Origin of the sequence: Rhodoferax antarcticus ANT.BR (assembly GCF_001938565.1) — a bacterium.
Taxonomy (GTDB): domain Bacteria; phylum Pseudomonadota; class Gammaproteobacteria; order Burkholderiales; family Burkholderiaceae_C; genus Rhodoferax; species Rhodoferax antarcticus.
Window position 1 is genome coordinate 903859 of record NZ_MSYM01000013.1, and the last position, 56581, is coordinate 960439.

Below are 56581 nucleotides of genomic sequence, written 5' to 3' on the forward strand. Positions count from 1 at the left end.
GCACCGCCTGCTCCATGGTTGCGGCATGTTCCGTCACCGTCACCGGTTGACGGCCTTCCAGACGGGCCTCCAGCATGCAACGCTGGTCTTTTTGCCCGTTTTTGTCAGCGTTTTCGTCGCTCAGATGCACTTCTATCCGCGTCACACGGTCGCTAAAGCGCGCCAGCGCCTGCTCAATCGTGGCGCTAACCTGCGCGGCCATTGTCTCGGTGGCGTCGCTATTGATGTCGGTATTGAGTTGAATCTTCATGGGGTTCTCTTGTTGGGCTTGTGAAAGATCGGTCAGTGACGAAAGTTGGCTGCCGCGCCACTGCGACAAGGCATGCGATCTGTCGGCAGGACACGCACCACACCGCCCATGCTCTCGACCAGCGCACCCAGGTCGTCCAGCACATCGTCCACACGCGGGTTGCTCAGGTCGGCATGATCAATGCGTCCGGTCGTCTCATCAATGCGCCCGGCCACTTGGCGGTCGGCCTCGATCAACAACGATGCCACGCGGCCAGCCACTGCAGCATGAGCGATCTGCGGCAGGTTCTCACTGCCCAGCCCCTGGGCTGCGGCGGCTGCGTAGGCATTGCACCAGGCTGCCTGCTGCGCCTCCAGTTGCGGTGCCATGACCTCCCATGAGCGCTGGCGCAACTGGTCGTGCGTCAGCCCCTGCGGGTCAACCATCAGGCCGCCCGCCAGCAACAGCGGGTTGTGGCTGACCTCGCGAAACAAGTGGTGGTGCTCGGGCAGTGCCGCCAGCATCAAGGGCAGACCTGACGGGCGCGAGTGGTGTTCCTGCACGGTTGCGTCCACCGCCCGGAAGAAGCGCTCAGCATCGCCGTCGATCTCGTCCTTCCTGGCGCCGTGGCCGTGGCGCATGGCCACGCGGCCCTCGCCAAGGCCGCCATACGACGACACGGTGGTGTGCGGCTCGGTCTGCTCGTAGCCTTTTGCCTCGGTCACCGTCTGCGGCACGTCGGCCGCCAGCACCACGGCATCAAGCGCGTGGCGATCGCCTTCGAAGAGCTGTACCTTGTTCAAACTCAACGCCAGTACCTGGTAGCGCCCAGTCGACTGCAGCCAATTGCGCAGCGGCTTGGTGTGAAAGCTGTCAGCCACCACGGCCAACTCGGGCACCGCACGCTGCAGCAGAAACACGCGGAAAAAACCCGGTGCGCCCAGCACGGCTAGACCGTCTAGCGTGTGGTTCCAGAAGTCATGGTCTTCGGCGAGGGCCTCGAAGGGCCCGACCAAGACACTGACGGCATCCTTCGCATGCTGCTTTTGCAGTGAGGCCGCCAACTCCTTCACGAGTTGGTTGAAACGCATCGGGTCCTGTTGGTTGTCCGGATGGTTTCGATGGGTTGGCTGGTACAGCGACAGGCAGGGTTGCCCCTTGAATGACGCTATGTCAGAAAGGCTAGCCTGGGTGAGTGTGTCGGGTGTGTGGGTAGTCTTCATGTCGCTTCCTTCGGTGGTTTTTGTCGACCAACAGCATGTGGTGACAACGGTACGCCACATGCTCCCGGGCCGGGACGCAACGCAGCACGCAGTGCTGGTCGGTAATGCAGTCTGACCGGCGCGCGTGACCTTGTCAGTACGGCAGCGCACGGTCCAGATCGCACGGATCGCGAGAATCTGCCGCCTACACTGCTCTGTTGGAATGGCTTCATGCGCAAGAATTTGATTTGAGTCGGTTGCAACGCATCAAACAACCCAAGCCACTGGGTGGCAGTCATCGCATAAAACTTCGGAGTCGGCCCATGGCAAACCTGATTGAGCTCTTTGATAACCCGTCTTCGGTTCGGGACTGGCAACCGATCAACGATCGCGTCATGGGCGGCGTTTCATCCAGCCAGATGCGCTTCGACCCCGCTGGGCATGCCGTTTTAGCAGGCGTTGTCTCGCTACTTAATAACGGTGGATTTGCTTCGGTGCGTGCGCAGTTGCTGCGGCTGGGTGGCCCCGGCACAACGGCCTACTGCATCACAGCATGGGGCGATGGCAACACCTACAAACTCAATTTGCGGACCGCTTCCGGTTTTGACGAGCTGAGTTACCAAGCCAGTTTTACACCGGCAACTGGTCAATGGAGCCAAACTGAGTTACCGCTGGCCAAATTTCTGCCAACGTTTCACGGCAGGGTGCTGCCTGACGTACCGCCTTTGCAGCCGACATTGGTGACCCAGCTCGGGCTGATGATTTCAGACCGGCAGGCAGGGCCATTTCGCTTGTTGCTCAAGTCCATTGAAGCCGTGGGCGCTGACGCTTGAGTCTTCGGGTAACGCATCATCTCAATCGCTTGTTTCCTGGGTTGACTGCGCTGGCAAACGCCCCTTGCGCCTTTGCTGTGTTACCCACGCCAGTTGCTACCACTGTCAGCAGGATTCATGTCGGCAGTCTGCTACTGTGAACGCTGCTTTCGGTGATTTGCAGGGCGGTTTTGGTCAGGCCACAAAGCCCAAGGAGCAGCAGAAGTGGCAACACCATTGTTTGAAGGACAAAGATGACCATCAAAGTCACCATGTGTTCTGCCGATCGGCTGACCGATTGTTTAATGCTCTCGAAGCGTCCCGTCGCCGCTGTACCTTTGTTGTTTACCCAGTCTGTCATCTTCTCCCAATAGCCCTTGTTTTTTGGTTCAGCTGATTCGGGCCCGTTTGCCTGTGCACCATCTGGTGTGGCCAGTTCAGGCGGTGTCGCCTTGACGACCTGGGTTGATGCTGCGGAAATGGCATCCTGACTTTGTTTGTAATCCTGGTGCCCATCACTACTGTCCGGTAGAGGTTGTACCGCTTTGACGAAAACCCAAAAGGCATGCGGGTTTGCGAGCGAAAAAGTTTGGTGTCGATTTGAATTTCATGATGCTTTTTACTGGTAATTTCCCTAGCCCGACAACTCGGGGAATTTATTGTGAATCTTGGAAAGACGCTTTTGCGCAGGTGATCAGTCTGTGGCGCTCAATGGATTCAAGGCGGCCAAAGATGACCCCGAGCATTTGCGCCGGGTTCGTTTCAAGGATCCAATGGGCAAGACGCTGATCTTCTTGACCAACAACACGGCATTGTCAGCGCCGGTGATTGCGCAGCTTTACAAGAACCGCTGGCAGGTCGAATTGTTCTTCAAGTGGATCAAGCAGCATCTGCGTATCAAGAAGTTTTGGGCACCAGCGAGAACGCAGTGAAGACGCAAATCTGGTGCGCCATCGCCGATCAGCGCAACGTGATCGCGGTATTCACGGATAGTCGTGCTGCTGCGTGACGTTGCGGGGGAGCCTGAGGCGCTTGCTGTAGCCGAGAAAATTCGCGCCAGTCTGGAGCAGCCGTATGCGCTGGGCGGTTACAGGCTGAACATTTCAAGTTGCCATTGGCGTGGCCGTCTACCCGCAACACGGCAAAGACGACGTGACATTGTTCAAAAACGCCGACCAAGCGATGTACCAGGCCAAGAACAGCGGACGCAATTGAGTCCATTTGTTCGCCAACCCGGTGACATGAATTTGTTCGGCTGGGTTCTGCAAACCACCGGGTTACTCGGGTCAGCACTCCATTCATACCAACCGCCGTCATAGACGCTGATGTGCTCCCAGCCCATCAGCCAGGCGTAGAAAAACGCAAGCGAAGCGCGCCAACCGGTACCGCAGTAGAACGCTACCGTCTTGTCGCGATGGATGCCGGCATGACGCCACACAGCCTCAATATCGCTGGCCACGCGCATCGTGCCGTCGGCATGGTGGAAGTCGCTCATGCTGTTCACGTCGCTGCCTGTCCCGGCATGACCCCAGAGCGCGCCGGCAATGTCGCCCACAGGCGTGATGTAGCTGTAGCCGGATGTCTTGCCGATGAATTCGTTGCGCGTCCGAATGCTCGCCAATACACCGTTGGGCTGGCGTAGCAAAGATCTGGCCTGCGCCGTGTTGATCAGGTACGCCGGTTTTGTGGGAATGGGCGCCCCGAAGTCACGCGCCGCAGTCTGCCTATGCGGCTGCCCGGATGCCAGTGGAAAGCCGCCCTGAAGCCAGGAAGAAAAACCGCCGTCCAGCAAGCGCACGTCACGCACCCCTGCATACAACATCAGGTGGGCGGCCCGGGCTGCCATCGCGGCGTTGCGGCTGTACAGAACAACCGTCGTGTCATGGCGGATACCGTGGCGCAGCAACAGTTGCAACAGTACGCAGTCCGGCACCTTGTTCCAGAAGGGCTCTTGCTCCAGTTCCGTCGTATCGAGGTAGCCAGCACCCGGAATATGGTTGGCGAGGAAAGTTGGGTAGCCGTCGCAGTCAACCTCTAACAGCCGCCATTCACCTGTGGGTGCAGCCGCGGTGGGCGCATGCGCCAACCATGTAGCCAGCCATGGTGCACTGACCAGTTGCTGCCAGCGCATGAGGTCGTCGCGAAAACCGAGAGGCACACAGTGGGGGTGAGAAAAGGTCTGCATGGCCAGAGGAAACTGCCGCATGCTGCGACCGCGAAAAAGTGGTACTGAACTTCTGATTTTAAGTTGATCTAGATATCGATGCGGCGCTTGATGCGATCATCTGGTGCGCAGTCCTAACGCGGGTGGCCCCGAAGCGTGTGCTTTCAATTCATAAACTCCAGTTCACCAAGGTTCAACCATGAAAAAAGTCAACTGGGGCATTCTCAGCACCGCCAAAATTGGTCGCGAAAAAGTTATTTCGGTCATGCAACAGGGCCAGTGGATGCCGTGAACGCGCAAGAGGCCGAACAATTACGCGAAGTGGCGGGGCAGGTGCACATCATGGAAGCCTTCATGGTGCGTTTTCACCCGCAGTGGCTGCGTGCGTGCGGGCTGGTGCGCAGCGGCGCTTTGGGTGAGCTGCGCACCGTGCAGGTGGCTTTCTCGTACTTCAACCGCCAGAGCGACGACATCCGCAACCGGCTGGACGTGGGCGGTGGCGCCCTGTATGACATTGGCTGCTATGCCATCGTGGCCGGGCGGTTTTTGTTCGCGGCTGAGCCGCTGCGCGTGGTTGCGCTGCTTGAGCGCGACCCAGACTTTCAGACCGACCGCACCGCCACGGCGATGCTGGACTTTGGCGCTGGGCGGCGGCTGGATTTCACGGTGTCCACCCAGAGCGTGCCGTACCAAAGGGTGCAAGCCCTTGGCACCCGGAGTCGGCTGGAGCTGGAGATTCCGTTCAACGCCCCGCTGGGCGGTGTCACACGGATTTTTGTAGATGACGCCGGCACACCCGGCGGCGCTTCTGCCATGGCTGAAACCCTGGCGCCGTGCGATATGTACACCCTGCAGGGTGACGCGTTTTCGCGTGCCGTTCGGGGGGAGATTGCGTTGCCCCTTGGCCTAGACGATGCCATTTGCAACATGCGCATCCTCGACGCGTTGTTTAAATCAGGCCGCAGCGCTCAGTGGGAAACTGTGTAAACGCAGTCGATAAGCCAGGTCCTGAAGGGCCCGGCAGCCCCAGCCCGCGCCGGTAGCCATCACTGCTTACTCGTGCGCCAGTTCCCAGCGGTCAGGCGAGCGCCACAGGCGTGAGCGAAGCAATTCGCGCTCAAAGGTGAACTCCTTGGGCAGGCGGTCACGGAAGCGGTCAAACAGTTCCTCATGGGCATGGGCCTCGGCGGTACCGGCTTCGCGGCCTACGGCCATCAGGTCGTAGAAGGCGTCTTGGGAGAAGTCCAGACCAGTCCAGTCGATGTCTTCAAAGCGTGGCATCCAGCCAATCGGGCTTTCCACCGCACTGCCCTGACCGTGTACGCGTCCGGCAATCCACTTCAGTACACGCAGGTTTTCGCCAAAGCCAGGCCAGATGAACTTGCCTGCATCGTCCTTGCGGAACCAGTTGACGCGAAAGATGCGCGGAGGGTTGCTCACCTGACGTCCCACATTGAGCCAATGCGTGAAGTAATCAGCCATGTTGTAGCCGCAAAACGGCAGCATGGCCATCGGGTCGCGCCGGGTGGCCACCACGCCGATAGCGGCTGCTGTGGCTTCCGAGCCCATGGTGGCCGCTAGGTAGACGCCGTGCGCCCAGTTGAAGGCCTGGAACACCAACGGCATTTCTTTGCTGGCGCGGCCACCAAAAATAAAGGCGGCCACCGGTACACCCTTGGGGTTTTCCCAATCGGGGTCGATCGACGGGCACTGGCTGGCGGGTGTGGTGAAGCGCGAGTTGGCGTGTGCCGCCGGGCGGCCGCAGCCGGGGGTCCAGTCCTTGCCTTGCCAGTCGATGCAATGTGCCGGAGGCTCGCCGTCCATGCCTTCCCACCAGACGTCGCCGTCGTCGGTGAGGGCCACGTTAGAGAAGATCGAGTTCTTCGTCATCGTCAACATGGCGTTGGCGTTGGAAGAGTAGTTGGTGCCGGGAGCCACACCAAAGAAACCAGCCTCGGGGTTGATAGCGCGCAGCTCACCTTCGGGCGACTTTTTGATCCAAGCGATGTCATCGCCCACGGTGGTGACCTTCCAGCCTTCCATGCCCTTGGGTGGGCGCAGCATGGCCAGGTTGGTCTTGCCGCAAGCACTGGGGAAAGCCGCCGCGATATAGGTTTTTTGCCCTTCTGGTGACTCCAGGCCCGAGATCAGCATATGCTCGGCCAACCAGCCTTCCTTGCGGGCGATGGCCGAGGCAATACGCAGAGCCAGGCACTTCTTGCCTAGCAGCGCGTTGCCACCGTAGCCCGAGCCGTAAGACCAGATTTCGGTGGTGTCGGGGAAGTGGGCAATGTATTTTTTGGCAATATCGGGCTCACACGGCCAGGTCGAATCCTTCTGACCCGGTGCCAGCGGTGCGCCGACTGAATGCATGCAGGGGATGTAGGCGCCGTTCCCCAGTACGTCCAGAACCTTGGCACCCATGCGGGTCATGATGCGCATATTTGCCACCACGTAGGCACTGTCAGTGATCTGCACGCCAATCTTAGCAATGGGAGAGCCCAAGGGGCCCATGCTGAACGGGATCACGTACAGGGTACGCCCGGTCATACTGCCGGCAAACACGCCCTTGAGCGTGACACGCATTTCTTCGGGTTCTGCCCAGTTGTTGGTAGGGCCGGCCTCATCCTTGGTGGCAGAGCAGATGAAGGTGCGCTCCTCGACACGGGCTACATCCGATGGATGCGTTCGGGCCAGGAAACTGTTGGGGCGTTTTTCGGGACTGAGGCGGATAAAGACGCCAGCGGCCACCATTTCCTCGCACAGTCGGTCGTATTCTTCCTGCGAGCCATCACACCACACTACCCGGTCGGGCTTGCAGAGTTCGGCCATGTCGTTGACCCAGGTGAGAAGTTTATCGTTGCTTAAATTGGCCGGGGAACCCATAGACTTGCCACTCATTGAACTACTCCTTGCAGTTTGAAAAATCAGGCGACATTGCCGGAACACGAACCCATGTATGGCTCTGAGCCACTGATAAATAACGTTTTTAATAAAGTTTTAACAATTATCAAAGGGATGAGCTCTTGATGCAAGTCAAACGCTTGCGCAGTATGTGGGTTTGATTTATATCAAAGAAAAGACAACCAAGCTGAGCCAAGCCAGTGTCCAATGGCCAATGTAGCTGTGTCAGGTCGAAAGTTGCCAAGATCTACTAGGTTTGAACTGAATGTATTCGTACCTGCAGCGCATCCACACCCGCCTGGAGCCACACAAAAGTGATATGCTTTTTAGCACTCTAACCCTTTAATAATAAGGGCGAGAAGCTATGAAACGCACAGGTAATTCAAACGCACGAGGGTAGGTATCGCACCTGAAACGTGCCGCACAAAGCACGCACATCCACAGTCGCCAGTCTGATTTGCCAGGAATTTGCGTCGCCATCGTCACAATGAACGGCAGAGGCTGTCCGCAGACACAGCCCCGCACCGGCGGGCTGATGTCGCCACACTTGGCCACGCTTGTAATTAGTCGCTGATCGTCGGGGTATTTGGGCGGCGATTGGTTTGCCAGATCCCAGTCCGGCAAGCCTCAACACCTTCCCTCGTCTCCTGCGCACCACACTCGTCCCACAACGGTGGCCCGCGTGCCGGGGTGATGCGCGGGGCTTCGGGTTCGACCTCGATGTGCTCCAGAATCTTGTGGATGTCGGCGCTGAAGGTGATGAAGGCAATGATGCGCATCTGGCCCCCGCAGTGCGGGCAGATCAACGGGAACACCTCGTAGATACGGGCGATCAGTGCCGCCCAAAGATAGTGCGATGGTGGACGTGGTTTGAGGTTGGCTGGCGGCTCAGGCTGGAGCACCGCGCCAACGCCAGGCACGCTGCCCGCACTGCCAGCAGCAGTGCACGCAGCGTCAGCCACGCAACCGTGCACCACAGGCGCCACCACCTGCTCGGCCTGCGCCATGGCAGTCACCGCCGCCCGCAGTGGCGAGTTCGGAGCCAGCACGCCGTAATAGCGATGCCGGTGCGTGCGCGGTGGCGGCACCAATTGGGCGATGCGGTTGATCAGTTCCAGTGGCGTGAGCACCAGTTCACCAGAATATTTGTCGGACTGTAGGGGCTCTGTGTGCCCTTTGCCACAGCGGTAGACCAGGACAGAGGCGCGCTGTTTGAGCCGATCCATGGCAAAGGGTGGGCGCGCGCGGGATGCGTTTGCGCACGTTGGCCTGCACCTGGGCAAACTGCAGCCTCATCCAGTCCAGTTGCCGCATGAAAAATCACACTCTGCGGCGCCGGGTTCGCCTGTGCAGCAGCAGCATCGACGCTTTGCGCTATTGGCCCGGCAACAGTCTCAAACACCCCATCGACCACGCAGACATGAAAGTGCACCTGCGTGTTCAGGCTGGAGCCAAACCGGTGGACGCAAGGCAACCGCGCCCAGGTGCAGACTGGCGGGGTCACACTGTGCCGCACTGGGGCAATGGGGCAGCAGGCGTGTACGCACCACCCGCTGGAAGATGCGCAGCGCTGCGTGTTGCACGAAGGGCAGACGCCACGGCCTTTGCAGGAGAAGGCGACCAGAAAGTCGTCCCCGCAGTCATCGCAGCGGACGCGCGCAAAACCGTGGGCAAAAATGCCGCATTCGAGGTATTTGCGGAATGCCTTCTCTACATACGCGGGCGGGGTGTGGTTGTCGCCTTGGCCGTCGAACTGACCCGCGCTGGAGAGCTCAAGCCAAGTCTCGAAGTGTTCGGCAATCGTGCGGTACAGCAAGGTGCGCTCGGGGTGGCGGGGGTTGTAGGCTTTGGTGGATTTAGTGGCTGCAGCAGCTTGCGCAGGTTGCGGGCGTAGCGGGGCATGCTGGTGCCCGCGCGAGTGCGGGTGAAAACGCTGCGGTGATGGATGGGGCGGGCCTTGCATGGGGCAGCGCCAATCTGGATAGGACTGGCAGCGCAACTATAGTTGTGTTTGCATACAGCACCACGCCGTGAGCGTCTGTTTATGAGGCTTTGCGCTGAGTTTGGTTTTGCAAGCCTGAGCGGGCTGGTTGACGGGCTGGCGAAGCGGAATTGGGAGTAAAAAAGCCGCGCAGCCCTCGTAGGTATTGCGCAGGCAGCTTCTTTTTTGATATCAAAACAATTACCGCACCAGTACCGCCTGAAGCGCCTTTCCAGTGTGCGTACCCAGCTTGACCACTGCCTCGGGGCTGGCGGCCGCCCACCACTTGCCCACCCGCATTGCCACCATCGGGTCTCAGGTCAATCACCCATAGCGTCGTGAGGCGTTTGGTTTTGGCCTCCGGCTAGGGCGAGCAGCATGGCCATTTGCGCGTTACCACCCGCTGTGAACGCTGGGGCGTGGCAACCAGCGGACTTGCATGAAAACTTCCCAACAACAACGCTTGCGATTGGGTTTTGTAACCCCATCGGTTTTGGTGAAGCGCTGGATTTGAAGGCGTTACGCAAACCCGAGATCACTTTCTGGACGGCTTGGGATGGTCTGGTGTTATTAGGCTGTGGTGCCATCAAACGACTGGATGCGCAGCATGTGGAGCTCAAATCCATGCGCACCGCCAGCGCGCATTTGCGCAAAGGGGTGGCGCGGTCCAAGCTGGCTTTCATTCTGGACCATGCGCTAGCCCAGGGCTTTCAGCGTATGAGCCTAGAGACCGGCCCGCAAGCAGGGTTTGCTCCTGCCCGCACGCTCTACACCTACATGGGCTTTGTGGAATGCGGCCCGTTTGCAGACTATGGATTGGACCCGTACAGTGTATTTATGACCAAGGTGCTTTGAGCTAGCGGGCCTGAATGTGATCTCGAATCCATTGCGCCAGTGCCGCTTCGTCCATCACTGCGGCGGCTACATCCAGAATGGTCAGTGTTGCCTCGGCTTGCGTCGCTTTCAGCCGAAAGCCGTTCACCAGCAAAAACAAGCCTATAGACAAGAAGGCAGCGCGCTTGTTGCCATCAACGAATGCATGATTCTTGGCAAGCCCCACACTATAAGAGGCCGCAAAATTTGCCACGTCAGGCTCCTCACAAATAGCCAAATTCACCGGACGCGCCAGCGCAGAGTCGAAAAGGCCTTTGTCGCGAAGCCCGCTGGCACCACAGTGCTCGGCCAAACTTTCGTCATGCAGCGAAAGCAGAACCTTTCGGTTGATCGGCCCTTGCTTTCTCTGCAAAGGGCCGTAGCTATGAACTTGGGTGGAGGAGTTTGATGTTAAATCGGATGATGGGAACAATTTCGAGCACGATGGTGCGCGTGGTGGTGGTGGTGGCCGGGCAGAGCAAATCAGTCGTCTTCGCCCAGCTCAGGGTCCCACCCCTTGGCGCGGGCCGCTTCGATAGCGGCTGCGTAGATGCGGCCATGGCGCTGGGCGAGTTCGGGCGGCAGGCGGCTCGGCAAGTGGCCGTAAGGCTCCCAAGCCTGGTGCACTTTTTCAAACAGATTCTGAAAGTCGCCCGCAGACCGCCCGGCAAAGCCGTCGCTCTCCGGCAGAATGCCGAACACCCAGGCATCGCGGATGGTACGGGCAATCGCCGTCATGCCACCGTTAGCTTCGTTCTCAATACCGGTATAGGTTTGCATGGGGTCTCGCAGGGGTGTGGATGCTGTCAGGATCAAGGCTTAACGCGTCAAGCCAGCGTAGAGCAATGGTAGCTTCTCTGGCAGGCGCTGCACATGGTCCACCACCATGTAATTTTTCTGGCCAAAAATGCGCGCCACATACTGATCAGCCCGGGGGTCCAGGCTCATGCAGTAGGTCACCACACCGTCCTTGCTGACCTCTTCCACCGCCCGTTTGGTGTCCGAGCGCAGGTAGTGCGGGTCGCGCACGTCCAGGTCGGCGGGCTCGCCGTCGGTGATGACGATCAGCAGCTTCTTGGCTGATTTTTGCAGGCTGAGGTGGTGTCCAGCGTGGCGCACGGCCGCGCCCATGCGCGTGGATAGCTGGCCGGTCATGCCGGCCAGGCGCTCCTTGGGCTCGTCGTTCCAGCTCTGGTCAAAATCCTTGAAGCGCACATATTGCACGTCGTGCCGGCCATCCGAGCAAAAACCGTGAATGGCAAACGGATCGCCGACCTTGTTGATGGCATCGGCCAGCAGCACGCAGGCCTGGCGCGTGAGTTTCAGCACGCTGTAATCTTGTCCGGCGACCTTGTCGTTGGTCGATTCGGACAGGTCGAGCAGCACCAAAATGGAGAAGTCACGCGTCTTGCGCACGCTGCGCATCATGATGCGCGGGTCGGGCTGCTGGCCCAGGCGCATGTCGATCAGGCTGGCAATTGCCGCGTTGATGTCAATCTCGTCGCCGTCTTCGAGCTTGCGCATGCGCTGCACACCCTGTGGCGCCATCGCATCTAGCAAAAACTTCATGCGGTGAATTTCACGCTTGTACTGCGCGGTGATGGCCTCAATCACGGCCAGGTCGCCGCGCTTGCCGCGCCGCTCCAGCACGGTGGCCCAGGCCGGGCGCTCGAGCTGAATCTGGTAGTCCCACTCGGGGTAATGAAACGGCTCGGACAGGGGCTCCTTGCCTTCCAGCGCGTTGAAGCTCTGGCCCATGTCCTCATACGGAAACAGTTCGGACTCCAGCACCCAGATTTCTTCGGCGTCGTCACCGGCATTTTCAACGTCGATCTCGTTGGCCATCTCCATCACGTTCACGTATTTGCGAACCTGTTTGATGGACTCGTAGCCCGCATTGGCCGCCTTGTTGGCGTCGAATTCCTCGAACGCCCAGAAATAACGGTTGTCATCGCGGTAAGGGGCGGTTTGCACATCAGTGCGCGGGCTGAACGCGAGTTTCTTGATTGCCAGGCTGTGCGCCAGTTGCACGCCGATGTCCCACGATAGCTGATGGCTGGCGAGCTGGCCTTGCCCGGTTGCGAATAGCGCCCGGCCTTCCATGATCCACGGATCGGTGTCGGCATAACGCTCATCGAGCAACGCGCGCGCCAGCCGGTTGAGGTAATCGCCCACGCTGCGGCCCATGGCCGGGGTGGCGGTGTGCAGCTTGCACCACAGCTGCTGCAGACCGGGAAAGCGACCAATCGACAGCGCCTCGACCCGTGCATCTTCGATAACACCGATCACCGCCATCTGCAGCGCGCTGAGCGCCTCGGCAGAAATGGGCTGCTTCGTTTCCACCATATGCGCGGCGCAATGCGCCGCCGTGGCGCGGTACAACTCCAGGGCCGACACCGGCTCCTGGCCCTCGATGGTCAAGTCATCAAAGGCATCAGGCAGGTGCAGCAGGTAGTCTTCAATGTAGGGTTGGTAGCCCTCGCGCGTTTCGAAATCGCCGGAGGTCGGGCGCATGAAAAAGTCGCGTGCCCACAGGGCGCGCAAATACATGTTGATGCGCCGCTGCACATCGACCAGCAGCGTGCCCTTGCGCTCCTTTTGCAGCATCGCCAACGATTCTTTGGAGTCCAGCCCGAAGTAGCGAATCTGCTCCTCGTAGTTGGTGCGGTGCGCATGTGCGCCCCACAGCGCCCAGCGACGCAACCCACCCAGCGTGAGCTGGTGCAGCAGACGCTCAATGTTGTTGAGCATCGGCCGCACGCCGCGCGGGGCCTGGGCAATCAGGTGGTTAATGAACTGCAGGTAGTTGCTAAACAAATGGGCATCGGCTAGGCGCTTGGCGGCGGCAGGGGCGGTAGCCAGCAGCAGCTCAATCACCGAACCCGAGGTGCGCGAGGCCAGGCTCAGCGAGGCGCTGGCCAGGTCCCCCACCACATCCTCGCCCACCTCCCGGGCAACGCTGGGCACACACTCGATCCAGGTTTCCACCAGCGAGTCGCCTTTGCCCAGCCCGCGCAGGGCGGCAGCGCCCTTGATGTAGTTGTCCAGCCCGCGCGGGCTGAGTACCTTGGAGGCATTTGGCCAAGCAGATTGCAGCACCTCCCGGGTGTGTGGCGACAGGTCATCAAGAAAATCAGCGTAGTCGTCCAGTTGGATGGCCATGGCTCACTCCTGCGCGCGGGTCATCAGAAGAAGGTGGCTACCGCGGCATCTAGTGCATCGCGCATGTCAGGGTCGTCAGTCACCGGACGCACCAGTGCGACGCGGCAGGCGGAGATGGGGTTGACACCCTTGGCAATGAGGCTGCCAGCATAAATCAGCATGCGGGTGGACAAGCCTTCATCTAGGCCATGGCCCTTGAGGTTGCGCGAACGTTCGGCAATGGACACCAGCTTGCCGGCCACCTCCAGGGAGATGCCGGTTTCGTGCGCCACAATTTCGGTCTCGATGCCGCGCTCGGGGTAATTGAAATCCAGACCACCAAAGCGTTGCTTGGTGGATTGTTTCAAGTCCTTCATCAGGCTTTGGTAGCCTGGGTTGTAGGAGATGACGATTTGAAAATCGGGGTGCGCCCTGAGCAACTCCCCCTTTTTTTCCAGCGGCAGTACGCGCCGGTTGTCGGTCAGCGGGTGAATCACCACAGTGGTGTCCTGGCGCGCCTCCACCACTTCGTCGAGGTAGCAGATGGCACCATGGCGCGCGGCCAGCGCCAGCGGGCCGTCTTGCCAGCGGGTGCCCTGGGCGTCGAGCAGGAAGCGCCCGACCAGGTCGGAGGCCGTCATGTCTTCGTTGCAGGCCACCGTAATCAGCGGCTTGCCCAGTTTGTTCGCCATGTATTCAACAAAGCGGGTCTTGCCACAACCGGTCGGGCCCTTGAGCATCATGGGCATGCGCACCGAATAGGCGGCCTCAAACAGTTCCACCTCGTCCGCCACTGGGCGGTAGTAAGGCTCTTGCGTGACACGGTACTGGTCGATGATGTCGTTCATGCTTGTCTCCGGGCTGGGTGCGTGTTGGAATGGGTAGTGTCGTGTCCAAAGCCGACTGCGGGTAGCTGGCTTGGGACGCGACACCGGACGGGCCTGTTCAGCGGGTCCGGTGTGGTGGCTCAAAACTGGAGCGGTATCAGACCGTCTTGCCGCGCAAGATCACCATGGAGGTGCCTTGCGACTGGTTGAAGTTGTTGTAACCCACCAGACGAATGTGGTTTTCCGGGTTGGCCTTGCGACAAGCTTCGGCTTCGGCCAGCACCTTGTCCACATCGGTTTCGCCGAACATCGGCAGCTTCCACATGTACCAGTAGGAGTCCATCAGGTACTGCGGCTCAGTGTGCTCGATGGCCGGGTTCCAGCCCTTTTTCACCAGGTATTCAACCTGTTTGCGGATTTCTGCTTCCGTCATGGCGGGCAGGTAAGAGAAGGTCTCGAACTTGCGGCTGGCAGGGTCGGACAGGCGTGAGGTGTAGTCTTGCATTTCAAATTCCTTTCAATGTTGGTGACGTGGCGCGGACGGCTTACTTGTGCGCTCCGTCGAGCTTGTCCACGGTGTCGAATTCAAACTTGATCTCTTTCCATGTTTCCATGGCGATCTTCAGCTCAGGGCTGTGGGTCGCGGCTTCTTGCAGCACGGCCTTGCCTTCTTTCTCAACGTCGACGCCTTCATTGCGCGCCTTGACGCAGGCCTCTACCGCCACTCGGTTGGCGCAGGCACCCGCCGCATTGCCCCATGGGTGACCCAAAGTGCCGCCACCAAACTGCAGGCAGGAATCATCACCAAAGATGTTGACCAATGCCGGCATGTGCCACACGTGAATACCGCCGGAAGCCACAGGCATTACGCCAGGCATGGAGCCAAAGTCCTGGTCAAAGAACAGGCCGCGTGAACGGTCTTCCTTGATGAAGCGTTCGCGCATCAGGTCGATCCAACCCAGAGTGGCTTCGCGGTCGCCCTCGAGCTTGCCCACCACTGTGCCCGAGTGCAGGTGATCGCCGCCCGACAGACGCAGGCACTTGGTCAACACGCGGAAGTGAATGCCGTGGTGCGGATTGCGGTCCAGCACAGCGTGCATGGCGCGGTGAATGTGCAGCAAGATGCCGTTATCACGGCACCAGTTGGCCAAGCTGGTGTTCGCGGTGAAACCACCGGTCAAGAAGTCGTGCATGATGATCGGTGCGCCGAGTTCTTTGGCAAACTCAGCCCGTTTGAACATCTCTTCGACCGTTGGGGCGGTTACGTTCAAGTAGTGACCCTTGCGCTCGCCGGTCTCGCGTTCGGCCTTCAGGCAGCCTTCGACCACGAACTCGAAACGGTCACGCCAACGCATGAAGGGCTGGCTGTTGACGTTCTCGTCGTCCTTGGTGAAGTCCAGACCACCGCGCAGGCACTCATAGACCGCACGGCCGTAGTTCTTGGCCGACAGACCGAGCTTGGGCTTGATGGTGCAGCCCAGTAGCGGACGACCGTATTTGTTCAGGCGATCTCGCTCCACCTGAATACCAGCGGGCGGGCCGCCGCAGGTCTTGACATAGGCGATCGGGAAGCGGATGTCTTCCAGGCGCAGGGCGCGCAGCGCCTTGAAGCCGAACACGTTGCCCACCAGCGAGGTCAGCACGTTGACGATGGAGCCCTCTTCGAACAGGTCGATCGGGTAAGCCACGAAAGCGTAGAAGCAGGTGTCATCACCAGGCACGTCCTCGATTTTGTAGGCGCGACCCTTGTAGTAGTCCAGGTCGGTCAGCAGATCGGTCCACACCGTGGTCCAGGTGCCGGTGGAAGATTCGGCAGCCACCGCGGCGGCGACTTCCTCGCGGGGTACGCCGGCCTGGGGCGTGATCTTGAACACCGCCAGGATGTCGGTATCCAGCGGCGTGTAGTCGGGGGTCCAGTAGGTCTGGCGGTATGCCTTTACGCCAGCGTTGTAAGTTTTGACTGCCATGTTTGCTCCTGATGAGAGGGATCTAAAAAATCTTCACTTTGGTGCTCAAAGCGCACCAAATTGAATGGCGTTGCTTTGAACTGATGTGTATTGTTGGTCTGTACTGAATTAAATAAAAGTAAAATGTTTTTATCATTACGGTAGAGTTTTATAAAATATTTAATGCCATGAACCTGCGTCACGCCACCCAGCACCAATTGCGTATTTTTCTGGCCGTGGCCCGTCACGGCAGCTTTGCGCGCGCCGCAGAGGCGCTGCATTTGTCGCCGCCTACGTTGTCGCTGCAAGTCAAGCAACTCTCGGAAAGCGTAGGGCAGCCGCTGTTTGAGCAGTTGGGCAAAAAAATCTATCTGACTGCCGCGGGACAGACTCTGATGGAGGCTTGTCAGGACATCGAAAGCCGCATGGAACGACTGTCTCAAGACTTGTCAGCCTTGCAGGGCGTTGAGCGTGGCAGCCTGAAAATCGCCATCCTGACCTCCGTCAAGTACACCGTACCCAAGTTGCTGGGTGGGTTTTGCGCAGCCCATCCCGGCATTGAGGTGGCGATGTTCGTGGGCAATCGCGAAAGCCTGCTGCAGCGACTGGCCAGCAACCAGGATGACCTCTACATCATGGGTCAGCCGCCCGAGCAAATGGATGTTGTTTACGAGACTTTCGCCGACAACCTGCTGGTGCTGGTGGCGCCGCCCCAACACCCGCTGGCAGGCCTTCGCAACATCCCCGCGACCCGACTGCTCGATGAACCATTCATCCTGCGTGAACCGGGCTCCGGCACGCGACTGACGGCCGAGAGGTTTTTTGCAGGCCATGGTGTAGCGCTGAAAAACCGGCTTGAACTGGGCAGCACCGAGGCCATCAAACAGACCGTGGCGGGCGGCCTGGGGTTGGCGGTGTTATCAGTTACCACGGTACAGTCGGAGCTGGCGCTCAAGGAGCTGGTGCAGCTTGACGTGCAGGGCTTTCCGTTGATCCGGCATTGGCAAGTGGTCTACCCCAGGGGCAAGCGACTGTCGGCTGCAGCCACGGCTTTCAAGGACTGGCTGTTTGAGCGCAAGTCGTCGGTTGTTCGCTGAGCGGGCAGTGTCACAGATAAGCCCGCACGCCGCACACCTTCACGTGATGACTTGAAATTGATTGACATGGCGCCTGAGGAGGTCAGGGCGAGGGCGCATATTTTGCTAAAAAAATAGCTGTTTACGCATATTCCGCGAGGGCCAGAGGCCCATTTTGCTTAGGAGTTTGGGGCGTCCACAACTATGTCGCTGGAGAACAGATCAATGACGGTCTTCGCCACCTGGGTCGTGTCAAAGTACGCATACGCACTCACCCCCATCGCGCCGATCTGCGGGACAAATCGGGACACACCTTTCCCGATAACCTTCTGCGTTACCTTGACGCCCAGCGTCTTCGCGGCAGACTGGGTGAAGCCGAGCGTGGCGCCCTGAATCACGAAGCGCTCGCCCACCCGCACCACGACATCGCGAAACAGCTGGGCCGAGTCGTGCTTGAACAGGCAATAAATCATTTGTTACGGATGCTACCGAGCGCCCGGCCCTGACCACGATCACCGGTTTGTTGCGCGCTGCCGCGCGCGCCGCCGACATGAACTTGCGCGACGCCTCCAAGCTCTCGATGTAGAGCAGGATGGCGCGCGTCTTGGGGTCGCTGCCGAGGAAGTCGAGCAGGTCGCCGAAGTCGATGTTGGCGTGTTCGCCGAGCGAGGCAAAGTGCGAGAAGCCGATGCCACGCGAGCCGGCCCAGTCGAGCATGGCGGTGACCAGCGCGCCCGATTGCGACACAAACGCCAGTTCGCCAGGCAAGGCGCCGATGTGCGAGAAGCTGGCATTGAGACCGACGTGGGGCGCCAGCATGCAGATGCAGTTGGGCCCGAGGATGCGCAGCGTGTGTACCCGCGCGGCGTCGAGCATGGCCTGTTTCTGTGCCTTGTCCAACCCGGCGGTGCTCACGATGGCCGCCCGCGTGCCACGCTCGCCGAGCTGGGCGTGTTTGGGGTTGACCCGGTAGAGCCGGCCTTTGAAGTCGGCGCTCAGGTTGAGCCACTCCGTGCCCCCGACACTGGCCGGGCGCAGCGTGGCGCCAAAGACAGCGACCGAGGCGGGCGCAAACAGCGCGTCGAGGTTGCGAATGCTCATACTTTGTTCTCTCCCGGATTTGAGGCCATGAACGCGATCAGCGCGGAGCGCATCGCCTCTTCGACCGACATGTCGATGGGGGAGGTCCAGCTTCGCGGCACAAACACGGTGTAGCCGCCGATCATGTAGCCCATGGGCAGGTAAACCGCCACCCGGTCGTCCAGATCGCCCAGGCCGCGCGGCAGGCCTTTGAGCGAGCGGCGCGTGACCAGCCCCACGATCGACAGCTCATGCCCTGGCATGCTGAGCAACACCACCTGCTGCGCTGGTTTGTCATGCGGCGCGAAATAGTCGGCGAAGTTTTTCAGCGAGCTGTAAATGCTCTTGACCACCGGCAGGTTGGTGAACGGGAGCTCCACCCACGACAGCAGCCGCGCGCTGATGGGCTGCGACACCAGAAAACCCAGCGCGAGGATCACGCCAGCGCCCAGCGCAATGCCCAGGCCGGGCAGATAAAAGTCACCCAGCACCGGCCGGATCACGGCCATGGCACTGCCCTCGATCCAGCTAATGAACAGGATCAGCAGGTAGACGGTGAGCACCAGCGGCAAGAAGGTGATGAGGCCGCGGAAGAAGTACTGGGAGATGCGTTTCATGGAGTGGACGGTGTGGGGCTGAGAGAGCATTTTCTGAGCATAGCAGTGCGCTGTGACGTGGCCCTGACGCAGGGCGAGCGCTCAGCTGGGCGCAGTCGCTGTGCGGATGTGTTGCGCGGCGGGCCATTACAAATCGGCACAATGGCTTGATCTGATGGCCGCACGGTGGTGATGTTTCACGGATAGGATTTCCAACCGCATGAGGCCAAGTATCGCAACCCAAACTGTCCTTAAAAAATGGGTTTTCACTGAGATGACCGTCTGAATCCCCAAGAATCTGCGCTCACCCATCTCAAACTGCGCTCCGGGCTGCCGAAGAACACAGTCCTACCCCGGCGCAGTCGTCGCGACCCAATGCGAGTTCACCAAGTAGTGCGCTGATCGTCGGAGTAGTCTGGTGCTGGCTGGGCTGCCAGATCCCAGTCCGGCAAGCCTCAACACCTTCCCTCGTCTCCTGCGCACCACACTCGTCCCACAACGGTGGCCCGCGTGCCGGGGTGATGCGCGGGGCTTCGGGTTCGACCTCGATGTGCTCCAGAATCTTGTGGATGTCGGCGCTGAAGGTGATGAAGGCAATGATGCGCATCTGGCCCCCGCACATTGGGCGCAGCAGCAAGTACACCTCGTAAATATGACGTGAGGCGCGTGATCAGTGTCGCCCAAAGATAGTGCGATGGTGGACGTGGTTTGAGGTTGGCTGGCGGCTCAGGCTGGAGCACCGCGCCAACGCCAGGCACACCAGCAACACCAGCAACACCAGGTGCGCCGCTCGCACTGCCAACGACCTTGGCGCTCTGAAGGGGGCCTGACTTGACATATAACGACGGTCAGTAGTGTCCCAACGTTGTCTTGTCGGAACGTTGTAAGCTCTTGATTTGGTTGTTAAATTTGGTGTTTGAGTCTGGTCTCGATTTGAACGTCATGGTGCGTCAGACTGTCGGTTTTTTGCGGATTCCCGCCCCAAACCGTCATGCACAAAGGCACGCTCGTATTTGCGCAACTCATGCTGTACCTTCCACTGAGCACGTTTCGTCGCTGTGTGGCCGATCACAACGGCGAACACAAGGTCAAGGACTTCTCGTGCCTGGACCAATTCTTCGCCATGGCATTTGCCCAGTTGACCTACCGCGAGTCCTTGCGCGACATCGAAGTCAACCTTCGCGCTCAGGCTCGGCGGCTGTACCACATGGGCTTTCGTTGTCAGACGATATCGCGCAATACGCTGGCCAATGCGAACGCGACACGCCCATGGCAAATCTACGCCGACTTTGCACAACACCTGATTGGTTTGGCACGTCCCTTGTATGCCACGGAGCCGTTCGGACTGGAACTCGACGCGGCGGTTTACGCGTTCGATGCCAGCACCATTGACCTGTGCCTGTCGGTGTTTGCATGGGCACCATTTCGGTCGACCAAGGCGGCCATCAAGCTGCACACGCTGCTGGATTTGAGGGGCAACATCCCCAGTTTCATTCACATCACCGACGGCAAGACGCACGAGGTCAATGTGATGGACGATCTGGTGCTGGAGCCGGGCGCGTTTTACCTGATGGATCGGGGCTACCTGGACTTCGCAAGGTTGTTCGTGATTCACGAGGCGCAAGCCTTCTTTGTCACCCGCGCCAAGAGCAACACCAAGTTCAAGCGACGTTACTCGCATCCGGTGGACCGCGTGGGTACTGCAGTGCTGTGCGATCAGACCGGCGTGCTGACAACCTATCAGTCGAGCAAGGATTACCCCGCGACCATGCGCCGGGTGGTGGTCAAGGACGACAGCGGAAAACGGCTGGTGTTTTTGACCAACAATTTCAGCTTGAAGCCCGAGCTGATTGCCGATCTTTACCGCCAACGCTGGCAGGTGGAGTTGTTCTTCAAATGGATCAAGCAGCACTTGCGCATCAAGGTGTTCTTTGGCACCAGCGAGAACGCCGTGAAGACGCAGATATGGATTGCCATATCGACATATCTGCTCATTGCCATCGCAAAGAAACGCTTGCATCTTGATGATCACAGCCTGTACGAAATTCTACAAATCCTGAGTCTGTCCATGTTTGAAAATATCCCAATAAATCAACTGCTTACGCCACCATCGAAAAATCCCGTGTCGGATTTCGAGTCAAATCAGCTCGCTCTCCTCTGAAGAACGTTGGGACACTACTGAACGACGGTGTGAAATTGGAATACGACAACTTGTCGCACTTTTTAGGACGTCTGCGACCAGTCATTGACCAGTCAGTAGTTTATAAACTACTATAAAACTCATGCTGATCGAACTAAAACAAACGCAGACATTCCAAAAATGGCGGGTACGGCTCAAGGACGAACGGGCACGGGCTTTGATCGCGTCCCGCCTGGACCGCCTAGCCTACGGCCATGCAGGGGATGTGGAGCCGGTAGGGCACGGAGTCAGCGAGTTACGAATCCACCATGGCCCTGGTTATCGCATTGACATCCATTAGAGGGGCAACACAATCGTCGTCCTTCTGTGCGGTGGCAACAAGAGCACGCAAGAGCAGGACATCAAGGCGGCGAAGCGTTTGGCTGATGAATGGAGCGAATGAAATGACTGAAAAACTGACAACTTACGATCCTGCTGAGGATCTGGCTTCTGATGAAGCCATCGCCATTTTCATGGCCGAAGCGTTTCAAACCAACGATGCCGGCTACGTCGCGCATGCGCTAGGCGTTGTGGCCCGTGCTAAAGGGATGGCTCAAATTGCAGGTCAGACCGGGCTTTCCCGCGAGCAGCTGTACCGCTCGTTCAGCGAGAATGGCAACCCTACTTTGAAGACGACGCTGGCGGTCATGAAGGCATTGGGTATCGAGCTGACCGCCAAGGTTAAAGCAACCGCATCAGCAATTTAAGGGGCGTTCTTCCGTCCCCCTTGTTTTTGATAGTTTCAACCCAGTGCCAGTGGGTTATCAATTTGTCGACGGGGTAGGGATTTGGTGTCGCACTTGTTAGGACTTTTGCGAAAATTCGTTTGTGTTTTGGTGTCATTGATATAAAATGACACCATTGATGGCGACTATCTGGAAAAATACCAAATGGCAAACGTGAATGTAAGAAATCTGCCCGACGAAGTGCATCGGGCCATCCGAATCCAAGCCGCCCAGCACGGCCGCAGCACCGAGGCTGAAATCCGCGACATTTTGGGGCGGGCTGCGAAGCCCGAGGGTCGCGTGAAACTTGGCTCTTTCTTGGCATCTATCGCCCGCGAGGCTGTCGGCCTGACCGATGAAGAACACGCCCTGTTTGAAAGCGGGCGTATCAAGTCCCCGGCCCGTGCGGCGAGCTTCGAATGATCCTGCTCGATACGAACGTGATTTCGGAGCCGCAGCGCCAGACGCCTAATGCCCGCGTCCTTGACTGGATCGACGCGCAAGCGCTGGAAACGCTCTACCTGTCCGCGATCACGGTAGCCGAGCTGCGTGCGGGTATCGCGCTGATGCCAGCCGGAAAGCGCCGGGACAGCCTGCATGAAAACTTGGAAAAGCGCCTGCTGCCGATGTTCGCAAATCGCGTGTTGTCGTTCGATATGGCTTGCACGAAGGCTTATGCCGAGCTGCTGGCCAAGTCCCGGGTTGCCGGCTTGGCAATTGAAACAGCTGATGCCTTCATTGCGGCCGTCGCCCTTGCCAACGGCTTCACCGTCGCAACCCGCGACACCAGCCCTTTTGAGGCTGCCGGGCTGAACGTCATCAATCCATGGGAGGCGGCGCAATGACCACGGCCCAGGAGTACTACACCGGGCGTGGTTCAAAAGCGGGTAACACTTTTTCAGGGCGTTGTTGCATGGATCGGGCGTTGACGTAGGATTCGGGCTTCCTTGATTCCCGCCAGCCCATGCCCAACAAACACAACGAAGATCGACGCCACCATATTGCAAAGAAGTCGATGAAGGCGACCAACTGGTCAGGCTATAACGCCGCACTGCGTCGGCTGTCGCAGTTTGACGCTGTGGGTGACAGAGGAGGCAATTGCCGCGTGGCAGGCCCCAGCACGATTGACCCGCGGCGGCCAATCACACATTTCCCTGGGGCGATTGTCCACAGGCCCACTGCACGTGGTCATCGACAGCACGGGATTGAAAGTCTTTGGTGCCGGCCAGTGGCTGGCTGAGAAACACGGCCAGCGCTCAAGGCGGTGTTGGCGAAAACTTCACCTTGCGCTGGATGCCAACACCAACCAGATTGTGGCCTGCGTGCTCACCTCGCAGGATATGGATGACCCCTCCCAAGTAGGGCCGCTACTGGATCAAATTCCTGCGGACATCGAGATTGACCATCGTGACGCAACGTGATGCCCACGTGTTGATGATGGAGTCCCTGGGCAGGCTGGGCTGGCAGGAGGCTGCCGGCTACGGCAAGAGATCGCTGGTGGAAACTGCGATGGGGCGCTACAAGACCATTATTGGAGCCCGACTGCGTTCGCGCCGACCGGATGCAAGCGGTGCGAAGCGGCCATCGGGGTGGCGGTCTTGAACCGCATGATGGCGCTCGCACGCCCGAACTCCATGCGTGCTGCAACCGCTACCGCATAGACTCGGGCATCAAGACCAAAGCTCGCCTTTTTGCTGATCCATGCAACAACGCCATGGTGCAACACACCATCAAAGCCCAGGTAGAGCACCAATTCGCCCACACCCTTTGGCGCTTTGATGCGGCTGAGCCGGTCCATCTTTTCCTGGTGCCGGTTCTCTTGCGTATGCGCCGGGCACAGGGTGAGCATCCAGTCGGCCTCCAGGTCGATCTCGCCCGGCTCGCCGCAAACGCCGCACAGGTGCTTGGTTTTCGCCACCGCGTTGTTAACCCTCTTGGTAATCACGTCCGGTCGGTCCTGGTCAGGCCCCATGTCCCAATGCCAGCGAGCCATACCCAACTTCTCTTTGCACTGGACCCAATGGAAGCCGCGCTTGTCATCACCCAGTTCGGCATCGATGTCCTGACACAGGGCTTCGAACGTCTGACACCAGCCCTGCAGCACGGAGAGCCCGATGTTTTTGCCCGCGAACATGTAGGGGAAGCGACCCGTGATCCGCGCTGGGATGTGAATTGTGTCCATGATTCGTCCTGTCGTTTGCAAGATCAGTGGTATTTCCATGTTGGTCCGGCGGGCTTGCGGTCAATATCACCGTCTTGCCTGTCTCCAGCCAACTCCGGCGTGTCCGGGGCCGCAGGTAACACCAGCTCAGCCAAGGTCTGGTCGAACTGCAAAGCATTCGAAAACGCCTCCCTGACCAGGCGCACCAGTTTTCTGATGTCCAAGTCCGTCCGGCTGGCCAGCACTTCACAAGTGCCCTCATCCATCGTGATCTGCCTTTTGGTTTTGGCACACAGATCGGCATGGGTCTCACGGATGATGCGCAGGCGTTGCGCCCGCTCAGGCCGGGGAACATGGAACACCTCGACCCGTGACAGCAGCGCAGGGGGCACGCCATCCAAACTATTGGCCGTCAGGATGACAACCACCCGGCTGGCATCGAACTCCATTTCAAAGAACTGGTCCTTGAATTTTTTGGCGGTATTGGCATCCAGCAGGTCGAGCAGCACCGGCAACACGGGGTATTGCCCACCAAGGCCGATTTTGTCCACCTCATCGATGACCATGACCGGCGATGCCGACTCGTCTTCGGCGAGCAAGGCGATCAGCGATCCTGGCCGTGCCCCGATGTAAGTGGAGTGCGAGCCAGTCAACTGAAAACCGCCCTGTGCGCCGCCCGCACTGATCTTCTCAGTAGCCACGCCCAATGCCTCGGCCAGTTGGGTTGCCAAGTAGGTTTTGCCAATACCGGGCTCGCCCAGCAGCAGGATCGGCGTGATGCGGAATTCATCCGGGTCCATGGCGGCGGCCAAGACCAGATCGCGTTGCAGGCTGGCAATGGGCTCCACCAGGTTCTCGAAGCGGGCTTTGGCTTCTTGGAGTTTGGCGTGGGCTTTGCGGGCATCGGGCACCACTCGGTAGCCGTCATTGACTTGGGCGTTTTGCAGGATGCGCTCAGAACACGATTTTTTGTCTACCGTGAGGCCGCTCACCATCTGTACGGCTTTGGCGACGGCTTGTGGGTCGAACACCTCGATGCCGTTTTGTCGCCGTCCAGCGCCGCCCACCGTGCCTAATGCGAATGCGATTTTCCAATCCATGTAGCAACGCTTGATCTGAGGTGCCACCGCATCGTCGTTGACCATTTCCAATTTTCCGGTCAACCCTTTGCGCCACTTCGATGCACTTGGTTGTTTCCATGCTTCCCTTTCTTGGGAAAAAGACAGGAGTATTTGTCGGGGGCTATCCCACGTCGGATCGACAAGATAAAGCAGCACTTCTGCCAGCGTCTTGTCTCGCGTCCCATAGGCTGTGGACATCAGCACTGCCACCAGCAGATCGAATGAAAACTGGCGAGTCACAAAATCCAGATTGTCCGGGGCGTCGGCGAGCAGGCGGGATGCCAGGGCCATCGCGTCGGCCAGGTCGTCATCAGTGCCGATGCGAATGCAGGACAGATCGAAGTCTTTTTTCATGGTTTCTTTCCCTGTTGTGATGATGAATCCGGCTGAAAGAACTCGCTTCCTTCCTGATTCGTTATATTATTAGTCCGTATATTCGGCGAATAATTGACTAGAACATTTATTAAACAAATGTTATTTGTCCGGCCACTTAAGAACAGAATGAAAAGCATGGAAGCTCTCAAAATTCATGACCTGACCTTCGCCCAATTCGCGCTCGCCATGGTTCCTTGCTGGGGGATTTATCAGACCAACGGACTCGATGTCCAGCCCAGCACAGCCCAGTGGCTGGCCAGCCTATGGGACAGTGCAGACAAGCGGGTGACGATCTCCATCAATTGGCAGGACACGCCGCTCAAGGACGAGCTGCCGCCAGCTGCGCTAACGTACCGATTCAATGACTTGTCGCTGCAGGCAAGCGCCTTGGCGCTTGGGCTTGATGCCGGGGTTCATGCTGACCTGCGCCTGGTGGCAGAACTCATGGCCACGCGCAATGCCTGGTTCAGTGCGATTGATCACCACTGCGGTCAATCCGATGAGTTGCTGTCCAACGATGTGGCGCAGGACTATGTGCGGCTGAGCTGCAACTGGCTGCAGCATCCCTGGGTGCGGGTCAGCGTGCGACGCTACAAGATGGAGCAGGCCAATGCAAAAGCCCTGCTGGCGAAAAACCCTACCGCCGCACCAGAAATGTCCAGCAATCCACTGTGGCCCAGCACCCAAGTCATCTATGGGCGTTGCGACCCCCTCACGCCACAAGAAGAGGCGCAGCATCAGGCAAAACTCGACGGCATCGACTACTGGATCACGAAGTTCGAATATGCCGACAAATGCTGGTCTTCCGAGTTTGATATTTACGCCTGGGAGGCCCAATGCGACATGGACGTGGCCAACCGAAAAATTACCGGCCTGCAGGAAATCATTGATAAGCAGCAGGCACTGATTCGAGAATTTGAGCGCGTCATCAAGGTGAACAAGCGCCGTGAAGCCGAAATCAATGGCACCGATAAATCGGGGCGTCCACCCAAATTGGTGGAGCGTCAGGAAGTGACGCTCAAATTCACAGTGCGATGGGTGCAATCCTTGATGGACACGCTCCAAGTGAGCAGTTGCGCCAAGTTGGAAGAAACGATTTGTGGGAGTTCCCAGCGTAACTGGAGCCGCTGGCTCAGTGCTCAGGCCGTGCCGACCAGCAAAAGCTTCGCCATTCTGCAAGCCTCAAAAATCACGCGCGGGCGCTATGAAGGCCAGCCGCTCCAAGCGGTGCAGACCACCCCGGCATCGGCGGACATGCTGAAACTGATCCGCTTGACGGGCGTGGCTCTGAAGCAGTCAGCCTCGGCTTGAGAACTCAGCCGGGTCTAATTCCCGGCAGCCTCAAGTCAAAACAGCGTTTGGGTCACAAAACTCACGCGGGTCCGGGGCTGACTTGGATCCCGAGCAAACAAATTCGAGCGCATCGGCTCAGTTAGTTTGGTGACGTTCTAATATAGCACCCCGGAAACGAGCAGGCTCTGATTGCCCATTAGTTCAGGTCAGGGATAAGGTGGTTTTTACGCTCAGCTGCCAATTCGTCTTAACGACGGTTCCCTTTTTCCGGGGTTTTGATCGTGACCTTGGCTTGGCCATTGCTGTAGTGAATTTCGAGGGGCGCACATTTATTTGCCAGACCCAATGCGGAACTCACGCAAGCAAAAAAAGCACCTAGCGTTTCCACTAAGTGCTTGTTTCTGTTCAGAATTTTTGGCTCCTCGACCTGGGCTCGAACCAGGGACCTACGGATTAACAGTCCGGCGCTCTACCAACTGAGCTATCGAGGAACAAGCCCAGAATTATAGCCCGGCGTTCGCGTTTTTTGGCCTCGGGAGTCACAAAAAGGCATGAATTTTACTGTTCACCATTTAAAGAAGTACGTCGGAGCTGTGGCATAATTTAGGGCTTGTCTCAACGGACAAGGGCGGTTAGCTCAGGGGTAGAGCACAGCATTCACACTGCTGGGGTCGGAGGTTCGAAACCTCCACCGCCCACCAGATTTCATGAAAAGGACCTAGGCGTTTGCCCGGTCCTTTTTTTTCGTCTGGCGCCAACCAGAGTCTGACAAGATGCTGATTTTCTACGGGGCCGACTGGATGGATCAAGTTGAGTGTGTGGTGGTGGGCGCTGGGGTGGTCGACTTAGCGGTGGCACGTGCGCTGGCGCTTACCCGGCGTGAGGTGCTGGTGCTGCAAGCCGCCGCCGGCATTGGCACGGCAATCAGTTCGCGCAACAGCGAGGTGATCCACGCTGGCATTTATTACCCGCAAGACTCGCTCAAGGCGCGCTTGTGTGTGCAGGGCAGGGCGCTGCTGTGTGACTACTGCGCCCAGCGCAGCGTGGGTCATCTGCGCTGCGGCAAATTCATTGTGGCCACCACGCTAGGGCAGGTGGCAGAACTTCAGCGCATTCAGGATAGGGCCAGCCGCAACGGCGTGACTGACTTGCTGCTGCTAAGTGCTGCCCAAGTTCGGCAGTCGGAGCCAGCGCTGCACTGCGAGGCCGCTTTGTTGTCACCCAGCACAGGTATTGTGGACAGCCCCGCGCTGATGCTTGCTTTGCAAGGTGATCTGGAAAGCGCGGGTGGCGTTTTAGCATTAAATTCGCCTCTAGCCCTTATGCATAAAGCGCGAGCAGCTATAGAATTAGAAGCGGTTGATGGCGCGCAGTTGTGCGCGAGGCTGGTCGTCAACGCGGCGGGCCTGGGTGCAGTGGGTCTGGCCCAGCGCTGCGTTGGCCTTGATGGTTGCCATATTCCTAAAGCGTTTTATGCCAAGGGCAATTACTTCACCTTGACTGGGCGTGCGCCGTTTTCGCACTTGGTGTACCCGGTGTCCGAGGCGAGGCTTTTTATGCCGAGGTGCGCAAGTATTGGCCTGACCTGCGCGGTGGCGCGCTGCAACCCGGCTACGCGGGGATTCGCCCCAAGCTCAGTGGCCCGGGCCAACCGGCGGCCGATTTTTGGATTCAGGGGCCAGCCGAGCATGGTGTGCCGGGATTGGTCAATCTGCTGGGCATCGAGTCCCCGGGGCTGACCGCCTCTTTGGCGATTGGACAACACGTCCTTGAGTTGTTGACCCAAAAGTGATCGCTGCAGAAGAAGCACCAGACGCAAAAAAGCCGTCCTGAGACGGCTTTTTTGCTTTTGCTGACAGCGCACCCGTTACAAACGGCGCCGTCCTGATCCCTCAGGACGACGTGCGATTTGCCTAAAAATTAGGCAGCTGCTGCCACGGGTGCAGCCAAGGCTTTCACCTTGGCAGACAGGCGGCTCTTATCGCGTGCAGCCTTGTTTTTGTGGAAGATGCCCTTATCAGCCACGGTGTCAACGATGGCTTGCATCTTGCCAAACAACTCGGTTGCTTTGGCCTTGTCACCCGTCAGAACGGCTTTTTCAACGTTCTTCACCGAGGTGCGGTACTGGGAACGCAGCGAGGTGTTCGCGGCGTTGATCTTGATGTCTTGGCGGACGCGTTTACGGCCCGACGCCAGGCGCGGGTTCTTCTTTTTGGGTTTTGTAGATGCCATGATTGATGTTCCTTGAGTCTGTGGATGTTGTCAGCAAAGCCCGTGATTCTAGCAGTCTCAAGCTGGCGCGACCTGTAAAAGCCAGCGCCTGCCGGGCGCACGGCTACACTTTGCCGCGTGAGTCTCTTCAAATCTGCTTCTATCGTCTCTGTGTTGACATTGGTTTCACGCATTACCGGGCTGGTGCGTGAGCTGCTGATTGCGTCGACCTTTGGCGCGTCTGCCATGACCGACGCCTTCAACGTGGCGTTTCGCATCCCCAACCTGTTCCGGCGGCTTTTTGGCGAAGGCGCGTTCAGCCAGGCGTTTGTGCCGGTGTTGGCCGCCTCCAAAGCGCAGCAGGGCGACGCTGCCACCCGTCTGGTCATTGACCGCGTGGCCACGGTGCTGGCTTGGGCGTTGCTGGGGTTGAGCGTGATGGGCGTGCTGGGTGCAGGCGCTCTGGTGTGGCTCATGGCCAGCGGCCTCAAGCAAGACCCACGCGGGTTTGAGGTGGCGGTGGTGATGACGCGCTGGATGTTTCCGTACATCGCCTTTATGTCGCTGGTGGCCTTGGGTGCGGGCGTGCTCAATACCTGGAAGCGTTTTGCCGTGCCGGCGGCCACGCCGGTGTTGCTCAATATCTGCATGATTGCGGCGGCTTGGCTTGGCGCACCGTGGTTCAAATCGATGGGCATCGAGCCAATTTATGCGCTGGCAGGTGGTGTGCTGCTGGGCGGCATGGCGCAGCTTGGCGTGCAGTGGTGGGCGTTGAAGCGGCTGGATTTGCAGCCACGCATGAGCGGGCGCTGGTCAGCACTGCGCGAGGCCTGGGCCTGCGCCGAAACCAAAAACGTGTTGCGCCTGATGGGCCCGGCGCTGCTGGGCGTGAGTGTGGCGCACATCTCGATGCTGATCAACACGCAAATCGCCTCGCACCTGCGCCCTGGCAGTGTGAGCTGGATCACCTATGCCGACCGGCTGATGGAGTTCCCCACCGCCATGCTGGGCGTGGCCATGGGTGTGGTGCTGATGCCGCAACTGGCCCTAGCCCGTGCCAGTGGCGAAAGCGCCAAATACTCGGGCATGCTCGACTGGGGCCTGCGTCTGGTGGCGCTGCTGGCCATTCCGTGTGCGGTGGCGCTGTTGGTGTTCCCGACGCCGCTGGTGACGGTGCTTTACCACTATGGTGCGATGACTGACTTTGACGTGCAACAAGTCACCTACGCGTTGATGGGCTGGGGCGTGGGGCTGGTTGGGATTGTGGCTATCAAAGTGCTGGCGCCGGGCTACTACGCCAGCCAGGACACCAAAACCCCGGTGCGCATCGCCGTCGGGGTGCTGGTGTTTACCCAGTTGCTGAACATCTTTCTGGTGCCGATATTTGCGCATGCGGCGCTGACGCTGTCGATTGGTATCGGTGCCATGGTGAATGCGCTGTGGCTGCTGGTGGGCTTGATCAAACGTGGCAGTTACAAGCCAGAGCCTGGCTGGGGGGTGTTTCTGATGCAGGTGCTGGCGGGCTGTGTTTTGCTGGCTGTTTTCCTGATGTGGGCCAATGGGCACTGGAACTGGACTGCCTTGCGCGCTGAGAGCTTTAAGAGAATTTGGCTTCTAGCCCTTATTCTGTCTGCGTCAGCAGCTATATATTTCGGAGCGGTCGCTGTGGCGGGTTTGCAACTGCGCCAACTCCTGCGCCGGTAGACAATGTCTCACATGAATCTATGTCTGAACGTCCCCACACCGCTGGAGTATTTTGCCTCGCTGGTGCATACCGATGCCGAGTTTGCGCTGCTGGAGGCCGCCGTAAGCCTGGCGCAGGACGAGTACCCTGACATCAGCGTGCAGCAGGTGCTGGGGGAAGTAGACCAGCTGCTGGCGCGCCTGCAGCGCCGCCTGCCCCTTGATGCCGGCCCGCTGCAAAAACTGCGCTTGCTCAACCAGTTTGTTTACCGCGACCTGAATTTCGCCGGTAACTTCAACAACTACTCAGACCCCGACAACAGCTATGTCCATGTGGTGCTGCGCACCCGCTTGGCCATTCCGATCTCGATGGCCGTGATCTGGCTGGAGTTGGCGCAAGGCATTGGCCTGAAAGCGCGCGGCGTGTCGTTTCCGGGGCATTTCATGGTCAAGGTCAACATGACCGAAGGCCAGGTAGTAATTGACCCGCTCACCGGCCAGTCGCTCAGCCGCGAGGAACTGGCCGAGCGTGTCGAGCCGTACCGCAGCCTGGCCAGCCTGGTGGACGAGCAAGAAGTGCCGCTGGGCCTCTACCTGCAAGCCGCCAAGCCGCGCGACATCATTGCCCGCATGCTGCACAACCTGAAAGAGATTCACGCTGTGCAGGAAGACTGGCACCGCCTGATCACTGTTCAAGACCGCCTGATTGTGCTCATGCCGCAAGCCTGGCCCGAGTACCGCGACCGCGGCCTGGCCCATGCCGAAGCCGGCCACCCCGGCCATGCGCTGGAAGACCTGGAAACCTATCTGGCCAACGCCGGGGTGACCAACGACCGCTCGGCGATTGCTGCCCGCGCAGCAGAACTGCGCCGCGCCACGCACTGAGCGGGCTGGCCGATGCGCGCGATTGTTAACAACGATTCCTGGTGTTTGTGTCAACGTCGGCCGAAGTGTCTGCAACGGTGGTTTGACCGCTCACCGGCTCATCCGTCATGACGCCTCAGTCACCACAGTGGCGCTTAAAACGCAGCTACAAGTGCCACCATTGCCCCAGAAGTTAGAAGCTCGAACCGGTTGTTGTGAATCCAATCGTTTGAAGCATGGCATGGATTTTGTTGACGCGCAGAGTCTTTAGGGCGATCCGATGCTGCTGGAGATCCCGGCAGAAACTGACGATGAACCGCGCTTTCTCGCCATAGGGCGGATCGACGCCAAACACTGGTCGGCGGTTTTGACCTAACGTGGCGTCAACATCCGGTTGATTTCCGTTCGTCGCTCACGCACTGAAGAGGTAGCACTTTATGAAAGCTGAAAAATTTGAGCATCAGTTTGATGACGGGCTTGACGTCACCGCTTCTTTGGACTTGTCCAAGGCAAAACGTGTGCTGCAGACGCAAAAACGGGTGAACGTTGATTTTCCAACCTGGATGATTGATTCCCTGGACCGCGAAGCCAGCAAGCTCGGTGTGACTAGGCAGTCGGTGATCAAGGTCTGGTTGGCCGGGCGCAGGCTCAATTCGCGTGGTGTGAAAGGTGGCGCACCAACACAAGTGGTGAAACACGGCAACCAGCAAACCTGCACCGTCACCCGCGAGCAAGCCGGAGAACGGTAACCCCACCGCCCGCCTGGCGGCACATCAAAGTTATATGAATTATTGCCTTCTAGCCCTTATAGATAAAGCGCTAGTAGCTATTTAGTCGATAGCAAAAAAGCTCAGCCAGGCGCCAGGCTGCCAAGCGGAAAAGCTTAGCCCACCACCACCGCAGCGCCGTCGCCTATTGGCGCAATCACGCCAATCTCATACACCGTCTCACCCGCAGCGCGCAGGGTGGCGGCGCAGGCGGGGGCTTGGGCGGCATCTATCACCACCACCATGCCAATGCCGTTGTTGAAGGTGCGGTTCATCTCGATATCGTCAATGCCGGCCGTGGCTTGCAACCAGGCAAACAGTTCGGTTTGTGGCCAGCTGTCTTTTTTTAGATGTGCGGCCATGCCTTCGGGCAGCACGCGGGGGATGTTTTCCAGCAGGCCGCCACCAGTGATGTGGGCCAGCGCTTTGATGCCTGAAGACGACCCAGGGGTCGTGGGGTGCGCCGCCAACGCCGCCAGCATGTTTTTCACATACAGGCGGGTGGGTTCCATCAGCGCTTGCTTAAAGGGTTTGCCGTCCAGCATGGCCGGAACGGTGCCTGCTTTTTCTGCGCGCTCAATGCATTTGCGCACCAGGCTGAAGCCGTTGGAGTGCACGCCGCTGCTGGCCAGGCCCAGCACCACGTCGCCGGGTTTCACGTCAGCGCCAGTCAGAATCTTGGATTTCTCGACCGCACCGACGGCAAAACCGGCCAGATCGTATTCACCGGCCGGGTACATGCCGGGCATCTCGGCGGTTTCGCCGCCAATCAGCGCGCAGCCAGACAGCTCGCAGCCTTTGGCAATGCCGCCCACCACGGCGGCGGCGGTGTCCACGTCGAGCTTGCCGCAGGCAAAGTAGTCCAGAAAAAACAGCGGTTCAGCGCCTTGCACTAGCACGTCGTTCACGCTCATAGCCACCAGGTCAATGCCCACGGTGTCGTGCATTTGCCACTCAAACGCCAGTTTCAGCTTGGTGCCCACGCCGTCGGTGCCGCTCACCAGCACCGGCTCTTTGTAGCGCTTGGGCACTTCAAATAGCGCGCCAAAGCCACCAATACCGGCCAACACACCTTCGCGCATGGTTTTTTTGGCCAGAGGTTTGATGCGCTCCACCAGCGCGTCGCCAGCGTCAATGTCAACGCCTGCGTCTTTGTAGGAGAGGGCGGTGATGGGGGTGTTTGAAGTGGTCATGAGGTGGTTCTGGTGCAAAAAAGCGGTCATAAATCCGGTAACGAGCCGGGTGCCACTGCGCCGCGGGCGGGGCCGATAGAATTTACGCAGATTTTAAGGGTACGGCCCCCCGCCGGTTTTTCGGTTATTTGATGCAATTCACCTCCACTCAGAAAAGGGCAGCGGCCTGGTTGGCGTTCTTGATCGGCTTTGTGCTGTTGCTATGGCTGCTGGCCCCGGTGCTGACACCGTTTGTGGTGGCGGCCATCCTGGCCTATGCGCTTACGCCGGTGGTGGACTGGCTGGATGACCTGGGCCGCGGGCGCATTCCACGCCTGCTGGCGGTGGTGTTGGTGGAACTGGTGTTTTTGCTGCTGCTACTGGCCTTGCTGCTGCTGGTGGTGCCGATTCTGGTGAAACAACTGCCGCTGCTGCGTGAACAGGTGCCGCCGCTGCTGGATCGCTTTAACGGCTTTTTGCAGCCCCTTTTGTCGCAGTTTGGTCTGCATGTGGCGCTGGATGTGGCCGGGCTCAAGGCCTTTGCCACGGAGCACCTCAACGCGAATTTTCAGGACAGCCTGGGGCGTTTGCTGGAGTCGGCCAAGTTTGGGGGCAGTGTGGCGCTGTCGGTGTTGGGCAACGCGGTGCTGATTCCAGTGGTGCTGTTTTACCTGTTGATGGAGTGGCGTCGGTTCATGGCGCTGTTGCTGAACCTGGTGCCGCCGCGCCTGCGCGCAGGGGTTGACAGTTTCACCCAAGACGCCGATGGCGTGCTGGGCCAGTATCTGCGCGGGCAACTGCTGGTGATGGCGGTGCTGGCGGTGTATTACAGCGTGGGTTTGGCGCTGTTTGGGTTGGACCTGGCGCTGCCGATTGGGGTGTTTACCGGGCTGGCAGTGGCGATTCCGTACCTGGGTTTTGGGCTCGGTCTGGTGATGGCACTGCTGGCAGGTTTTCTGGAGTTTTCTACGCAGGCTGGGCATATCAGCGCCTGGGTGATGGTGGCCGTGGTCTACGGGCTGGGTCAGTTGGGGGAAAGTTTTTTCCTCACCCCGCGGTTGGTGGGTGAGCGCATGGGCCTGCATCCGGTGGTGGTTATTTTTGCGCTGCTGGCGTTTGGCCATTTGCTGGGCTTTGTCGGCGTGCTGATTGCGCTGCCGTTGAGCGCCGTGCTGCTGGTGGCTGGGCGCCGCCTTCGCAGCACCTATTTGGACAGTGCGCTATACCGCGAATCTTGATCCTGGATTCCTCAGTTGACCGCTTTTTGATATCACCCACTTCTTATGAAAATTGATGGTTTGAGCGTTGTTTTGATTCACCTTTTGGGTGGCAGCGCGTCCAACTGAGGGATCCAGGATGATGAAACAGCTGGTGCTAGACATGGGCTTGGGCAAGGGGCCGAGCCTGAGTAATTTTTGCGTTGGCCCCAACGCAGCGGCGCAGGAGCATTTGCAACTCTGGCTGGGCCAGCCGAGCCACGCAGCCGTGCCGCGCTCCCCGGTGCCCACCTACCTGTGGGGCTCGAGCGGCTGTGGTAAGTCGCACCTGCTGCACGCGGTGCGCAGCGCCTTGCAGGCACAGGGTCAGCGGGTGGGTTGGCTCAATGCAACTACTTCTGTAGCGGATGAGTTCGATAATGCCTGGGTTGCAGTGCTATTGGACGATGTGCATGCGTTTGACGCGGCGCAGCAGCAGGCGGCTTTCAACTGGTTTGTGAACGCCCAGACGCAGCCCATTGCCGTGCTGGCGGCAGGCAATTTGCCCCCGGCAGATTTGCAGCTGCGCGACGATTTGCGCACCCGCCTGGGCTGGGGCCATGTGTTTGCCTTGCAGACCCTTGACGACACCCAACGCCGCGAGGTGCTTCGCGCCAACGCCCTGGCACGCGGCATTGCTTTAAGTGACGAGGTGATGGACTTCATGCTGACGCGTTTCAGCCGCGATCTGGGCAGCCTGATCGAACTGCTGGACCTGATGGACGGCTACGCCCTGCAAACCCAACGCGCCATCACCATTCCCCTGATCAAAACCATGATGGACAACGCATGACTATGAATAAACCGAACGCAGCACATGAAGTGACAAGCGCGGGCGTGACAAGACTGGCTCTTTTCGACCTGGACCACACCCTGATCCCCGCTGACTCCGACTACGAGTGGGGCGTGTTTACCACCGCGCTGGGCTGGAACGACGCGGCAGACTTTGCCATCCAAAACGATGTTTTTTACCGCCAATACAAGGCAGGCACGCTCGATATTCACGCGTACGTCCGTTTTGCCACGCGTGCCATTCGCCAGCAAGGCGCTATTAAATCAGAAGCTGCTCACGCAGATTTCATGAGGGCTGTGGTGCTAAAAGTCATTCAACCGCAGGCCCGGCAGCTGGTGCAAGAGCATCAGGCAGCGGGCGATGCGGTGGTTATCGTCACCGCCACCAATGAATTTGTGACGCGCCCGATTGCCACCGCCTTCTGCGTGCCTGAGCTGATTGCCATCAACCTCGCGCGCGATCCGGACACTGGCTGGTTTACTGGCGAAATTGACGGTGTTCCTTCGTTTCGTGAAGGCAAGGTGGCGCGCGTAGAGCAGTGGCTGGCCAACCGCCAACTGGGCTGGGGCGATGTGCAGAGCACGTTTTACTCGGACTCGATCAATGACCTGCCGTTGCTTGAGCACGTGACCCACCCGGTGGCCACCAACCCCGACGACCGCCTGCGCGCGATTGCCCTGGAGCGCGGCTGGCGCATACTTGAGCTTTTTAAAGACTGACCTGAACGCGCGGGCTGTTTTGCCAGACGTGAACCGCCATTTAGCCAAGCACCATCGTGCATTCAGAAAAATGACGAACTACCCACAACAATGATCAAACGATTCTTCGACAAACTGCTGGGCAAATCTGCCCCAGCCGCAGCAAAAAACCCCTTTGGCAAGCGCCTGGAGATAGGGCCTGAGGTGCACGGCATCAACCCGGCACTGGTGGACGAGCGTGCCAACAACGTGGTGCGCACCCTGAAAAACGCTGGTTTTGAGGCCTACATCGTCGGCGGCGCGGTGCGCGACCTGATGCTTGGCCTGGCCCCCAAAGACTTTGATGTGGCTACCAACGCCACCCCCGAGCAGGTGAAAAACCTGTTCCGGCGTGCCTTCATCATCGGGCGGCGCTTTCGCATCGTGCACGTGATCTACGGGCGCGGTCGCGAGCATGAGGTGATTGAGGTGTCCACCTTTCGCGCCTATCTGGACAACGCCGCCGCCGAGCAGGTGGCGGGCAACGAAAAAACCAGCAAAAGTGATCTTGCGGGCATGAAGCACGCGGTGGACAGCACCGGTCGTGTACTGCGCGACAACGTCTGGGGACCGCAAGATGAAGACGCCGCCCGGCGCGACTTCACCATCAACGCCATGTATTACGACCCTGAGACACAAATCGTCGTCGATTTCCACCATGGCATGAAAGATGCCAAGGCGCGCTCAATCCGTATGATTGGTGATGCGGCCACGCGCTACCGCGAAGACCCGGTGCGCATCATTCGCGCGGTGCGTTTTGCTGCCAAGTTGCACGGCCTGGGCTTCAGTCTGGAGCCCAAAACCGCCTCGCCACTGGTGAAAAGCCAGTCACTGCTGCTGGAGGTGCCGCAAAGCCGCATGTTTGACGAAATGCTCAAGCTGTTGCAAACCGGCCACGCGTTGGCATCTATCGACAAGCTCAAGGAGCTTGGCATGGCGCGCGGTATTTACCCGCTGCTCGACGTGGTGGTGGAGCGTGCTGAGCAGCCGTTTGTGAAAGCCGCGCTGCTAGATACTGACCGCCGTGTGGGTGAAGGCAAGCCGGTGGCACCCAGCTTTTTACTGGCCTGCGTGTTGTGGGCAGATGTGCGCGACGGCTGGGTCAAGCGGCTGGCGGCGCGACAGCATTCGCACCCGGCGCTGATGGACGCGATTGACGATGCGTTCAACGCCCGTATTGGTGACGTGTCTGGACGCGGCAAGCTCGCCAGTGACATGCGCGACATCTGGACCATGCAACCCCGCTTTGAAAAACGCACCGGCAGTGCTGCTTTTGGCCTGGTGGAACAGCCGCGTTTCAGGGCGGCCTTTGACTTCATGCGTCTGCGTGCAGAAAACGGCGAGCTTGAAGAAGTGCTGTCTGACTGGTGGGAAGCATTCAGCATGGCTGACGACAACCTGCGCAACGACATGGTAGACGCGGTCAAACTGGAGCAACAGCAGCGCCCCAAAGCAGCGCGCACGCCGCGCGTGCACAAGCTGCCCACGCGCAGTGCCGACGGCTTGCCCGCGGCGTTGTCAACCGCTGCGGCTGCGCCAATCCCGATCGATCAAAACGATGCAGATCATGTGCAAGCCGCCGCAACCGACGGCACAGAAGCGCCCAAAAAGCGCCGCCGCAAGCGCCGCAGCCCCAGCCGTGGCGCAGGTGAAGGCGCGACAGGTGGCGCTGGTGAAGGCGAAGGTCAGGGTGAGGTTCAAGGCGCAAGTCAAGCCGCCTCCCGCCCAGAGACGCAGAACTGATCGGCGCGGTTCACCTGCATGACCCAGGCAACCCCTGCTGAGGTGCTGGCCTATGTGGCGCTGGGTGCCAATCTGGGCGATGCCCAGGCCACTGTTTTGCAGGCTGTCAATGCGCTGGCTCAGCTACCAGGCACGCGGCTACTGCGCGCCTCCAGCCTGTACCGCACCGCGCCGTTTGAGGCCAGCGGGCCGGACTTCATCAACGCGGTAGCCGCCATCAGCACCCGTTTGAGTGCGCCGGAGCTGCTCTTGAATTTGCAGCAGCTCGAACATGACCAAGGCCGCCAGAGACCTTTCAAGAACGCCCCGCGCACGCTCGACCTGGACATCTTGCTGTATGGCAACGCCGTCATCAACAGCCCTGACCTGCAGGTGCCGCATCCGCGCATGCTCCAGCGCGCCTTTGTGCTGGTGCCGCTGGCCGAGATTGCGCCTGAGCGGGTGAGTGACGCCCAACTGGCGGCGCTGGCGTTGCAAACCGTGCAGCCACTGCCAGATGCGAAGCCGCTCTCGCCTGCGTCAAAAGCACGCTAAACCAGTTGGCTGGCGCGCTACCATTGATGTCTGTCAAAAATTTTGGGTGTTTTGCCCGGTCGTTCGGAGAAATTCATGAGTTTCCAAAATCTTCGCCTGGCCTCCAAGCTGTGGCTGTCTACCGGTTTGATCGTGCTGGGCATGGTGCTGGTGGTGGGCTTCACCGCTGTGCAGTCGGCCAGTAACCGCGCAGAGAGCACCGTAGCGCTGGACCAGCTCAATACCCGCGTCAAAGCGGCGATGCGCTGGGCGGCTTTGTCGCAAACCAACTCGGCGCGCACCCAGGCGCTGATGCTGAGTGCCGATCCGGCTCTGGAAGCGGGCCTGAAAGAGGTCTATGCCGACACCTCGGCGCAAATCAGCACCATCCAGAAAGCCATTGAGGCTGAAGACCTGAGCACCCAGGACCGCGACCAGCTTAAAACCATTGCGACCAACCGCAAGGCAGTGCTGGAGGCGCGTGCCACCGCCATGCAGCAGCGCACTGAGGGGCTGCCAGAGGCGTTTGCAGCCACCATTGCCACGGTGTTTCAGCCTGCCATGGCCGCGTATCAAGAGTCCCAGCGCAACTTTTTGACCCTGCAAGAGCAACATTTTGAGGCGACCCGTGTCATGTTTGCCGAGCGTGCGCAGCGTATGATTTTGATCTCTAGCGCTCTGATGGCCTTGCTGGTTGTGTGCATTTTGGCCGGTGCAGCTTGGCTGATCCGCTCCATTCGCCGTCCGCTTTTAGTCGCCAATGACCTCGCCGCCAAAATTGCTCAGGGTGATTTAAGCATGGCCATTGACACCGCGCGGGGTGACGAGTTTGGCGACTTGATGAAGTCGCTGGCGGGTATGAACACCTCCCTGGGCACCATGGTCAACCAGGTGCGCCACAGTACCGACAGCATCGCCACCGCCAGCGCCGAGATCGCCCAGGGCAACAATGACTTGGCGCAGCGCACCGAGCAGACTTCTGGCAACTTGCAGTCCACTGCATCAAACATGGACCACCTGACGCAAACCGTGCAAGTCAGTGCCGACAACGCCCGCCAGGCTACGACGCTGGCTGCCAATGCGTCCAAAGTCGCGCAGCGCGGCGGTCAGGTGGTGCAGCAGGTGGTGAGCACCATGCAAGACATCAACGTCAGCAGCCGCAAGATTGCTGACATCATTGGTGTGATTGACGGCATTGCGTTCCAGACCAACATTCTGGCGCTTAACGCTGCCGTGGAAGCTGCCCGAGCTGGTGAGCAAGGGCGCGGCTTTGCGGTGGTGGCCAGCGAGGTGCGCAGCCTAGCGCAGCGCAGCGCCGAGGCCGCCAAAGAGATCAAGACGCTGATTACCACCTCGGTGGACAAGGTGGCTTCGGGCACGCAACTGGTGTCAGACGCCGGTGCCACTATGGAAGACATCGTGCAGTCGGTGCGCAAGGTGGCAGATGTGATTGGTGAAATTACCGCTGCATCGGGCGAGCAAAGCAGCCAGATTTCCGGCATTAACCAGGCCATTGGCGGGCTGGACCAGATGACGCAGCAAAATGCCGCGTTGGTAGAGCAAAGCGCCGCTGCTGCTGAGAGCCTGCGGGATCAGGCTGACCAACTGGCGCGCGCCGTGGCGGTGTTCAAAACCAGCCACAGCCTGTCAGCCATACCGCAAAACCCCACCCGCGACATCACGCCGCGCCCGCAAGCCTTGGCTTACAAGCGGCCAACTGCACTGGCTAGGCCGCAGGCCAAGGCGGCTTTGCCGGGTGTATCGGCTGCGAAAAAACTGGCGGCGCCTGCCAAAATGCCCGCCAAAGTGCCAGTTAGTCGAGCTGCTGCAGCGCCACCGACATTGACCAGACCGGTGTCGGTCAAGCCCGCCATCGCGCTCAAACCCGCACCAGCCAAGCCAGCCGGGGACGAGTGGGAAACGTTTTAAGCTGCGGCGATTTCGGCAATCATTTCAATTTCAACGCAGGCCCCCAGCGGGATCTGCGCCACGCCAAAGGCGCTGCGAGCATGCGCGCCAATGTCTGCGCCAAAGACTTGTCCGATCAACTCGCTGGCGCCGTTGGTCACCAGATGTTGCTCGGTGAAGTCACCGGTGGAGTTCACCAGTGACATCAGCTTGACGATGCGCGTCACCCGGTTCAGGTCGCCCACGCCGGCGTGCAGCGTGCCCAGCAGCTCAATGGCGATGCTGCGGGCCGCCAGCTTGCCTTCTTCCGTGTTGATGTCTTTGCCCAACTGACCCACCCAGGCCTTGCCGTCTTTCTTGGCAATGTGACCGCTCAGGAACACCAGATTGCCGGTTTGCACATACGGCACATAAGCCGCTGCGGGAATGGCGATGGGCGGCAAGGTGATGTTGAGTTCAGCGAGTTTGGCGTAAATGCTCATGGCAATCCTTTATATAAGAAATTGGCCTCTAGCCCTTTATTTATAAGCGCTAGTAGCTATGAAATAAATAGTGAACAGGCCGCTTAGGGCCGCTTGGGTCTGCACGTCAGGCGAGTCCCAGTTTAGCGTCTGGCGCCTCAATCGTGGAACGGCTCTCGCCGTGGCAGCCCTCAATGGTTTGCTCAGGCAGCGCTTCAGGGCGTAGCACCTGGCCGCTGCGGTGGTCGTAGCCAAGGCTGTGCAAATGCTCGGCCAGCGCGGCGTCCATGGCCTGGGCGTGCTGTGGGAACCAGACCCCCAGTTCTTCGGCCATTTGCCGCACCACCGCCAGGTTCCCGGTAAGACCGCGCTTGCTGCCCTCGCGCATGACTTTCAGCACCGCCTGGTGCTGGGTGGTGTGGCAGTTGTTGGCAGCAAAACCGGTGTCGGTCATCCAGCGGTCTTCGCGGGCAAAGTGCTCGTCGGTGTGCGTCACCAACGTCTGCCACAGCGGCAGCAGATCGGTGTCGCTGGCTTGAACCACCTGTGCCAGAAGCTGCACAAATTCCTGGTGGGTGTCGTCCATCACCGGCATCCCCAGCGTGAAGGTGTCCGACCATCGCAAAACTGCCATACCGATCCCTTTGAAAAAGCAAATTCGCCAGCATAGGGTTCTTGCGCCGCAGTGCATTGATCAAAATCACGAAGGCGTGATGTCACGGCAGCTGATTGTTGATTTTCATCAACATGCAAATTCCTGATGGACGCACTATTCGAATCGACACCGCAGCCAGCTAGCATAGACTGGGCACTCTCGAAAAAAATGAGGAGCAACACATGTTTCAGGTACGCATCCATGGCCGTGGCGGTCAAGGCGTGGTCACGGGCGCAGAGATGCTGTCCATTGCCGCATTTTTAGGCGGACGTCACGCCCAGGCTTTTCCCAGCTTTGGTTCTGAGCGCACTGGCGCACCGGTGGTGGCTTTTTGCCGCATGGACGATAAAGAAATCCGCCTGCGCGAGCCCATCATGCAGCCTGACGCCATCATCATCCAAGACCCCACGCTGCTGCATCAGGTAGACGTTTTTGGCGGTTTGAAGAAAGAGGGCTATATCCTGATCAACAGCACCCGCAGCTTTGAGGACATGGGTCTGGGTGAGTTCATCAAGGGTTTTCGGTCCGAGCGTTTGTTAACTGTGCCTGCCAGTGAGCTGGCCATGAAGCACGTAGGTCGCCCTGTGCCCAACGTGCCTCTGCTAGGCGCTTTTGCCGCGCTGTGCGGCCTGATCTCGCTGGCAGCAGTGCAGCAGGCCATTGATCAAAAATTTTCTGGTGCAGTGGCCAAAGGCAATCAAGCCGCTGCCAAAGAGGCGTATGACATAGTGATGGCCCAAGAAACAGCAGCTCAGGAGACGCAACATGCTTGAACAATGCGAAGGCTCGCATGCGGTAGCGCAGGCGGTGGCGCTCAGTCGGCCAGAGGTGATTTGTGCCTACCCCATTTCACCGCAGACGCATATCGTGGAAGGTTTGGGCGAACTGGTCAAATCCGGCGCGCTCACCCCATGCGAGTTCATCAATGTGGAGTCCGAGTTCGCTGCGTTGAGCGTGGCGATTGGTGCCTGCGCTGCTGGCGCACGCTCTTACACGGCTACCGCCAGCCAGGGGCTGTTGTTCATGGCCGAGGCGGTTTACAACGCCTCTGGCTTGGGTCTGCCAATCGTCATGACCGTGGCGAATCGGGCCATTGGCGCGCCGATCAACATCTGGAACGACCACACCGACAGCATGTCAATGCGCGACGCGGGCTGGCTGCAACTGTTTGCCGAGACCAATCAGGAGGCGCTGGACCTGCACATTCAGGCCTTCCGGATAGCCGAAGAACTGTCACTGCCGGTGATGGTGTGTATGGACGGTTTCATCCTGACTCACGCCTACGAGCGTGTCGACATGCCCGACCAAGCGCAGGTGGATCAATTTCTGCCGCCCTACGAGCCGCGCCAAGTGCTGGATCCGAATGACCCGGTAACCATTGGTGCCATGGTCGGCCCAGAGGCGTTTACCGAAGTGCGTTACCTTGCACACGCCAAACAGATGCAAGCGCTTGATCTGATTCCGCAGGTCGCTACAGAATTCAAAGCAATTTTCGGGCGCGATTCAGGGGGGCTGATCAAGACCTACCAAACCGAAGACGCCGACACCATCGTCATTGCCTTAGGCTCGGTGCTGGGCACCATCAAGGACACGGTCGATGATTTGCGTGCCCAGGGGCACAAGGTGGGTGTGCTGGGCATCACCTCGTACCGGCCGTTTCCAATCTCCGACATCCGTGATGCCACGGTCCGGGCCGAGCGCATTGTGGTGATCGAAAAGTGTTTTGCAGTGGGTATTGGCGGCATTGTGTCGCGCGACGTGCGTAGCGCAGTGCGCAACCGCCCGCAACCCGTGTACACCGTGGTCGCTGGCTTGGGTGGCCGCCCAATCACCAAAGATTCTGTGAACAAATTGCTGCTCCAGGCCATGACAGACAAGCTGGAGTTGCTCACCTTTTTGGATCTGGACTGGGCGGTGGTGAACCGGGTGTTGGAACGTGAAAAAGCGCACCGCCGCTCTGGCCCCGTGGCTGAAGGGGTGCTGCGCGACTTGGGCACCGTGGCCTCCGGCGCAGTGTGAAACCTTGCGGGACAGAGCGGGACTACACGCAGTGAGTTTGCTCTGCCCTAAACTGATTAGGAGACAAGATGGAACAGTCAGCAGTCAAGTTTTACCAGACCGGCACCTTCACGGTGGGCAACCGGCTTCTGTCGGCTGAACAACGAAGCGTGCAAGCGGGCACGCTGCGCAGCAATTCGCTCAACTCCGGCCACCGCGCCTGTCAGGGCTGCGGCGAGGCGCTGGGCGCCCGCTACGCCATCGACGCCGCCATGGCCGCCACCAACGGCCAGCTAATTGCTGCCAACGCCACCGGCTGCCTGGAGGTTTTTTCCACGCCTTACCCAGAAACCTCTTGGCAAATCCCGTGGATTCACTCGCTGTTTGGCAACGCTGCAGCGGTGGCTACCGGCATTGCTGCCGCGATGAAAGCCAAGGGCCGCAGCGATGTGCGCGTAGTGGCCCAAGGCGGCGATGGCGGCACCACCGACATCGGCTTTGGCTGCTTGTCTGGCATGTTTGAGCGCAATGACGATGTGCTCTATATCTGTTACGACAACGAGGCCTACATGAACACCGGGGTGCAGCGCTCCAGCGCCACGCCGCCTGCAGCGCGTACCGCCACCACCATGTCGGTCGGCGCGCATCCGGGCAACGAATTTGGCCAAGGCAAAAATGTGCCGCGGATCGCCATGGCGCATGAGATTCCTTATGTGGCTACCGCCACCGTGGCTGATCTGCGTGACCTGGAATTCAAGGTCACCAAGGCCATGTCGATGCACGGCGCACGCTACATTCACATTTTTGTGCCTTGTCCGCTGGGCTGGGGTTCTGCCTCGCATGACACCATCAAACTGGCGCGCCTGGCGGTCGAAAGCGGTGTCTTTCCGGTCTTTGAGGCCGAGCGCGGTGAGGTCACCGGGGTGCTGAAAATCCGCCGTCAGGTGCCGGTGGAAGAGTATTTGCGGCCCCAGAAACGCTTTGCGCACCTGTTTGGCAAGCATCCCGACGTGGCCACGCTGGCGCGCCTGCAGGCGCTGGCCGACCGCAATATCCGCCGCTACGGCTTGCTGGAAACGAACTAGTCGGGGAAAAAACCATGCAAAAACCCTTTGCGATCACGCTCGATGTCGGCAGTTCACTGGCGAATCACACCGGCTCTTGGCGCACCTCGCGCCCGGTCTACCTGAGCCGCATTCCCCCTTGTAACCACCAATGCCCGGCAGGCGAAAACATCCAAGGCTGGCTGTTTCACGCCGAGTCTGGCGATTACCAAGCGGCCTGGCGCACGCTGGTGGAAGACAACCCGTTCCCTGCCATCATGGGCCGGGTGTGTTACCACACCTGCGAAGGTGTTTGCAATCGCGCACAACTTGACGCTGCGGTGGGCATCAATTCCGTGGAACATTTTCTGGGTGACCAGGCAATCGCCGAAGGCTGGAAGTTCTCCGCGCCGGATGTTGCCACCGGCAAAAAGGTATTGATCGTAGGTGCCGGGCCGTCGGGCCTGTCAGCAGCCTACCATCTGGCGCGCATGGGGCATGCGGTTACCGTGTTTGAAGCCGGCCCCTTGCCCGGCGGCATGATGCGATTTGGCATTCCCCAGTATCGGCTGCCACGCCAGGTGCTGGATGCCGAGGTGCAGCGCATTGTGGATCTGGGTGTAGACATTCAATACAACACCAAGGTCGTCGATGTGCTGCAGGTCAAGCATGACCATGGTTTTGATGCGGTGTTTCTGGCGGTAGGCGCCCACATTGCCAAGCGGGCTTACATTCCGGCTGGTGATTCTGCGCACGTGCTCGATGCGGTGTCGGTGCTGCGCTCCATGGAGGGTGAAGACAAACCCCTGCTGGGCCGCAAGGTGGTGATTTACGGCGGTGGCAACACCGCCATTGACGTGGCGCGCACCGCCAAGCGCCTGGGTGCCACTGAGTCGATCATCGTCTACCGCCGCAACCGCGAAAAAATGCCCGCGCACGACTTTGAGGTCGAAGAAGCACTGCAGGAAGGGGTGCTGATCAAGTGGCTATCAACCATCACGCAGGCGGGCGAGTCGTCCATCACCGTCGAGAAAATGGCACTGGACGACAAAGGTTTCCCCCAGCCCACCGGCGAGTTTGAAACGCTGGAGGCCGACTCAGTGGTGCTGGCGCTGGGCCAGGACGTGGACTTGTCGCTGATTGAAGGCGTGCCCGGACTCACCGTGCAAGACGGTGTGGTGCAGGTCAACGCGCAGATGATGACCGGTCACGCCGGTATCTTTGCCGGAGGCGACATGGTGCCCGCTGAGCGCAATGTCACCGTAGCCATCGGTCACGGTAAGAAGGCGGCGCGCAACATAGACGCCTGGCTGCGCGGCGAGGCCTACATCCCACCGCCCAAGCACAGTGTTGCCACCTTTGACAAGCTCAATACCTGGTACTACAGCGACGCACCCAAGACCATGCGCCCGATGTTGGACATCATTCGCCGCCAGTCCACCTTTGAGGAAGTGCAGGGCGGTCTGGATGAGAGTAACGCGCTGTTTGAAGCGCGGCGCTGCCTGTCGTGCGGCAACTGTTTTGAGTGTGACAACTGCTACGGGGTATGCCCGGATAACGCGGTGATCAAGCTCGGCGTAGGCAGGGGCTATGAATTCAATTACGACTATTGCAAAGGTTGCGGCATTTGTGTGTCAGAGTGTCCATGTGGCGCGATCAAAATGGTGCCTGAGGATATTTGAAAGCAACCCGTTTAAACCTGCTATTTTGAAAAGGAGTTCATCATGTTCAAGCACATTCTGGTTCCGGTGGATGGGTCAAGCACCTCGCAAGTGGCCGTCGGCAAGGCGATTGTGCTGGCCAAATCCTTTGACAGCATAGTGACGGTGATCTACGTCATTGATCCCTATCCATTTACCGGTGTGGGAACAGACTTTGCCTACGGTCAGGCAGAGTATCTGAGCGCTGCCACGGCAGAGGCAAATACAGCGGTACAGACCGCCAAAGACAACTTCTCGGCGGCTGGCGTGACGGTGAACACCTCCATCGTCGAGGCACACACCGCCTGGCGAGGCATTGTCGAAGCCGGTGATTCGCTGAAGGCTGACCTGATTGTGATGGGCTCGCATGGCCGCAGCGGCCTGGAAAAACTGGTGCTGGGTAGCGTCGCCCAAGCGGTTTTGTCTCACACCAAGCTGCCGGTGCTGGTGATGCGTGACTAAAAAAACAGCCCCAAGTGGGGCTGTGTGCATCTAACTTGGGGGCCGTCATCGGCCCGCGTTTTTTTGGGTCAGATCAACCGCACTGACCGACGTAGCCGCAGGCGGTACAGAAATCGCAGCCGTCTTTGTGGATGACGGTGGGGTTGCCACACTCGGGGCAGGGTTTGCCGGCCATGGTGTGACTGGCTTCCTTGGCCTCAGGCGTGTCGAGCACGCCCATGTCGCGCAGCGGGAAGCCGTCTTCGTTGAGGATGCCCAGCATCGCGTAGCGGTGAATGATCAGGCGCGCGATGTAGGCCACGGTGGAAGGCCACACTTGTTGGCGACGCTCGTTGTTGGGCAGGCCAGGCACAAAGGCCATGAAGTGACCCAGGGGTTCGGCGTAGTTCAGCAACTTACGCAGCTTCATGCCGATCCAGGCTGGGTCAATCACCCGCATGTCCAGAGACAACAGGCGCGCCAGGCCGTCCATGGCCTTGGGGTAGTTGCCGCTGAAACCCACCGCGCAGGGGCGCGTCACCACACCACCATCCGGGCTGGGCAGGTTGACCTCTTTGAGCGTGACGGTGAAGGCTTCATTGGTGGCAGGATTGTCCACGTCCACCGCCCAGGCCAACGTACCCGAGGTGCCGGTGAGGGGTTCACCACGGCTGAACATGGCGTCAATCACCGGCGTATAGGCGGGCTTGGCATCTGGCGCGCGCAGTTTGGCATTGGCGGCCATCTGCTCGCAGCGCCAGCGAATCACCGCTGCTGTGGCAGCCACCACACCGGGGAACTTGCGTTTTTCGCCATGCGGCGGGAAAGGCATGTCAAAGGCGTGCTCTTCGCTGACCGTGGCCAGCGCGTCGAGCTTGAGCTGCAACCAGGCCGGGTCGTTGGCACGCAGGTCCATCGACAGGGTTTTGGCCAGGGCGCCCAGGCCGCGTGGCTGGTCAGATCCGTTAACCCACACTTCAAACGGTTGCGGTGCGCTGCCTTCTTCGGGCGAGAGTTCGCCAATGAACAGCGCAAAGTCGCCAAAGGGATGGTGCACCATGAAGGTCCAGGCGGAGTTGCCACCCGGCAACTGTGGCCGGCCCGGCCAGCGCAGGCTCGACAGCACCGGTGCAGGCAGGCGGTCGAGTGCCAGGCGGTGGTTGGCGCTGTCAATTTGCAGCGGCTTGGCCACCGTGGGTGCGCTGGGCGTGACGCTCAGCACCGAGCCCAGCACGCTGTTGGGGCGGTAGGTTGCCAGACCCTTCAGGCCGGACTTCCAGGCGGCGGTGTACAGATCCTGGAAATCTTCATAGGGGTAGTCAGCTGGCACATTGACGGTTTTGGAGATGGCGGTGTCCACATAGGGGGCCACAGCTGCCACCATTTCCTCGTGGGCTTGGGCGCTCATTTCAAGGGCGGTGACAAAGGCCGGGGTCAACGGGGCGTGCTCGCCTTTGAGGTGACGGTACAGACGCCAGGCGTGGTCTTCGACCGCGTATTCCTTGAAGTTGCCGTCGGGCATGCGCTTTTTGCGGGTGTAGGTCCAGCTGAAAGCGGGCTCAATGCCGTTGCTGGCGTTATCGGCAAAAGCCAGGCTGATGGTGCCGGTAGGCGCGATGGACAGCAGGTGCGAGTTGCGCAGGCCGGTTTTGCGGATACGCTCTTTCAGCTTGGCTGGCAGGCGCGAGGCGAAGGTTTGGCCGCTCAGGTACAGGTCGGCATTGAACAACGCAAACGCACCGCGCTCTTGCGCCAGGTCGCTGGATGCAGCGTAGGCTGTGTCGCGCATCAGGATGGAGATACGTTGCGCCATGTCGCGCGCCTGCTTGGTGTCATAGCGCAGGTTCATCATCACCAGTGCGTCACCCAGGCCGGTAAAGCCCAGACCGATGCGGCGCTTGCTGTTGGCCTCGGCTTGCTGTTGTTTCAGAGGCCAGACGGTGGCTTCCAGCACGTTGTCAAGCATGCGCACGGCAACCCGTGCCACGTCAGCAAAGGCGGTTTCATCAAAGCTGGCATCTTCACCGAATGGGTTGCGCACAAAGCGGGTCAGGTCGATGGAGCCCAGGCAGCAGCAGCCGTAGGGCGGCAATGGTTGCTCGGCGCAGGGATTGGTGGTGGCGATGGTTTCGCAGTAAGACAGGTTGTTGTCGCGGTTGATCTGGTCCAAAAACAACACGCCTGGCTCGGCATGGTCATAGGTGGAGCGCATGATCTGGTCCCACAGCGCGCGGGCTTTGAGCTTGCGGTAGACCCAGACACCGGTGTCCTTGTTCTGGAAAGCTTCCGTCTCTTTTTGTGGCACGCCGGGCTCGGCGCAGTGCACCAGCGCAAAGTCGGCGTCGGCTTGAACGGCGTGCATGAATTCGTCGGTGACACCCACCGATATATTGAAATTTTTCAGGTCGCCTTTGTCCTTGGCGTGGATGAATTCTTCAATGTCTGGGTGGTCACAACGCAGCACACCCATTTGGGCACCACGGCGAGCACCGGCCGACTCCACGGTTTCGCAAGAGCGGTCAAACACGCGCATGTAGCTCACCGGGCCGGAGGCGCTGCTTTGGGTGCTGCCCACCCAGGCGCCGCGCGGACGGATGCGCGAAAAGTCATACCCCACACCACCGCCGCGGCGCATGGTTTCAGCCGCTTCGGTCAGCGCGGTGTAAATGCCAGGGTGGCCATCTTCGTCATGGGCAATGGAGTCACCCACCGGCTGCACAAAACAATTGATCAGCGTGGCTGACAGGTTGGTGCCAGCCGCAGATTGAATGCGCCCGGCGGGCAGAAAACCCGCTTGCAAGGCTTGGAGAAACTTGCCTTCCCAGTCTTTTTGCTGCTCGGGCAGTTCCACACTGGCCAGAGCCCGGGCCACCCGCTGATTGACGTCAGCAATGCTGCGCTCGGTGCCTTTGCTGTATTTTTCGATCAGCACCTCCTCGCTGATCGCCTGGGGTGGAAGTGTCAGGGTGCTGTGCGTAGGCTCTTGGGTGTGCAGTGTCATATTGGGGTCCCTAAAAAGTGAGCATTTAAGTAAGCGCTGGATTGATATTTCGGGCCTTAGAACGGTCCGCGTCAGATCAGATAAGTCGTCTGATAACACTACCTATAGTGTTCAGAGGTCAGAATATTACCACCTATAGTGTTTATTTTGACTTGGTAAAAACCTGGAACAGAAATTTTTAACCATGCATGGCTGGCCATTTCCGGCCTAAAACGTGGTAGCCGTACCGCGGCAGCCTGCGGGCTTAGATCACCCCGTCAAACATCATCACATCCACGGTATCGCCTGCCGCCACATGACCTTGCGCGTGGTGCAGCACGATCAGCCCATTGGCTTGCACCATGGAGCTGAGCACGCCCGAGCCCTGGTTTCCGGTGGTTTGAACCTGCAGCGTGCCGTCTGGCGCGGTGTGGACGATGCCGCGCTGGTACTCGGTGCGGCCGGGTTTTTTGCGCAGGGGCGCCAGGCTTTTGGCCTGCAGCAGGGGCGGGGCGCTGGCGCTGGCACCCATCATCTTCAGCAGGGCGGGGCGCACAAAGGCTAGAAACGTCACCATCACCGCCACCGGATTGCCTGGCAGGCCAAACAGAATCGCCGAGCCGGTCGGTTTACTATCATTTAAAGAGCTGGTGGCGCATGCTATATATGGGCTAGAGGCCAATTTGTCTCTGAAGATCTGGCCCACGGCCATGGGTCTGCCAGGGCGCATGGCGATGCGCCAGAAGGCCACGTCACCGAACTGCTTCATCATCGCCTTGGTGTAATCCGCCTCACCCACGCTCACCCCACCGCTGGTGATGATGGCATCAGCCTGCAGCGCAGCCTGCTCGAAAGCGGCTTGTAGCGCGGCGGGCTCGTCGCGCACCACACCCCTATCCATGACCTCGCAGCCGAGTCGGGTCAACAGTCCAAACACGGTGTAGCGATTGCTGTCATACACCGCGCCTTCGCGTGGCGGCTCGCCCAGGCTCAGAATCTCGTTGCCAGTAGAAAAGTAAGCCACCTTGGGACGCCGCAGCACCGGAACAGTTTGCAGGCCTAAACTGGCCACCAGCCCAAGTGCAGCGGGCGTGAGTAGCTCCCCTTTACGTAGCGCTGGCTGGCCTTGCATCAGGTCTTCACCGAGGCGGCGGCGGTTGTCACCCAGACGCACGATGCCTGCCGGGATGCTGATGTGCTGGGCGGTGTGTGGGTTGGGCGTGCCCGGCGCAGGCTGTGTCGGCACTGAAACCTGGCTGTCAGGCGCTGTCGCAGTTTCAAGGGCCACAAACTCTTGGGGTACCACCGTGTTCAGGCCCAGTGGCATCACCGCACCGGTCATGATCTTGATGCATTTGCCGCTGCCAACGCTACCCGCCCAGGCTTTGCCCGCCAGCGCCGTACCGATCACTTTCAGGCTCAAACCCTTGTTGGCATTGAGCTGATTGCCATCAAAAGCATAGCCATCCATGGCTGAGTTGTCATGCGGCGGCACGCTGATGGGGGAGATGACATCTGCTGCCAGCACACGGCCCAACGCCTGAAAAATATCCAGCTTTTGCACCTCGGTCACCGGTTCGACGAGTTGCGCCAAAAAGGCGTTGACGGTGTCGGCACTGAGGGCTTGGGGGTCGTAGCCGGCCAGCTCGGCGGCAATCTGGTCCAGGGTTTTCATAGGCAAAAGCGTTCGAGTTGTTGCAGTTCGGCCAAAGTGTTGGCATTGGCAAAGGCTTCTGCGGCATCACCAACCTGGTCAAAACCGACCAGCGCGGTGGGGTGCTGTGCGGTCCAGGCGCGCACTTTGCGGCCGCCCCTTGCCACGAACCCGCTCAAATCGGATAGCAGGTGGGTGCGCATCAGGCAAAACACCGGCTGCACGCGCAGCTGTGGTTGCCCGTTGGCATCTGGCGCAGGCGCGCTGGCCAGGGCAATGTCGGCGTTTTGCTCCGTCAGGGCTTGCGCCAGCCGCTGTGCCAGATCCAGCGGGAACAGCGGTGTGTCACACGGCACGGTGAGCAGGTAAGGGGTTTGGCAATGGCGCAAACCGGTCAAAAATCCGGCCAGCGGGCCGGCGAAGTCGGTGTCGGCGTCGGGCCACACGGGCACGCCAAAGGCTTCGTAAGCGGGGAGATGCCGGTTGGCGTTGATGGCCAGCGCAGCCACACCGCCACCGGCCTGCAGACGCTCTAAAGTATGTAGCGCCAAAGGCTTTCCAGAAAAGGGCTGGAGGCCTTTATCTATACCACCCATGCGCAAACCCCGGCCACCCGCCAGCACCATGCCGGTGATGCTCTGCGGGTCAATCGTAGGGCTCATCCTTTAGCCTCCGATGTAGCTCATTTCCACCCGCTTGCGCGCCGCACCGGTGTCTGGCACCTGGGCGCTGCGCAACTCGGAATAGCGATCAGAGCGCCCTTGCCAGATGTGGCCAATGGCGTTGGCCAGGTCGGCATCTGTGGCGTTGCCGCGCAACAGGCTGCGCAAGTCATAGCCCAGCCCGGCAAACAGGCACAGGTACAACTGGCCTTCGGTTGATAGCCGGGCGCGGTTGCAGTCGCTGCAAAAGGCTTGTGTCACGCTGCTGATCACGCCGACCTCGCCCAAACTCGGGTCAAAGCGCCCGTGGGCGTCGGCATACCCCCAGCGCTGCGCGGTTTCGCCGGGCTGTGAGGCCTGCAGCGGTACCAGCGGCAGTTCGGTCTGGAGCCGCGCAATCACGTCTGCCGAGGGCAGCACCTCGTCCATGCGCCAGCCGTTGGTGGCACCCACGTCCATGTATTCGATGATGCGCAGGATCAGCCCACCACCACGAAAAAATTTCGCCATGGGCAAAATCTGATGGTCGTTGGTGCCACGCTTGACCACCATGTTGATCTTGATTGGCCCCAAGCCCACCGAGCGGGCGGCTTCAATGCCTTGCAGCACATCACCCACCGGAAAGTCCACGTCATTCATTTGGCGAAACACCGTGTCGTCCAGCGCGTCCAGGCTGACGGTCACGCGCTGCAGCCCGGCGTCTTTCAATGCGCGAGCCTTCTTCGCCAGCAGTGAGCCGTTGGTGGTCAGCGTCAGATCAAGCGACTTGCCTTCGGGCGTGCGCAAGCTGGCCAATTGTTCAACCAGGCGCTCCACATGCTTGCGCAACAGCGGCTCACCGCCCGTCAGACGGATTTTTTGCACGCCGCGCGCTACAAACTGGCGCGCCAAGCGGGTGATTTCCTCAAACGACAGCAGCGCCGAATGCGGCAGATAAGCGTAGTCCTTGTCAAAAATCTCCTTTGGCATGCAGTAATTGCAGCGGAAGTTGCACTTGTCGGTGACGCTGATGCGCAGGTCACGCAGAGCGCGGCCACGCTGGTCCGCCAATTCGCCATGCGCGCTGCTGCGCTGCTGCGCCTGATAGGCGATTTCCGGCACTGCCAGGGCTTGCGGCCGATGGTCATGCAGCGGGATAACGCGCTGTGGTTGGGGGGCGGACATGTGGGTCTGACTTTAAAGCGAGGTGAAGGCCCAGGGGCGATCAGCGCGATTGGTGATGCCGGGATTTTGTCACGCGCGCCAGCCTACGAATGGCAGGGTCTTTTTGCCCTGACGTGATATACCGTGCAGCTGATACGGGGGATGAAGTGCCAACGGCGCGAGGGGTGTCGCGCATCAAGTTGATGCTTGGCAACCGGGCCGGGCTGCGTATGGGCCGTCCGGCTCAGTCCAAACCCTCGCCCTTCAACAAAAAAACCCGCACAAGGCGGGTTCTTTGAATTGAGGGCGGTTATTTCCCGCCCTGAGACGTTTGTTAGCAGTTGACCGTCAAAGCAGCTTCACTTCCACGCGGCGCGCTTCGGCCAAAGAGCCGTCCGCCTGGGTTTGCTCGGGCTTTCTCAGCTCGATCATGTCAGCTGCCACGCCGGCTGCGGTCAGCAGGTCTTGCACGGCAACAGCACGCTGCTTGGCTAGTTCGGCATTCATCATCGGGTCGCCACTGGCGTCGTGAAAGCCGCTGATGAGGGCTTTCTGGCCAGCTGCGACACCCTGGATCACTTCAGCCAGGGCTTCTGTGCCGCCTGCAGCCACATCCGCCTTGCCAGAGGCAAAGTAGAACTTGACCACACCGTTCTCAACCATGACCGAGGCGCCGTCAGCTGCCATGGCAGCGGGTTCGGCGGCAGCCGGCGTGGCCGCGGGTGCCAACATCGCTACCGGCTCTGGCGCTGCAGGAGTCACTTTGCCACCGTGAAACTGCATCATCACTGGCACGATCAGCAGCGCCACGATGTTGATGATCTTGATCAACGGGTTAATCGCGGGTCCGGCGGTGTCTTTGTAGGGGTCGCCCACGGTGTCGCCAGTCACAGCGGCTTTGTGGGATTCAGAGCCCTTGCCACCAAAATTGCCGTCTTCAATGTACTTCTTGGCGTTGTCCCAGGCGCCGCCGCCGGTACACATCGAGATGGCCACAAACAGGCCGGTCACGATGGTGCCCATCAGCAAGCCGCCCAGTGCAGCAGGTCCGAGCAGCAGGCCCACCAGAATCGGCGCCACCACGGGCAGCAGCGACGGGATCATCATTTCCTTGATAGCCGCAGTGGTCAGCATGTCCACAGCTTTGCCGTACTCGGGCTTGGCTGTGCCTTCCATGATGCCCTTGATTTCGCGGAACTGGCGGCGCACTTCCACCACCACGGAACCGGCAGCTCGGCCAACGGCTTCCATGGCCATGGCGCCAAACAGGTAAGGAATCATGCCACCGATGAACAAGCCGATGATGACCATCGGGTCGCTCAGATCGAAGGTAATCTGCTGGCCATAGACTTCGAGCTTGTGGGTGTAGTCAGCAAACAGCACTAGGGCAGCCAAACCGGCAGAGCCAATGGCATAGCCTTTGGTCACGGCTTTGGTGGTGTTGCCGACAGCGTCCAGCGGGTCGGTAATGTCGCGCACGCTGGCGGGCATTTCAGCCATTTCGGCAATACCACCGGCGTTGTCGGTGATGGGGCCATAGGCGTCCAGTGCCACCACGATACCGGCCATGCTGAGCATGGAGGTCGCTGCTATGGCAATGCCGTACAGGCCCGCCAATGCGTAGGCGCTGTAGATCGCCAGGCAGACAAATAGCACTGGCCAGGCAGTAGAACGCATCGACACGCCCAAGCCAGCAATGATGTTGGTGCCGTGGCCGGTGGTGGACGCTTCAGCAATGTGCTGCACGGGCTTGTATTGGGTGCCGGTGTAGTACTCGGTGATCCAGACCAGCGCGCCAGTCAACACCAGGCCCACCGTGCAGGCGCCAAACAGGCCGCCAGCCGTGATGACCTTGCCATCAGCCAGCGTCAGCGCTTCGGGGAACATATCTTGGGTAATAAAGTAGAACGCAATCAGCGACAAACCGCCTGCCACTGCCAAGCCCTTGTACAGGGCAGGCATCACGTTCTTCATGCCTGGCGAAGCTTTCACGAAGAAGCAGCCAATGATGGAGGCAACGATCGACACCGCGCCCAAAGCCAGTGGGTACATCACTGCGTTGCTGCCACCGCCAGTGATCAGCAAGGAGCCCAGCACCATGGTGGCGATCAGCGTCACCGCGTAGGTCTCGAACAGGTCAGCGGCCATACCGGCGCAATCGCCCACGTTGTCGCCCACGTTGTCGGCAATTACCGCCGGGTTGCGCGGGTCATCTTCGGGGATGCCGGCCTCCACCTTGCCGACCAAGTCAGCGCCAACGTCGGCGCCTTTGGTGAAAATGCCACCGCCCAGACGGGCAAAAATAGAGATCAGCGAGGAGCCAAAGGCAAAGCCGATCAGCGGGTTCAACTGGGCTGCAGTGGCAGTGCCTTCAGGCACCAAAAACCAGTAAAACCCGGTCACGCCCAGCAGGCCCAATCCCACCACCAGCATGCCGGTGATGGCGCCACCGCGAAAAGCCACGTCCAGCGCCGGGCCAATGCCCTTGGTGGCAGCCTGAGCGGTACGCACGTTGGCTCGCACCGAGACGTTCATGCCGATGAAGCCGCAGGCACCAGACAGTACCGCACCCACGACAAAACCGACGGCACTCATGGAATCAAGAAAGATGCCAATCAGCACCGCCAGCACCGCACCAACCACGGCAATCGTCTTGTATTGACGCGCCAGATAAGCCGCAGCGCCGGTTTGAATTGCGGCAGCAATGTCCTGCATGCGCGCATTGCCAGCGTCCTGGGCAAGGATCCAACTACGTGCCCAAACGCCGTAGCCGACGGCAATGAAGCCGCAGATAAGCGCCAAAATCAGCGCAGAGTTGCCTGTCATATCAAAAATCTCCTGAAATTGCTTCGCGAGAAAGTGGTGCAACGCAAACGGCACCACTGCTGCGTTGCTTCCTCGCCCCCACAACACCGCGGGTGTGTTCAAGGTGGCGGTTGGCCAACGCGCAGACTGTAACGCGGAAAATGCGGTTTTTTGACCCGCGCAAGTAGCGAGTCAGTAAAATCAAACCTAATTGGGATGTCCCCGATTCAACCTCAAACGCACCCACACCATGTCCTTAGATAACGTCACCCCCGGTAAAAACGTCCCCGAGCAGTTCAACGTGATCATCGAAATTCCGATGAACGCTGACCCGGTCAAGTACGAAGTCGACCACGAAACCCATGCCATTTTTGTCGACCGCTTCATGAGCACCGCCATGCATTACCCCACCAACTACGGGTATGTGCCGCAAACCATCAGCGGTGATGGTGACCCGGTGGATGTGCTGGTAATCACTCCGGTGCCGCTGATTCCGGGCGTGGTGGTCACCTGCCGTGCCATTGGTATCCTGAAAATGGAAGACGAAGCCGGCATGGATGGCAAGGTACTGGCCGTGCCCATCGACAAGATTCTGTCGCTCTACACCCGCTGGAAAAAGCCTGAAGACTTGCAACCGTTGCGCCTGAAAACCATCGCTCACTTCTTTGAGCACTACAAAGACCTGGAAGAGAACAAGTGGGTGAAGA

The 56581-nt window shown here is 59.5% G+C and carries 49 protein-coding genes, 2 tRNA genes and 5 pseudogenes (2 of these 56 running past the window's edge); 29 read left to right on the top strand and 27 right to left on the bottom strand.

From position 1 onward, the window contains the following. Together BLL52_RS13005 and BLL52_RS13010 are read right to left on the bottom strand one after the other, a co-directional pair. Window positions 1-250 carry the 5' portion of an HPF/RaiA family ribosome-associated protein gene (locus BLL52_RS13005; protein ID WP_075587026.1) on the bottom strand. Its footprint begins 116 nt before the window's first position, so only the first 250 of its 366 coding nucleotides appear in the window; the start codon lies at window positions 248-250; its stop codon lies beyond the left edge, outside the window. Window positions 251-282: 32 nt separating this feature from the next. Beyond that, window positions 283-1452 (bottom strand): baeRF3 domain-containing protein, encoded by a 1170-nt coding sequence (locus BLL52_RS13010; RefSeq protein ID WP_158025694.1) that lies wholly within the window; start codon window positions 1450-1452, stop codon window positions 283-285. A gap of 302 nt (window positions 1453-1754) precedes the next feature. On the opposite strand from BLL52_RS13010, the gene BLL52_RS13015 reads away from it, so the two are divergent. Continuing rightward, window positions 1755-2264 (top strand): CIA30 family protein, encoded by a 510-nt coding sequence (locus BLL52_RS13015; RefSeq protein ID WP_075587027.1) that lies wholly within the window; start codon window positions 1755-1757, stop codon window positions 2262-2264. A gap of 115 nt (window positions 2265-2379) precedes the next feature. Here the strand turns inward: BLL52_RS13015 and BLL52_RS20415 are convergent, their stop codons facing one another. Further along, window positions 2380-2604: a hypothetical protein gene (locus BLL52_RS20415; protein ID WP_076072063.1), complete on the bottom strand. Its 225-nt coding sequence runs from the start codon at window positions 2602-2604 to the stop codon at window positions 2380-2382. A 331-nt stretch (window positions 2605-2935) separates the two neighbouring features. Here BLL52_RS20415 and BLL52_RS13020 point away from each other — a divergent pair. Further along, window positions 2936-3198 (top strand): annotated as a pseudogene (locus BLL52_RS13020) (transposase); the annotation flags it as partial. A gap of 207 nt (window positions 3199-3405) precedes the next feature. On the opposite strand, the gene BLL52_RS13030 reads toward BLL52_RS13020, so the two are convergent. Continuing rightward, a complete protein-coding gene (locus BLL52_RS13030) occupies window positions 3406-4401 on the bottom strand; it encodes a sulfurtransferase (RefSeq protein ID WP_241839147.1) in 996 nt (331 codons plus the stop codon). A 294-nt stretch (window positions 4402-4695) separates the two neighbouring features. Between BLL52_RS13030 and BLL52_RS13035 the strand changes: the two genes are divergently transcribed. Then, complete coding sequence (locus tag BLL52_RS13035; protein ID WP_198930629.1) at window positions 4696-5394, top strand: Gfo/Idh/MocA family protein; 699 nt, start codon at window positions 4696-4698, stop codon at window positions 5392-5394. 66 nt (window positions 5395-5460) lie between these two features. Here the strand turns inward: BLL52_RS13035 and BLL52_RS13040 are convergent, their stop codons facing one another. The 3 genes from BLL52_RS13040 to BLL52_RS21450 all read right to left on the bottom strand — a co-directional run bounded on the left by BLL52_RS13040 (window position 5461) and on the right by BLL52_RS21450 (window position 9274). Next, window positions 5461-7308 (bottom strand): phosphoenolpyruvate carboxykinase (GTP), encoded by a 1848-nt coding sequence (locus tag BLL52_RS13040; RefSeq protein WP_075587032.1) that lies wholly within the window; start codon window positions 7306-7308, stop codon window positions 5461-5463. Between the two features lie 566 nt (window positions 7309-7874). After that, on the bottom strand, window positions 7875-8537 hold the full coding sequence (locus tag BLL52_RS21445; protein WP_075587033.1) for a transposase: 663 nt from the start codon (window positions 8535-8537) through the stop codon (window positions 7875-7877). Next, a complete protein-coding gene (locus BLL52_RS21450; protein WP_075587034.1) occupies window positions 8420-9274 on the bottom strand; it encodes a transposase zinc-binding domain-containing protein in 855 nt (284 codons plus the stop codon). Before BLL52_RS21450 ends, BLL52_RS21445 begins: the two co-directional genes overlap by 118 nt. Before the next feature lie 396 nt (window positions 9275-9670). On the opposite strand from BLL52_RS21450, the gene BLL52_RS13055 reads away from it, so the two are divergent. Continuing rightward, window positions 9671-10147 carry a GNAT family N-acetyltransferase gene (locus BLL52_RS13055; protein WP_075587035.1) on the top strand — a complete coding sequence of 159 codons (477 nt, stop codon included), beginning with the start codon at window positions 9671-9673 and terminating at the stop codon, window positions 10145-10147. 1 nt (window position 10148) lies between these two features. Here the strand turns inward: BLL52_RS13055 and BLL52_RS13060 are convergent, their stop codons facing one another. The 6 genes from BLL52_RS13060 to BLL52_RS13085 form a co-directional block, all read right to left on the bottom strand. After that, a complete protein-coding gene (locus tag BLL52_RS13060; RefSeq protein WP_338065740.1) occupies window positions 10149-10598 on the bottom strand; it encodes a type II toxin-antitoxin system death-on-curing family toxin in 450 nt (149 codons plus the stop codon). Between the two features lie 50 nt (window positions 10599-10648). After that, on the bottom strand, window positions 10649-10945 hold the full coding sequence (locus BLL52_RS13065) for a hypothetical protein (protein WP_075587037.1): 297 nt from the start codon (window positions 10943-10945) through the stop codon (window positions 10649-10651). Between the two features lie 39 nt (window positions 10946-10984). Next, the gene (locus tag BLL52_RS13070; RefSeq protein ID WP_075587038.1) at window positions 10985-13327 is read right to left on the bottom strand and encodes a nitric oxide reductase activation protein NorD; all 2343 of its coding nucleotides are present in this window, start codon (window positions 13325-13327) and stop codon (window positions 10985-10987) included. Window positions 13328-13350: 23 nt separating this feature from the next. Next, complete coding sequence (locus BLL52_RS13075) at window positions 13351-14154, bottom strand: CbbQ/NirQ/NorQ/GpvN family protein (protein ID WP_075587039.1); 804 nt, start codon at window positions 14152-14154, stop codon at window positions 13351-13353. 136 nt (window positions 14155-14290) lie between these two features. After that, the gene (locus tag BLL52_RS13080) at window positions 14291-14638 is read right to left on the bottom strand and encodes a ribulose bisphosphate carboxylase small subunit (RefSeq protein ID WP_075587040.1); all 348 of its coding nucleotides are present in this window, start codon (window positions 14636-14638) and stop codon (window positions 14291-14293) included. A 40-nt stretch (window positions 14639-14678) separates the two neighbouring features. Further along, window positions 14679-16100 carry a form I ribulose bisphosphate carboxylase large subunit gene (locus BLL52_RS13085; protein WP_075587041.1) on the bottom strand — a complete coding sequence of 474 codons (1422 nt, stop codon included), beginning with the start codon at window positions 16098-16100 and terminating at the stop codon, window positions 14679-14681. A gap of 167 nt (window positions 16101-16267) precedes the next feature. On the opposite strand from BLL52_RS13085, the gene BLL52_RS13090 reads away from it, so the two are divergent. Continuing rightward, a complete protein-coding gene (locus BLL52_RS13090; RefSeq protein ID WP_075587042.1) occupies window positions 16268-17176 on the top strand; it encodes a LysR family transcriptional regulator in 909 nt (302 codons plus the stop codon). Window positions 17177-17644: 468 nt separating this feature from the next. Here the strand turns inward: BLL52_RS13090 and BLL52_RS20015 are convergent. The 3 genes and pseudogenes from BLL52_RS20015 to BLL52_RS21455 all read right to left on the bottom strand — a co-directional run. Next, window positions 17645-18256 (bottom strand): annotated as a pseudogene (locus BLL52_RS20015) (GNAT family N-acetyltransferase); the annotation flags it as partial. Beyond that, window positions 18253-18852 (bottom strand): DUF502 domain-containing protein, encoded by a 600-nt coding sequence (locus tag BLL52_RS13105; RefSeq protein ID WP_075587043.1) that lies wholly within the window; start codon window positions 18850-18852, stop codon window positions 18253-18255. The pseudogene BLL52_RS20015 and the gene BLL52_RS13105, both read right to left, overlap by 4 nt. A gap of 362 nt (window positions 18853-19214) precedes the next feature. After that, window positions 19215-19634, bottom strand: a pseudogene (locus tag BLL52_RS21455) (IS91 family transposase); the annotation flags it as partial. A gap of 188 nt (window positions 19635-19822) precedes the next feature. Between BLL52_RS21455 and BLL52_RS13115 the strand changes: the two are divergent. The 6 genes and pseudogenes from BLL52_RS13115 (at window position 19823) to BLL52_RS13140 (ending at window position 23396) form a co-directional block, all read left to right on the top strand. Beyond that, complete coding sequence (locus BLL52_RS13115; protein WP_075587045.1) at window positions 19823-20992, top strand: IS4 family transposase; 1170 nt, start codon at window positions 19823-19825, stop codon at window positions 20990-20992. A 121-nt stretch (window positions 20993-21113) separates the two neighbouring features. Beyond that, window positions 21114-21311 (top strand): type II toxin-antitoxin system RelE/ParE family toxin, encoded by a 198-nt coding sequence (locus BLL52_RS13120; protein WP_338065741.1) that lies wholly within the window; start codon window positions 21114-21116, stop codon window positions 21309-21311. A gap of 103 nt (window positions 21312-21414) precedes the next feature. Next, complete coding sequence (locus BLL52_RS13125; RefSeq protein WP_075587046.1) at window positions 21415-21717, top strand: addiction module antidote protein; 303 nt, start codon at window positions 21415-21417, stop codon at window positions 21715-21717. Between the two features lie 183 nt (window positions 21718-21900). Then, window positions 21901-22158: a FitA-like ribbon-helix-helix domain-containing protein gene (locus tag BLL52_RS13130; protein WP_075587047.1), complete on the top strand. Its 258-nt coding sequence runs from the start codon at window positions 21901-21903 to the stop codon at window positions 22156-22158. Next, complete coding sequence (locus tag BLL52_RS13135; RefSeq protein ID WP_075587048.1) at window positions 22155-22580, top strand: type II toxin-antitoxin system VapC family toxin; 426 nt, start codon at window positions 22155-22157, stop codon at window positions 22578-22580. The genes BLL52_RS13130 and BLL52_RS13135 overlap by 4 nt, the downstream gene beginning before the upstream one ends. Window positions 22581-22699: 119 nt before the next feature. After that, window positions 22700-23396, top strand: a pseudogene (locus BLL52_RS13140) (transposase). Window positions 23397-23940: 544 nt separating this feature from the next. Here the strand turns inward: BLL52_RS13140 and BLL52_RS13145 are convergent. After that, window positions 23941-25371 (bottom strand): AAA family ATPase, encoded by a 1431-nt coding sequence (locus BLL52_RS13145; RefSeq protein ID WP_075587049.1) that lies wholly within the window; start codon window positions 25369-25371, stop codon window positions 23941-23943. Between the two features lie 156 nt (window positions 25372-25527). On the opposite strand from BLL52_RS13145, the gene BLL52_RS13150 reads away from it, so the two are divergent. Then, a complete protein-coding gene (locus BLL52_RS13150; RefSeq protein ID WP_139313387.1) occupies window positions 25528-26703 on the top strand; it encodes a hypothetical protein in 1176 nt (391 codons plus the stop codon). A gap of 397 nt (window positions 26704-27100) precedes the next feature. On the opposite strand, the gene BLL52_RS13155 is transcribed toward BLL52_RS13150, so the two are convergent. Continuing rightward, window positions 27101-27176 (bottom strand) — tRNA-Asn (locus BLL52_RS13155). Window positions 27177-27311: 135 nt separating this feature from the next. On the opposite strand from BLL52_RS13155, the gene BLL52_RS13160 reads away from it, so the two are divergent. After that, window positions 27312-27386, top strand: a tRNA-Val gene (locus tag BLL52_RS13160). A gap of 99 nt (window positions 27387-27485) precedes the next feature. Beyond that, window positions 27486-28477, top strand: a pseudogene (locus BLL52_RS13165) (NAD(P)/FAD-dependent oxidoreductase). Between the two features lie 128 nt (window positions 28478-28605). Here the strand turns inward: BLL52_RS13165 and rpsT are convergent. Continuing rightward, window positions 28606-28917 carry a 30S ribosomal protein S20 gene (rpsT, locus tag BLL52_RS13170; protein WP_075587051.1) on the bottom strand — a complete coding sequence of 104 codons (312 nt, stop codon included), beginning with the start codon at window positions 28915-28917 and terminating at the stop codon, window positions 28606-28608. A 117-nt stretch (window positions 28918-29034) separates the two neighbouring features. Here rpsT and murJ point away from each other — a divergent pair, with 117 nt between their 5' ends. The 3 genes from murJ (at window position 29035) to brnA (ending at window position 32192) form a co-directional block, all read left to right on the top strand. Then, complete coding sequence (gene murJ, locus BLL52_RS13175; protein ID WP_075587052.1) at window positions 29035-30600, top strand: murein biosynthesis integral membrane protein MurJ; 1566 nt, start codon at window positions 29035-29037, stop codon at window positions 30598-30600. A gap of 12 nt (window positions 30601-30612) precedes the next feature. Next, on the top strand, window positions 30613-31464 hold the full coding sequence (locus BLL52_RS13180; protein WP_075587053.1) for a SirB1 family protein: 852 nt from the start codon (window positions 30613-30615) through the stop codon (window positions 31462-31464). Between the two features lie 416 nt (window positions 31465-31880). After that, window positions 31881-32192, top strand: a complete 312-nt coding sequence (brnA, locus tag BLL52_RS21460) for a type II toxin-antitoxin system BrnA family antitoxin (protein ID WP_241839148.1) — start codon at window positions 31881-31883, stop codon at window positions 32190-32192. A gap of 134 nt (window positions 32193-32326) precedes the next feature. On the opposite strand, the gene purM is transcribed toward brnA, so the two are convergent. Beyond that, window positions 32327-33403, bottom strand: coding sequence for a phosphoribosylformylglycinamidine cyclo-ligase (gene purM / locus BLL52_RS13195; RefSeq protein WP_075587262.1), 1077 nt, complete (start codon window positions 33401-33403; stop codon window positions 32327-32329). A gap of 131 nt (window positions 33404-33534) precedes the next feature. Here purM and BLL52_RS13200 point away from each other — a divergent pair, with 131 nt between their 5' ends. The 6 genes from BLL52_RS13200 to BLL52_RS13225 all read left to right on the top strand — a co-directional run bounded on the left by BLL52_RS13200 (window position 33535) and on the right by BLL52_RS13225 (window position 40353). Continuing rightward, window positions 33535-34620 carry an AI-2E family transporter gene (locus BLL52_RS13200; RefSeq protein ID WP_075587054.1) on the top strand — a complete coding sequence of 362 codons (1086 nt, stop codon included), beginning with the start codon at window positions 33535-33537 and terminating at the stop codon, window positions 34618-34620. A 121-nt stretch (window positions 34621-34741) separates the two neighbouring features. Continuing rightward, window positions 34742-35431 carry a DnaA regulatory inactivator Hda gene (gene hda, locus BLL52_RS13205; protein ID WP_075587263.1) on the top strand — a complete coding sequence of 230 codons (690 nt, stop codon included), beginning with the start codon at window positions 34742-34744 and terminating at the stop codon, window positions 35429-35431. Next, window positions 35428-36150, top strand: a complete 723-nt coding sequence (locus BLL52_RS13210) for an HAD family hydrolase (RefSeq protein ID WP_241839149.1) — start codon at window positions 35428-35430, stop codon at window positions 36148-36150. Before hda ends, BLL52_RS13210 begins: the two co-directional genes overlap by 4 nt. Before the next feature lie 90 nt (window positions 36151-36240). Then, window positions 36241-37911 carry a polynucleotide adenylyltransferase PcnB gene (pcnB, locus tag BLL52_RS13215; RefSeq protein WP_075587056.1) on the top strand — a complete coding sequence of 557 codons (1671 nt, stop codon included), beginning with the start codon at window positions 36241-36243 and terminating at the stop codon, window positions 37909-37911. A gap of 18 nt (window positions 37912-37929) precedes the next feature. After that, window positions 37930-38445 (top strand): 2-amino-4-hydroxy-6-hydroxymethyldihydropteridine diphosphokinase, encoded by a 516-nt coding sequence (folK, locus tag BLL52_RS13220; protein WP_075587057.1) that lies wholly within the window; start codon window positions 37930-37932, stop codon window positions 38443-38445. A gap of 75 nt (window positions 38446-38520) precedes the next feature. Continuing rightward, a complete protein-coding gene (locus tag BLL52_RS13225; protein WP_075587058.1) occupies window positions 38521-40353 on the top strand; it encodes a methyl-accepting chemotaxis protein in 1833 nt (610 codons plus the stop codon). Here the strand turns inward: BLL52_RS13225 and BLL52_RS13230 are convergent. Both BLL52_RS13230 and BLL52_RS13235 read right to left on the bottom strand, forming a co-directional pair. After that, window positions 40350-40814, bottom strand: a complete 465-nt coding sequence (locus BLL52_RS13230; RefSeq protein WP_075587059.1) for a RidA family protein — start codon at window positions 40812-40814, stop codon at window positions 40350-40352. The genes BLL52_RS13225 and BLL52_RS13230 overlap by 4 nt on opposite strands. A gap of 106 nt (window positions 40815-40920) precedes the next feature. Further along, entirely contained in the window at window positions 40921-41427 is a 507-nt protein-coding gene (locus BLL52_RS13235; protein WP_075587060.1) for a hemerythrin domain-containing protein, read from the bottom strand. A 203-nt stretch (window positions 41428-41630) separates the two neighbouring features. Here BLL52_RS13235 and BLL52_RS13240 point away from each other — a divergent pair, with 203 nt between their 5' ends. From BLL52_RS13240 to BLL52_RS13260, 5 genes are all read left to right on the top strand, one after another. Then, window positions 41631-42221 (top strand): 2-oxoacid:acceptor oxidoreductase family protein, encoded by a 591-nt coding sequence (locus tag BLL52_RS13240; RefSeq protein ID WP_075587061.1) that lies wholly within the window; start codon window positions 41631-41633, stop codon window positions 42219-42221. Further along, window positions 42214-43467, top strand: coding sequence for a transketolase C-terminal domain-containing protein (locus BLL52_RS13245; RefSeq protein ID WP_075587062.1), 1254 nt, complete (start codon window positions 42214-42216; stop codon window positions 43465-43467). Before BLL52_RS13240 ends, BLL52_RS13245 begins: the two co-directional genes overlap by 8 nt. 68 nt (window positions 43468-43535) lie before the next feature. Beyond that, window positions 43536-44531: a thiamine pyrophosphate-dependent enzyme gene (locus BLL52_RS13250; protein WP_075587063.1), complete on the top strand. Its 996-nt coding sequence runs from the start codon at window positions 43536-43538 to the stop codon at window positions 44529-44531. Between the two features lie 14 nt (window positions 44532-44545). Then, on the top strand, window positions 44546-46171 hold the full coding sequence (locus tag BLL52_RS13255) for an NAD(P)-binding protein (RefSeq protein WP_075587064.1): 1626 nt from the start codon (window positions 44546-44548) through the stop codon (window positions 46169-46171). Window positions 46172-46213: 42 nt separating this feature from the next. Next, complete coding sequence (locus BLL52_RS13260; protein ID WP_075587065.1) at window positions 46214-46651, top strand: universal stress protein; 438 nt, start codon at window positions 46214-46216, stop codon at window positions 46649-46651. Window positions 46652-46724: 73 nt separating this feature from the next. On the opposite strand, the gene BLL52_RS13265 is transcribed toward BLL52_RS13260, so the two are convergent. From BLL52_RS13265 to BLL52_RS13285, 5 genes are all read right to left on the bottom strand, one after another. Continuing rightward, on the bottom strand, window positions 46725-49631 hold the full coding sequence (locus tag BLL52_RS13265) for an adenosylcobalamin-dependent ribonucleoside-diphosphate reductase (RefSeq protein ID WP_075587066.1): 2907 nt from the start codon (window positions 49629-49631) through the stop codon (window positions 46725-46727). Between the two features lie 244 nt (window positions 49632-49875). Beyond that, window positions 49876-51285, bottom strand: a complete 1410-nt coding sequence (gene moeA, locus BLL52_RS13270) for a molybdopterin molybdotransferase MoeA (protein WP_075587067.1) — start codon at window positions 51283-51285, stop codon at window positions 49876-49878. Then, the gene (gene mobA / locus BLL52_RS13275; protein WP_075587068.1) at window positions 51282-51926 is read right to left on the bottom strand and encodes a molybdenum cofactor guanylyltransferase MobA; all 645 of its coding nucleotides are present in this window, start codon (window positions 51924-51926) and stop codon (window positions 51282-51284) included. Before mobA ends, moeA begins: the two co-directional genes overlap by 4 nt. Window positions 51927-51929: 3 nt before the next feature. Beyond that, window positions 51930-53090: a GTP 3',8-cyclase MoaA gene (gene moaA, locus BLL52_RS13280; RefSeq protein ID WP_075587069.1), complete on the bottom strand. Its 1161-nt coding sequence runs from the start codon at window positions 53088-53090 to the stop codon at window positions 51930-51932. Window positions 53091-53417: 327 nt separating this feature from the next. Beyond that, window positions 53418-55895, bottom strand: coding sequence for a sodium-translocating pyrophosphatase (locus BLL52_RS13285; protein WP_075587264.1), 2478 nt, complete (start codon window positions 55893-55895; stop codon window positions 53418-53420). A 229-nt stretch (window positions 55896-56124) separates the two neighbouring features. Here BLL52_RS13285 and ppa point away from each other — a divergent pair, with 229 nt between their 5' ends. Continuing rightward, on the top strand, window positions 56125-56581 hold the 5' portion of the coding sequence (gene ppa / locus BLL52_RS13290) for an inorganic diphosphatase (protein ID WP_075587070.1). 80 nt of this gene lie beyond the right edge of the window; 457 of the gene's 537 nt are visible here — the first part of the coding sequence; its start codon is at window positions 56125-56127; its stop codon lies beyond the right edge, outside the window.

What these genes read in the sequence shown, in the direction of transcription:
- hda (WP_075587263.1), top strand. Translation starts at nt 34,742, where the DNA reads ATGAAACAGCTGGTGCTAGACATGGGCTTGGGCAAGGGGCCGAGCCTG.
- BLL52_RS13235 (WP_075587060.1), bottom strand. Translation starts at nt 41,427, where the DNA reads ATGGCAGTTTTGCGATGGTCGGACACCTTCACGCTGGGGATGCCGGTG.
- BLL52_RS13210 (WP_241839149.1), top strand. Translation starts at nt 35,428, where the DNA reads ATGACTATGAATAAACCGAACGCAGCACATGAAGTGACAAGCGCGGGC.
- BLL52_RS13090 (WP_075587042.1), top strand. Translation starts at nt 16,268, where the DNA reads ATGAACCTGCGTCACGCCACCCAGCACCAATTGCGTATTTTTCTGGCC.
- BLL52_RS13250 (WP_075587063.1), top strand. Translation starts at nt 43,536, where the DNA reads ATGGAACAGTCAGCAGTCAAGTTTTACCAGACCGGCACCTTCACGGTG.
- moeA (WP_075587067.1), bottom strand. Translation starts at nt 51,285, where the DNA reads ATGAAAACCCTGGACCAGATTGCCGCCGAGCTGGCCGGCTACGACCCC.
- brnA (WP_241839148.1), top strand. Translation starts at nt 31,881, where the DNA reads ATGAAAGCTGAAAAATTTGAGCATCAGTTTGATGACGGGCTTGACGTC.
- BLL52_RS20415 (WP_076072063.1), bottom strand. Translation starts at nt 2,604, where the DNA reads ATGACAGACTGGGTAAACAACAAAGGTACAGCGGCGACGGGACGCTTC.
- BLL52_RS13200 (WP_075587054.1), top strand. Translation starts at nt 33,535, where the DNA reads ATGCAATTCACCTCCACTCAGAAAAGGGCAGCGGCCTGGTTGGCGTTC.
- rpsT (WP_075587051.1), bottom strand. Translation starts at nt 28,917, where the DNA reads ATGGCATCTACAAAACCCAAAAAGAAGAACCCGCGCCTGGCGTCGGGC.
- BLL52_RS13040 (WP_075587032.1), bottom strand. Translation starts at nt 7,308, where the DNA reads ATGAGTGGCAAGTCTATGGGTTCCCCGGCCAATTTAAGCAACGATAAA.
- BLL52_RS13120 (WP_338065741.1), top strand. Translation starts at nt 21,114, where the DNA reads ATGCTGATCGAACTAAAACAAACGCAGACATTCCAAAAATGGCGGGTA.
- BLL52_RS13285 (WP_075587264.1), bottom strand. Translation starts at nt 55,895, where the DNA reads ATGACAGGCAACTCTGCGCTGATTTTGGCGCTTATCTGCGGCTTCATT.
- BLL52_RS13225 (WP_075587058.1), top strand. Translation starts at nt 38,521, where the DNA reads ATGAGTTTCCAAAATCTTCGCCTGGCCTCCAAGCTGTGGCTGTCTACC.
- mobA (WP_075587068.1), bottom strand. Translation starts at nt 51,926, where the DNA reads ATGAGCCCTACGATTGACCCGCAGAGCATCACCGGCATGGTGCTGGCG.
- BLL52_RS13070 (WP_075587038.1), bottom strand. Translation starts at nt 13,327, where the DNA reads ATGGCCATCCAACTGGACGACTACGCTGATTTTCTTGATGACCTGTCG.
- BLL52_RS13075 (WP_075587039.1), bottom strand. Translation starts at nt 14,154, where the DNA reads ATGAACGACATCATCGACCAGTACCGTGTCACGCAAGAGCCTTACTAC.
- BLL52_RS13135 (WP_075587048.1), top strand. Translation starts at nt 22,155, where the DNA reads ATGATCCTGCTCGATACGAACGTGATTTCGGAGCCGCAGCGCCAGACG.
- BLL52_RS13080 (WP_075587040.1), bottom strand. Translation starts at nt 14,638, where the DNA reads ATGCAAGACTACACCTCACGCCTGTCCGACCCTGCCAGCCGCAAGTTC.
- BLL52_RS13150 (WP_139313387.1), top strand. Translation starts at nt 25,528, where the DNA reads ATGGAAGCTCTCAAAATTCATGACCTGACCTTCGCCCAATTCGCGCTC.
- BLL52_RS13145 (WP_075587049.1), bottom strand. Translation starts at nt 25,371, where the DNA reads ATGAAAAAAGACTTCGATCTGTCCTGCATTCGCATCGGCACTGATGAC.
- BLL52_RS13010 (WP_158025694.1), bottom strand. Translation starts at nt 1,452, where the DNA reads ATGAAGACTACCCACACACCCGACACACTCACCCAGGCTAGCCTTTCT.
- BLL52_RS21450 (WP_075587034.1), bottom strand. Translation starts at nt 9,274, where the DNA reads ATGCAAGGCCCGCCCCATCCATCACCGCAGCGTTTTCACCCGCACTCG.
- BLL52_RS21445 (WP_075587033.1), bottom strand. Translation starts at nt 8,537, where the DNA reads ATGGATCGGCTCAAACAGCGCGCCTCTGTCCTGGTCTACCGCTGTGGC.
- BLL52_RS13065 (WP_075587037.1), bottom strand. Translation starts at nt 10,945, where the DNA reads ATGCAAACCTATACCGGTATTGAGAACGAAGCTAACGGTGGCATGACG.
- pcnB (WP_075587056.1), top strand. Translation starts at nt 36,241, where the DNA reads ATGATCAAACGATTCTTCGACAAACTGCTGGGCAAATCTGCCCCAGCC.
- BLL52_RS13015 (WP_075587027.1), top strand. Translation starts at nt 1,755, where the DNA reads ATGGCAAACCTGATTGAGCTCTTTGATAACCCGTCTTCGGTTCGGGAC.
- BLL52_RS13125 (WP_075587046.1), top strand. Translation starts at nt 21,415, where the DNA reads ATGACTGAAAAACTGACAACTTACGATCCTGCTGAGGATCTGGCTTCT.
- BLL52_RS13130 (WP_075587047.1), top strand. Translation starts at nt 21,901, where the DNA reads ATGGCAAACGTGAATGTAAGAAATCTGCCCGACGAAGTGCATCGGGCC.
- BLL52_RS13265 (WP_075587066.1), bottom strand. Translation starts at nt 49,631, where the DNA reads ATGACACTGCACACCCAAGAGCCTACGCACAGCACCCTGACACTTCCA.
- BLL52_RS13260 (WP_075587065.1), top strand. Translation starts at nt 46,214, where the DNA reads ATGTTCAAGCACATTCTGGTTCCGGTGGATGGGTCAAGCACCTCGCAA.
- BLL52_RS13180 (WP_075587053.1), top strand. Translation starts at nt 30,613, where the DNA reads ATGAATCTATGTCTGAACGTCCCCACACCGCTGGAGTATTTTGCCTCG.
- folK (WP_075587057.1), top strand. Translation starts at nt 37,930, where the DNA reads ATGACCCAGGCAACCCCTGCTGAGGTGCTGGCCTATGTGGCGCTGGGT.
- BLL52_RS13105 (WP_075587043.1), bottom strand. Translation starts at nt 18,852, where the DNA reads ATGAAACGCATCTCCCAGTACTTCTTCCGCGGCCTCATCACCTTCTTG.
- BLL52_RS13115 (WP_075587045.1), top strand. Translation starts at nt 19,823, where the DNA reads ATGCACAAAGGCACGCTCGTATTTGCGCAACTCATGCTGTACCTTCCA.
- BLL52_RS13245 (WP_075587062.1), top strand. Translation starts at nt 42,214, where the DNA reads ATGCTTGAACAATGCGAAGGCTCGCATGCGGTAGCGCAGGCGGTGGCG.
- BLL52_RS13085 (WP_075587041.1), bottom strand. Translation starts at nt 16,100, where the DNA reads ATGGCAGTCAAAACTTACAACGCTGGCGTAAAGGCATACCGCCAGACC.
- purM (WP_075587262.1), bottom strand. Translation starts at nt 33,403, where the DNA reads ATGACCACTTCAAACACCCCCATCACCGCCCTCTCCTACAAAGACGCA.
- BLL52_RS13230 (WP_075587059.1), bottom strand. Translation starts at nt 40,814, where the DNA reads ATGAGCATTTACGCCAAACTCGCTGAACTCAACATCACCTTGCCGCCC.
- moaA (WP_075587069.1), bottom strand. Translation starts at nt 53,090, where the DNA reads ATGTCCGCCCCCCAACCACAGCGCGTTATCCCGCTGCATGACCATCGG.
- BLL52_RS13240 (WP_075587061.1), top strand. Translation starts at nt 41,631, where the DNA reads ATGTTTCAGGTACGCATCCATGGCCGTGGCGGTCAAGGCGTGGTCACG.
- BLL52_RS13255 (WP_075587064.1), top strand. Translation starts at nt 44,546, where the DNA reads ATGCAAAAACCCTTTGCGATCACGCTCGATGTCGGCAGTTCACTGGCG.
- BLL52_RS13055 (WP_075587035.1), top strand. Translation starts at nt 9,671, where the DNA reads ATGGCCATTTGCGCGTTACCACCCGCTGTGAACGCTGGGGCGTGGCAA.